52 protein-coding genes and 1 tRNA gene (2 of these 53 cut by a window edge) are annotated in these 56,719 nt (G+C 70.3%); 15 read left to right on the top strand and 38 right to left on the bottom strand.

All coding sequences use genetic code 11. The features are described from left to right. The 4 genes from ACZ4D5_RS21145 to ACZ4D5_RS21130 all read left to right on the top strand — a co-directional run. A protein-coding gene (locus ACZ4D5_RS21145) for an ABC transporter permease (RefSeq protein WP_467773896.1) crosses the window boundary here: on the top strand, positions 1-397 show its 3' portion. 374 nt of this gene lie to the left of the window's left edge; the window shows 397 of its 771 coding nt (coding positions 375-771); its start codon lies off the left edge, out of view; the stop codon is at positions 395-397. Between the two features lie 23 nt (positions 398-420). Continuing rightward, entirely contained in the window at positions 421-1,239 is an 819-nt protein-coding gene (locus ACZ4D5_RS21140) for a hypothetical protein (RefSeq protein WP_467773895.1), read from the top strand. A gap of 105 nt (positions 1,240-1,344) precedes the next feature. Further along, positions 1,345-2,517 carry an ABC transporter ATP-binding protein gene (locus ACZ4D5_RS21135; RefSeq protein ID WP_467773894.1) on the top strand — a complete coding sequence of 391 codons (1,173 nt, stop codon included), beginning with the start codon at positions 1,345-1,347 and terminating at the stop codon, positions 2,515-2,517. Between the two features lie 92 nt (positions 2,518-2,609). After that, positions 2,610-3,467: an ABC transporter permease gene (locus ACZ4D5_RS21130; protein WP_467774044.1), complete on the top strand. Its 858-nt coding sequence runs from the start codon at positions 2,610-2,612 to the stop codon at positions 3,465-3,467. Between the two features lie 37 nt (positions 3,468-3,504). Here the strand turns inward: ACZ4D5_RS21130 and ACZ4D5_RS21125 are convergent, their stop codons facing one another. Then, positions 3,505-3,837: an ATP/GTP-binding protein gene (locus tag ACZ4D5_RS21125; RefSeq protein WP_467773893.1), complete on the bottom strand. Its 333-nt coding sequence runs from the start codon at positions 3,835-3,837 to the stop codon at positions 3,505-3,507. A gap of 209 nt (positions 3,838-4,046) precedes the next feature. On the opposite strand from ACZ4D5_RS21125, the gene ACZ4D5_RS21120 reads away from it, so the two are divergent. After that, positions 4,047-5,081 (top strand): LLM class flavin-dependent oxidoreductase, encoded by a 1,035-nt coding sequence (locus ACZ4D5_RS21120; protein ID WP_467773892.1) that lies wholly within the window; start codon positions 4,047-4,049, stop codon positions 5,079-5,081. An 84-nt stretch (positions 5,082-5,165) separates the two neighbouring features. Here ACZ4D5_RS21120 and ACZ4D5_RS21115 read toward each other — a convergent pair whose 3' ends face one another. Continuing rightward, a complete protein-coding gene (locus tag ACZ4D5_RS21115; protein ID WP_362328846.1) occupies positions 5,166-5,558 on the bottom strand; it encodes an SCO5389 family protein in 393 nt (130 codons plus the stop codon). A 243-nt stretch (positions 5,559-5,801) separates the two neighbouring features. Between ACZ4D5_RS21115 and nucS the strand changes: the two genes are divergently transcribed. Further along, positions 5,802-6,473, top strand: coding sequence for an endonuclease NucS (nucS, locus tag ACZ4D5_RS21110; RefSeq protein ID WP_055696824.1), 672 nt, complete (start codon positions 5,802-5,804; stop codon positions 6,471-6,473). Between the two features lie 86 nt (positions 6,474-6,559). Here the strand turns inward: nucS and ACZ4D5_RS21105 are convergent, their stop codons facing one another. The 4 genes from ACZ4D5_RS21105 to ACZ4D5_RS21090 form a co-directional block, all read right to left on the bottom strand. After that, a complete protein-coding gene (locus ACZ4D5_RS21105) occupies positions 6,560-9,055 on the bottom strand; it encodes an ATP-binding protein (protein ID WP_467773891.1) in 2,496 nt (831 codons plus the stop codon). Between the two features lie 207 nt (positions 9,056-9,262). After that, positions 9,263-9,586 (bottom strand): STAS domain-containing protein, encoded by a 324-nt coding sequence (locus ACZ4D5_RS21100; RefSeq protein ID WP_055696792.1) that lies wholly within the window; start codon positions 9,584-9,586, stop codon positions 9,263-9,265. Between the two features lie 143 nt (positions 9,587-9,729). Beyond that, a complete protein-coding gene (locus tag ACZ4D5_RS21095) occupies positions 9,730-10,581 on the bottom strand; it encodes a 3-hydroxyacyl-CoA dehydrogenase family protein (protein WP_467773890.1) in 852 nt (283 codons plus the stop codon). Between the two features lie 147 nt (positions 10,582-10,728). Beyond that, complete coding sequence (locus ACZ4D5_RS21090) at positions 10,729-11,370, bottom strand: TetR/AcrR family transcriptional regulator (RefSeq protein ID WP_467773889.1); 642 nt, start codon at positions 11,368-11,370, stop codon at positions 10,729-10,731. 99 nt (positions 11,371-11,469) lie between these two features. On the opposite strand from ACZ4D5_RS21090, the gene ACZ4D5_RS21085 reads away from it, so the two are divergent. Genes ACZ4D5_RS21085 through ACZ4D5_RS21075 form a run of 3 tightly spaced genes read left to right on the top strand, consistent with a single transcriptional unit; the run spans position 11,470 to position 13,611 of the window. Next, positions 11,470-12,252, top strand: coding sequence for an ABC transporter ATP-binding protein (locus ACZ4D5_RS21085; protein ID WP_467773888.1), 783 nt, complete (start codon positions 11,470-11,472; stop codon positions 12,250-12,252). Positions 12,253-12,269: 17 nt separating this feature from the next. Further along, a complete protein-coding gene (locus tag ACZ4D5_RS21080; RefSeq protein ID WP_467773887.1) occupies positions 12,270-13,025 on the top strand; it encodes an ABC transporter permease in 756 nt (251 codons plus the stop codon). 13 nt (positions 13,026-13,038) lie between these two features. Next, positions 13,039-13,611 carry a cob(I)yrinic acid a,c-diamide adenosyltransferase gene (locus ACZ4D5_RS21075; protein ID WP_467773886.1) on the top strand — a complete coding sequence of 191 codons (573 nt, stop codon included), beginning with the start codon at positions 13,039-13,041 and terminating at the stop codon, positions 13,609-13,611. Positions 13,612-13,614: 3 nt separating this feature from the next. Here the strand turns inward: ACZ4D5_RS21075 and ACZ4D5_RS21070 are convergent, their stop codons facing one another. Continuing rightward, a complete protein-coding gene (locus ACZ4D5_RS21070; RefSeq protein WP_467773885.1) occupies positions 13,615-14,187 on the bottom strand; it encodes a hypothetical protein in 573 nt (190 codons plus the stop codon). Positions 14,188-14,353: 166 nt separating this feature from the next. On the opposite strand from ACZ4D5_RS21070, the gene ACZ4D5_RS21065 reads away from it, so the two are divergent. The 3 genes from ACZ4D5_RS21065 to ACZ4D5_RS21055 all read left to right on the top strand — a co-directional run bounded on the left by ACZ4D5_RS21065 (position 14,354) and on the right by ACZ4D5_RS21055 (position 18,241). Beyond that, the gene (locus tag ACZ4D5_RS21065; RefSeq protein WP_467773884.1) at positions 14,354-15,544 is read left to right on the top strand and encodes a sensor histidine kinase; all 1,191 of its coding nucleotides are present in this window, start codon (positions 14,354-14,356) and stop codon (positions 15,542-15,544) included. After that, positions 15,541-16,191, top strand: coding sequence for a response regulator (locus ACZ4D5_RS21060; protein ID WP_467773883.1), 651 nt, complete (start codon positions 15,541-15,543; stop codon positions 16,189-16,191). Before ACZ4D5_RS21065 ends, ACZ4D5_RS21060 begins: the two co-directional genes overlap by 4 nt. A 214-nt stretch (positions 16,192-16,405) precedes the next feature. Continuing rightward, positions 16,406-18,241, top strand: coding sequence for a glycosyl hydrolase family 18 protein (locus ACZ4D5_RS21055; protein ID WP_467774043.1), 1,836 nt, complete (start codon positions 16,406-16,408; stop codon positions 18,239-18,241). Between the two features lie 141 nt (positions 18,242-18,382). Here the strand turns inward: ACZ4D5_RS21055 and ACZ4D5_RS21050 are convergent, their stop codons facing one another. The 25 genes from ACZ4D5_RS21050 to ACZ4D5_RS20930 all read right to left on the bottom strand — a co-directional run bounded on the left by ACZ4D5_RS21050 (position 18,383) and on the right by ACZ4D5_RS20930 (position 44,498). After that, entirely contained in the window at positions 18,383-18,832 is a 450-nt protein-coding gene (locus ACZ4D5_RS21050) for a DUF2550 domain-containing protein (RefSeq protein ID WP_362328826.1), read from the bottom strand. Between the two features lie 129 nt (positions 18,833-18,961). Continuing rightward, positions 18,962-19,336 carry a F0F1 ATP synthase subunit epsilon gene (locus ACZ4D5_RS21045; RefSeq protein WP_055564402.1) on the bottom strand — a complete coding sequence of 125 codons (375 nt, stop codon included), beginning with the start codon at positions 19,334-19,336 and terminating at the stop codon, positions 18,962-18,964. Between the two features lie 132 nt (positions 19,337-19,468). Then, positions 19,469-20,911 carry a F0F1 ATP synthase subunit beta gene (gene atpD / locus ACZ4D5_RS21040; RefSeq protein WP_467773882.1) on the bottom strand — a complete coding sequence of 481 codons (1,443 nt, stop codon included), beginning with the start codon at positions 20,909-20,911 and terminating at the stop codon, positions 19,469-19,471. Continuing rightward, positions 20,911-21,828, bottom strand: a complete 918-nt coding sequence (locus ACZ4D5_RS21035) for a F0F1 ATP synthase subunit gamma (RefSeq protein WP_467773881.1) — start codon at positions 21,826-21,828, stop codon at positions 20,911-20,913. The genes atpD and ACZ4D5_RS21035 overlap by 1 nt, the downstream gene beginning before the upstream one ends. A gap of 21 nt (positions 21,829-21,849) precedes the next feature. Beyond that, entirely contained in the window at positions 21,850-23,439 is a 1,590-nt protein-coding gene (gene atpA, locus ACZ4D5_RS21030; RefSeq protein ID WP_467773880.1) for a F0F1 ATP synthase subunit alpha, read from the bottom strand. 110 nt (positions 23,440-23,549) lie between these two features. Next, complete coding sequence (locus tag ACZ4D5_RS21025) at positions 23,550-24,374, bottom strand: F0F1 ATP synthase subunit delta (protein WP_467773879.1); 825 nt, start codon at positions 24,372-24,374, stop codon at positions 23,550-23,552. Continuing rightward, on the bottom strand, positions 24,371-24,925 hold the full coding sequence (locus tag ACZ4D5_RS21020; RefSeq protein ID WP_467773878.1) for a F0F1 ATP synthase subunit B: 555 nt from the start codon (positions 24,923-24,925) through the stop codon (positions 24,371-24,373). Before ACZ4D5_RS21020 ends, ACZ4D5_RS21025 begins: the two co-directional genes overlap by 4 nt. A gap of 42 nt (positions 24,926-24,967) precedes the next feature. Next, complete coding sequence (locus ACZ4D5_RS21015) at positions 24,968-25,216, bottom strand: ATP synthase subunit c family protein (RefSeq protein ID WP_030792134.1); 249 nt, start codon at positions 25,214-25,216, stop codon at positions 24,968-24,970. A 71-nt stretch (positions 25,217-25,287) separates the two neighbouring features. Further along, entirely contained in the window at positions 25,288-26,097 is an 810-nt protein-coding gene (gene atpB / locus ACZ4D5_RS21010; protein WP_362328817.1) for a F0F1 ATP synthase subunit A, read from the bottom strand. A 222-nt stretch (positions 26,098-26,319) separates the two neighbouring features. Further along, positions 26,320-26,733, bottom strand: coding sequence for a hypothetical protein (locus tag ACZ4D5_RS21005; RefSeq protein ID WP_467773877.1), 414 nt, complete (start codon positions 26,731-26,733; stop codon positions 26,320-26,322). 282 nt (positions 26,734-27,015) lie between these two features. Further along, entirely contained in the window at positions 27,016-28,392 is a 1,377-nt protein-coding gene (locus ACZ4D5_RS21000; RefSeq protein ID WP_467773876.1) for an MraY family glycosyltransferase, read from the bottom strand. Positions 28,393-28,522: 130 nt separating this feature from the next. After that, positions 28,523-29,773 carry a serine hydroxymethyltransferase gene (locus tag ACZ4D5_RS20995; RefSeq protein ID WP_467773875.1) on the bottom strand — a complete coding sequence of 417 codons (1,251 nt, stop codon included), beginning with the start codon at positions 29,771-29,773 and terminating at the stop codon, positions 28,523-28,525. Positions 29,774-29,822: 49 nt separating this feature from the next. Next, positions 29,823-30,476: an arsenate reductase/protein-tyrosine-phosphatase family protein gene (locus ACZ4D5_RS20990; RefSeq protein ID WP_467773874.1), complete on the bottom strand. Its 654-nt coding sequence runs from the start codon at positions 30,474-30,476 to the stop codon at positions 29,823-29,825. Beyond that, positions 30,473-31,120, bottom strand: a complete 648-nt coding sequence (locus tag ACZ4D5_RS20985; RefSeq protein WP_362328809.1) for an L-threonylcarbamoyladenylate synthase — start codon at positions 31,118-31,120, stop codon at positions 30,473-30,475. Before ACZ4D5_RS20985 ends, ACZ4D5_RS20990 begins: the two co-directional genes overlap by 4 nt. A gap of 38 nt (positions 31,121-31,158) precedes the next feature. Continuing rightward, positions 31,159-32,004: a peptide chain release factor N(5)-glutamine methyltransferase gene (gene prmC / locus ACZ4D5_RS20980; RefSeq protein WP_362328808.1), complete on the bottom strand. Its 846-nt coding sequence runs from the start codon at positions 32,002-32,004 to the stop codon at positions 31,159-31,161. A gap of 37 nt (positions 32,005-32,041) precedes the next feature. Beyond that, on the bottom strand, positions 32,042-33,118 hold the full coding sequence (gene prfA, locus ACZ4D5_RS20975; RefSeq protein WP_362328806.1) for a peptide chain release factor 1: 1,077 nt from the start codon (positions 33,116-33,118) through the stop codon (positions 32,042-32,044). 116 nt (positions 33,119-33,234) lie between these two features. After that, positions 33,235-33,459, bottom strand: a complete 225-nt coding sequence (gene rpmE / locus ACZ4D5_RS20970; RefSeq protein ID WP_055696813.1) for a 50S ribosomal protein L31 — start codon at positions 33,457-33,459, stop codon at positions 33,235-33,237. A 170-nt stretch (positions 33,460-33,629) separates the two neighbouring features. Beyond that, positions 33,630-34,757: an LCP family protein gene (locus ACZ4D5_RS20965; protein WP_467773873.1), complete on the bottom strand. Its 1,128-nt coding sequence runs from the start codon at positions 34,755-34,757 to the stop codon at positions 33,630-33,632. A 352-nt stretch (positions 34,758-35,109) separates the two neighbouring features. After that, positions 35,110-37,122 carry a transcription termination factor Rho gene (rho, locus tag ACZ4D5_RS20960; protein WP_467773872.1) on the bottom strand — a complete coding sequence of 671 codons (2,013 nt, stop codon included), beginning with the start codon at positions 37,120-37,122 and terminating at the stop codon, positions 35,110-35,112. 397 nt (positions 37,123-37,519) lie between these two features. Continuing rightward, entirely contained in the window at positions 37,520-38,437 is a 918-nt protein-coding gene (gene thrB, locus ACZ4D5_RS20955; protein WP_467773871.1) for a homoserine kinase, read from the bottom strand. A gap of 243 nt (positions 38,438-38,680) precedes the next feature. Next, complete coding sequence (thrC, locus tag ACZ4D5_RS20950; RefSeq protein ID WP_467773870.1) at positions 38,681-39,739, bottom strand: threonine synthase; 1,059 nt, start codon at positions 39,737-39,739, stop codon at positions 38,681-38,683. 6 nt (positions 39,740-39,745) lie between these two features. Further along, a complete protein-coding gene (locus ACZ4D5_RS20945; RefSeq protein ID WP_467773869.1) occupies positions 39,746-41,038 on the bottom strand; it encodes a homoserine dehydrogenase in 1,293 nt (430 codons plus the stop codon). Positions 41,039-41,141: 103 nt separating this feature from the next. After that, a complete protein-coding gene (lysA, locus tag ACZ4D5_RS20940; RefSeq protein ID WP_467773868.1) occupies positions 41,142-42,533 on the bottom strand; it encodes a diaminopimelate decarboxylase in 1,392 nt (463 codons plus the stop codon). A 45-nt stretch (positions 42,534-42,578) separates the two neighbouring features. Beyond that, complete coding sequence (gene nrtL / locus ACZ4D5_RS20935; protein WP_467773867.1) at positions 42,579-43,682, bottom strand: ArgS-related anticodon-binding protein NrtL; 1,104 nt, start codon at positions 43,680-43,682, stop codon at positions 42,579-42,581. A 210-nt stretch (positions 43,683-43,892) separates the two neighbouring features. Beyond that, positions 43,893-44,498, bottom strand: a complete 606-nt coding sequence (locus tag ACZ4D5_RS20930; RefSeq protein ID WP_467774042.1) for a response regulator — start codon at positions 44,496-44,498, stop codon at positions 43,893-43,895. 129 nt (positions 44,499-44,627) lie between these two features. Here ACZ4D5_RS20930 and ACZ4D5_RS20925 point away from each other — a divergent pair. After that, a tRNA-Arg gene (locus ACZ4D5_RS20925) sits at positions 44,628-44,699 on the top strand. A 2,072-nt stretch (positions 44,700-46,771) separates the two neighbouring features. On the opposite strand, the gene ACZ4D5_RS20920 is transcribed toward ACZ4D5_RS20925, so the two are convergent. Next, entirely contained in the window at positions 46,772-47,524 is a 753-nt protein-coding gene (locus ACZ4D5_RS20920) for a DUF6551 family protein (RefSeq protein ID WP_467773866.1), read from the bottom strand. A gap of 1,252 nt (positions 47,525-48,776) precedes the next feature. On the opposite strand from ACZ4D5_RS20920, the gene ACZ4D5_RS20915 reads away from it, so the two are divergent. Then, entirely contained in the window at positions 48,777-49,430 is a 654-nt protein-coding gene (locus ACZ4D5_RS20915) for a YceI family protein (protein ID WP_467773865.1), read from the top strand. 5 nt (positions 49,431-49,435) lie between these two features. On the opposite strand, the gene tatA is transcribed toward ACZ4D5_RS20915, so the two are convergent. Genes tatA through ACZ4D5_RS20900 form a run of 3 tightly spaced genes read right to left on the bottom strand, consistent with a single transcriptional unit; the run spans position 49,436 to position 52,615 of the window. Further along, positions 49,436-49,606, bottom strand: coding sequence for a Sec-independent protein translocase subunit TatA (tatA, locus tag ACZ4D5_RS20910; RefSeq protein WP_467773864.1), 171 nt, complete (start codon positions 49,604-49,606; stop codon positions 49,436-49,438). Between the two features lie 47 nt (positions 49,607-49,653). Next, positions 49,654-52,245, bottom strand: a complete 2,592-nt coding sequence (mgtA, locus tag ACZ4D5_RS20905; RefSeq protein WP_467773863.1) for a magnesium-translocating P-type ATPase — start codon at positions 52,243-52,245, stop codon at positions 49,654-49,656. A 4-nt stretch (positions 52,246-52,249) separates the two neighbouring features. Continuing rightward, positions 52,250-52,615 (bottom strand): ArsR/SmtB family transcription factor, encoded by a 366-nt coding sequence (locus ACZ4D5_RS20900; RefSeq protein ID WP_467773862.1) that lies wholly within the window; start codon positions 52,613-52,615, stop codon positions 52,250-52,252. A gap of 190 nt (positions 52,616-52,805) precedes the next feature. On the opposite strand from ACZ4D5_RS20900, the gene ACZ4D5_RS20895 reads away from it, so the two are divergent. After that, a complete protein-coding gene (locus ACZ4D5_RS20895) occupies positions 52,806-53,567 on the top strand; it encodes a thioesterase II family protein (RefSeq protein WP_467773861.1) in 762 nt (253 codons plus the stop codon). 9 nt (positions 53,568-53,576) lie between these two features. On the opposite strand, the gene ACZ4D5_RS20890 is transcribed toward ACZ4D5_RS20895, so the two are convergent. Together ACZ4D5_RS20890 and ACZ4D5_RS20885 are read right to left on the bottom strand one after the other, a co-directional pair. After that, positions 53,577-55,670, bottom strand: a complete 2,094-nt coding sequence (locus ACZ4D5_RS20890; RefSeq protein WP_467773860.1) for a beta-ketoacyl synthase N-terminal-like domain-containing protein — start codon at positions 55,668-55,670, stop codon at positions 53,577-53,579. Continuing rightward, a protein-coding gene (locus ACZ4D5_RS20885) for a non-ribosomal peptide synthetase (RefSeq protein WP_467773859.1) crosses the window boundary here: on the bottom strand, positions 55,667-56,719 show its 3' end. It continues 2,370 nt past the right edge of the window; only the last 1,053 of its 3,423 coding nucleotides appear in the window; its start codon lies off the right edge, out of view; it ends in the stop codon at positions 55,667-55,669. Before ACZ4D5_RS20885 ends, ACZ4D5_RS20890 begins: the two co-directional genes overlap by 4 nt.

The following is a 56,719-nucleotide window of genomic DNA, read 5'->3' as shown; positions in this document are numbered from 1 at the left end:
CATCACGTTCTTCGTGGGGCAGGCGATGCTCGGCGAGTACAAGGCGCAGATCGGCGACCCGGGCGTGCTGCGCGCCGTCATCGGCGGCGGGCTCTACATGACCCTCATCGCGATGTTCTCCATGGGCGTCGCCGCGATGCTGCGCAGCCCGATGCTGTCGCTGGGCATCCTGATGCCGTTCTTCTTCCTGATCTCCAGCATCCTCGGCAACGTCTCGGCGACGAAGAAGATCGGCCGCTTCCTGCCCGACCAGGCCGGCAGCAAGATCATGCAGGTCAAGACGCCGTTCGAGGACGACACCCCGTACGGGCCCTGGGGCGGGCTGGCGATCATGGTGGCGTGGGTCGTCGTGGCGCTCCTCGGTGGGTACGTACTGCTGAAGAAGAGGGACGCGTGACCACCGAGGCCTAGGGGGCACATGTGACGACGCAGGACCGCGGGCTCGCGGCACTCGGCCTGGACGGCGTGCCCGCCCTGCAGCCCCTCACCTACCCCGGCCCGCCCGTCACGGCCCCCTCCCTGCTGACGGGCACCGAGCTGCTCCCGCTCCTGGGGTGCGAGGGCGGGATCGGCGCGTGGTCGGTCGACGGCAGTGCGCACGGTCCCTCGCTGGACGAGGTGCTCGCGGGGCTCGGGCAGACCCCCCTCGCCGGTCGCCACCCCGTCCTCGCCGTCGGCTCCAACGCCTCCCCCGGGCAGATCGCCCACAAACTGGCCCGGCGCGGCGTCCCCGCCGCCGTGCCGATGGTCCCCGTACACGTACGCGGCATCGGCATCGGCTGCTCGGCGCACATCGGCCGGGCCGGGTACGTGGCGGCCGCGCCCTACGGCGACCCCGCGGCACGCACCTCGCTCGTCGTCTCCTGGCTGGACGCGGCGCAGCTGTCGGCGGTCGACGCCACGGAGCTCCCCAACTACCGGCGCCTTCCGCTGCCCGCCGGTGCGTACGAGGTGCTCCTGCCGTCCGGTGAACCGCTCGGCGGGGCGCAGCTCTACGTCAGCGCGCGCGGTGTCCTCGCCGATCCGGTCACCGGACTGCCGCGGCCCGGCGGCGGCGACCAGGCGGCGCTGCTCGGCGCCCTGCTCGACGCCTCGCCCCGGCTGCGCGAGCTGCTCGGGCCCGACCCGGCGACCTGGGTGCGGCAGGCCGCCGCCGACCCCGAGCTGCGCGCCAGGGGCACCCGGATCTTCGCCGACGAGGGCTGGGTGCTGCCGTGGACGGAGCTCCCGACCCCGTAAACGGTTTTACCCGCTCTTGGCTGGAACCGTCAGCTCCCCGTTATCCTCCTAACCCTTACGGGGGCGTGTGCCCCGACGTCCTGAACCATTCGATGGGTGCGGAGAATGATCGAGGCAGTCGGCCTGACGAAGCGCTACGGCGCCAAGACAGCCGTGTACAACCTTTCCTTCCAGGTGCGGCCCGGTACCGTCACCGGCTTCCTGGGCCCGAACGGCTCCGGCAAGTCGACGACGATGCGCATGATCCTCGGGCTCGACGCGCCCACCGCCGGGCAGGTGACGATCGGCGGCTACCCGTACCGCAAGCTCCCCAACGCCCCCCGCCAGGTCGGCGCACTGCTGGACGCCAAGGCCGTGCACGGCGGCCGGCACGCCCGCAACCACCTCCTGTGCCTCGCGCAGCTCTCCGGCATCCCGGCCCGCCGGGTCGACGAGGTGCTCGGCGTCGTGGGCCTGCAGGACGTGGCGAAGAAGCGCTCCAAGGGCTTCTCGCTCGGCATGGGCCAGCGCCTGGGCATCGCCGCCGCGCTCCTCGGCGACCCGCAGGTGCTGCTCTTCGACGAGCCGGTCAACGGCCTCGACCCCGAGGGCATCCTCTGGGTCCGCAACCTGATGAAGTCGCTCGCGGCCGAGGGGCGCACGGTCTTCGTGTCGTCCCACCTGATGAGCGAGATGGCGCTGACCGCCGAGCACCTGATCGTGATCGGCCGCGGCCAGCTGCTCTCGGACATGAGCGTCAAGGACTTCATCTCGGCGAACTCCGCGGACTTCGCGCGCGTACGCACCCCGGAGGGCGAGCCGCAGCAGCGCGAGAAGCTGACGGCCGCGCTGACCGAGGCGGGCGGCCAGGTGATGCCCGAGCAGGACGGCGCACTGCGCGTCCTCGGCCTGCCGCTCCCCCGCATCAGCGACCTCGCGCACGGCACGGACGTCCGCCTGTGGGAGCTCTCCCCGCACCAGGCCTCGCTGGAGGAGGCGTACATGCGGATGACGCAGGGCGCCGTCGACTACCGCTCCACGGTCGACCAGCGCGCGGGCCTGCAGCAGCAGCCGCAGCCCGGGGCGCTGCCGCAGGGCCAGCCCCCGATGCCGATGCCCGGCCAGGGCCAGCCCGGCTGGTACGCCCCGCCGCCGCCCCAGCAGGGCGGTCAGCCCTTCGCCATGCCGCAGCCGCAGGACGGGCAGAACCCGTACGCCGCGGCGCCGCAGCAGCCCCAGGCCGCGGCTCCCGCCCCCGACATGACCAAGCGCGCCACCGACAACGAGGATGCACGATGACCACGCCTCCGACTCCGCAGCAGCAGCCGCAGGCGCAGCAGCCCCAGCAGACGTACGCCCCGGCCGGCGCCCCCGCGCCACAGGGCGCCCCCATGGCGCACGCGGCCCCGACGGCCCCGCCGCCGGCCGCGCCCGCGCCGCCCTCCGCCTGGCAGCAGGCGATGGCCAACGCCTACACCTCGCCGATCCCGGTCAAGAAGACCCACCTCGGCAACGCCCTCGCCTCGGAGTGGACGAAGATCAAGTCGGTCCGCTCCACGATGTGGACCCTGGGCATCTTCCTGGCCCTGGTCATCGGCATCGGCCTGCTGGCGGTCGCGAACACGGGCCCGGAGGACTACCAGGGCTACCCGTTCACCCTCCCGGCCTTCTTCGGCCTGATGCTCGGCCAGATCTGCCTGATCACGCTGGGCGTCCTGGTGACCTCGTCCGAGTACGGCACCGGCATGATCCGTACGACCTTCACCGCCTCGCCGCAGCGCTACCGCGTGCTCGCCGCGAAGATGATCGTCTTCTTCGTGATCGCCTTCGTCGTCTCGGCGGGCTCGGTCCTCCTGGTCGGCCTCGCCTCGTCGGCCGCGAACAGCGGCCCCGGAGCGGGCGACGTCCCGTGGGGCCCGACGGTCCTCAAGGGCGGCCTGTACGTCTCGCTGCTCGGCGTCCTCGCGCTCTCCGTCGGCTCGATGCTGCGGCACTCCGCGGGCGCCATCACGGCGATGCTGGGCGTGGTCCTGCTGCCCGCGATCCTGCCGGTGTTCCTGCAGATCTGGGAGAGCACCCAGAAACTCGGCGAGAAGATGTCCGAGTACAACGCGATCAACTCGCTGGCCTACATCTTCCGGCTCGACGGAGAGGGCGGCGGCGGCAATTCCCAGCTCGTGCTGCTCGCCTGCGTCACCGCGGCCGCGGTCGTCGGCGCCTTCGCGCTCCTGGAGAAGCGCGACGTCTAGGCGCGACGTCCAGGCGTACTGACGGCCCTGCGAAGGCCTAGTACTTCGGCGCGTTACGGGACCGCTGCACCCGCGTGGTGCGGCGGTCCTTCGCGTTCCAGCACGCCTTGTGCCAGTGCCTGCGCTCGTCGACGCCGGAGTGCTCGGGCCAGGCCACCACGTGCGCGAGCCCGGACGGGATCTCCTGGTCGCAGCCCGGGCAGCGGTACCGCTTGCCCGCCGCGCTCGCGCCCGCGACGTGGCGCACGCTCCACTCCTCGCCCTGCCAGCTCTCGGTGCTCTGAAAGCCGCCGTAGCGGCCCGCCGGTTCCGCGTCCGCGGACGTCCTCGGCTCACCGGCGCCCTTGGGGCGGTTGCGACGGGGGGACACAGAACACCTCACGGGCTGTACGGCGGTCAGGGGTGTGACCAGCCTACGCGGCATGCCCCTGGGTACTCGTGGCGCACCGGCCACGGCAGGCCCCCTTCACCGCGCGGAAAATCCAACAATCTTCATGCCAGGCCGTGCCTTTGGCACGTGTCACGCGTTGTTGCCGGTAGGGGGAGTGCCTGCGTCGGCGCCAAGGAGGCAGGAGTTCGATGCGTGTAGGTAGTTTTGTTCTGGCCGCCCAGTTCCCCGGACAGGGGCAGGGGGAGGCACTGCACCGTGCGGTGCGGTCCGCCGAGGTGGCCGAGGAGGCGGGCCTCGACTCGGTCTGGCTCGCCGAGCACCACTTCGTGCCGTACGGCACGTGCCCGTCGGCGGTGACCCTCGCGGCACTGCTGCTCGGGCGGACGCGGCGGATCCGCGTCGGCACGGCCGTGACCGTGCTCCCGACCGTGCACCCCGTCGCGCTCGGCGAGCAGGCGGCCCTGCTGCATGTGACGTCGGGCGGGCGGTTCTCGCTCGGTGTCGGACGCGGCGGGCCGTGGGTCGACCTGGAGGTCTTCGGGGCCGGCCTGGAGGCGTACGAGAAAGGGTTCCCGGAATCACTCGACCTGCTGCTCAGGTGGCTGAGCGAGCCCCGGGTCGGGGCTTCGGGCGAGCGGTTCTCCTTCCGCGAGGTGGACGTCGTGCCGCGCCCGCAGGAGGCCCTGACCGGGCAGGGCGACGGCGGCCCCGAGGTGGTCGTCGCCTGCACGTCGCCGTCCAGCGTGCGGCTCGCGGCGCAGCGGTGTCTGCCGATGCTCCTGGGCATGCACGTGGGCGACGACGAGAAGGCCGAAATGGTGGCCTTGTGGAATCGGCGGGCGCGTGCTGCGGGGCATAGGCCCGAGGAAATCGCCGCGGTTTCCCATGTGTCCGCCGGCGTCGCCCAGATCGCCGACCGGCGTCTGGAGGCGGCGGAGACGTTACAGAAAGCGATGCCCGGCTGGCTGAAGCAGGGCCTGGACGCCCATGTGACGGTGGACGGGCGCCATCGCGCCATGCGGGACCCTCAGGCGTACACCGAACAGCTCTGCGGGCTGCACCCCGTGGGCACCCCGCAGGTGTGCGCGGACCGGATCGCCGCCACGTCGGAACGCACGGGCATCACGCGCTTCGCCCTGCTCGTCGAGGGCTCGGGCGACCTCGCCGCCACGGAGGAGAACGTACGAAGGCTGGGGGCCGAAGTGCTGCCCCAGCTCAGCTGAGAACCGTCGTCGACTGCTGTCGTCCTGCGGAGCTGCCGCTCCGGACTGAACCACCTCCCGCGTACGGAGCGGCAGCAACAAGCGTCAGCAGTCCCGCAGTTCGGGCGACTGGTTGAGCAGCTGGCCCCGAATCGAAGTGAAACGGGCGAGCCGGTCGTCCACCGCCGGGTCCATCGGGAAAACCGCCACACGGTGGCAGTTCTGGAACGCCAGACGCACTCCGAAGTGCCGCTGCAGGGCGCCGCGAATCGCGTCACTCGCGAGCGCGCGCAACAGCTGGCCACGTGCCTGCTCGTCCGGCGGCGGCGTCTGGTTGTCGGCGAACTCTCCGCCGTCGACCTTCAGCTGGGCCACCAGGGAGCTGATCATCTCCCATGCGTAAGGCAGGGAGGTCCGGACGCAGTCGACGAATGCTGCTTCGTCCACCTCGCCTCGCTCGGCCTGTTCCAACAGTGCCGGTGAGACGTCGAGCGACATGGGTTCTCCTCTCGCACCCCCGGGGAGCGGGGGCTTACGGACAGGGAGGGAGTCCGCATACGCAGCGTGCACGGATGACGACCTCCCGCTTCTACGGTAGGCAACGGGCGGTAACCGCACCAGGAGATTGGGCACATAACCGGCCAGGATCGAACAGGTTCATCGACGGACATGTCGTGCGGCGAGCGGCTCCGCGACAGCCGAATCGCGTGCACCGGTCCGAGTCGAGTAGCGTTGCGCCCCATGCGTCTCGTCATTGCCCGATGCTCCGTGGACTACGCGGGCCGGCTCACCGCCCACCTCCCGTCGGCCCCCCGCCTGATCCTTGTGAAGGCGGACGGCAGCGTCTCCATCCACGCGGACGACAGGGCCTACAAACCGCTCAACTGGATGTCCCCGCCCTGCACATTGAAGGAGGGTTCGGGGGACGACGCCGGCGTGTGGACCGTCGTGAACAAGGCGGGCGAGAAGCTCATCATCACGATGGAGGAGATCCTGCACGACTCCTCGCACGAACTGGGCGTGGATCCCGGCCTCATCAAGGACGGCGTGGAAGCACACCTTCAGGAGCTCCTCGCCGACCGGATCGAGACACTGGGAGAGGGGTATTCACTCATCCGTCGCGAGTACATGACGGCGATCGGACCGGTCGACATCCTCTGCCGCGACGCCGACGGGCAGACCGTCGCCGTCGAGATCAAGCGGCGCGGCGAGATCGACGGCGTCGAGCAACTCACCCGCTATCTCGAGCTGTTGAACCGCGACCCGCACCTGGCGCCCGTCAAGGGCATCTTCGCCGCCCAGGAGATCAAGCCGCAGGCGCGCGTCCTCGCCACGGACCGCGGCATCGGCTGCGCCGTCCTGGACTACGACGCGCTGCGCGGCATCGAGGACGACAAGCTGCGGCTGTTCTGACGCCTCGTACACCTCGTACACCTCGTACGTACCGACATGAGTGAGGGCCGGGTCCTGAGGGACCCGGCCCTGTCCCGTGCGTGACGTCAGGCCGGTGCGCCGCTGCCGCTCGCCGGGGACGATCCGGCCGGGGAGGAGCCGGCCGGGCCGCTCGCCGAGGTCGAGATGTCGGGCGAGGAGGGCGGGGCCTGGCTCGACGGTGTCGTCGGCGGGTCCGTGGGCGGCGTCGTCGGCGGGTCCGTCGGCGGCGTGGTCGGCGGGTCCGTGGGCTTGTCGGTCGGCTTGTCCGTCGGCTTGTCGGTGGGCTTGTCCGTCGGTTTGTCCGTGGGCTTGTCGGTCGGCTTGTCGGTGGGCTTGTCCGTCGGCTTCTCGGACGGCTTGCCGCTGTCGCTCGGCTTGTCGGAGGGCTCGCCGCTGTCGCTCGGCGTCGGGTCGTCCGAGGTGCCGACGACGCCGTCCTTGCCCGGGTCGTCGGGGCGGCTGGTGGAGTCCTTCTGCGGTTTGTCGGCGGTCAGCCCGTCGCCGTCGCGGTCCTCCTTCGCCGACTGCTCCGTCTTGACCTTGTCGCTCTCCGGCGGGTCGTTGTTGTCGGAGGTGGCGCCGAGCGTGACGACGGTGCCGAGGACGGCGGCGAGCAGGGCGCCCGCGCCCGCCGCGACGAGGTTGCGCCGGGTGCCGCTGATGATGGAGCGGCGGCTGGGCGCGGGGCCCGACCCCGCCCCTGCGGGCGTGACCCTGCTGGTGACCAGGGTGTCCGGCTCCGCGGGCGGCGGCTCGGGCAGCGCGAAGGCCGCGGGGACGCCGCCGGGGGGCGACGCCGACTCCTCGTAGCGCGCGTCGGGGACCTCTTCGCCCGCGGTGGAGCCCCCGCCGGGCAGCGCGCCGCCCGAGCGGTCGGCGACCAGGGCGAGGGCCCTGCGCCCGGAGATCATGCCGCGCTTGTCGGCGAGCGCGCCGCGCAGCCCTATGGAGGCCTCCAGCTCGGCGCGGGCCCGGTCGAGCTGCCCGCCGCAGAGCGCGAGGATCCCCAACTCGTGGTGGAAGTACGCCTCTTCGGCGACCTCTCCGGCGTTGCGCGAGGCCTCCTGGCCCGACCGCAGGGCCCTCTCCCACGCGCCCCAGTCGAGCCCGCCGGCGAAGGCGGGCGCGGCGGTGCGGGCGAGCAGCACGGCCGTGCCGCTCTCCGTGGTCACCAGGGCGCTCAGCGCGGCGTGCACGGCGTCCGCCTCGGCGGCGACCCGCTCCGGCGTGACGGAGGGGTGCCCGGCCCACCAGGCGTAGTGCTGGGCGGCGGCGCGGGCACGGTCGGGCGCGTCGTCGGCGTACCCGGCGGTCTCCAGCTGCGTACGCACTCCGGCGGCCAGGCGGTAGTGCGCGCCGACCGGGGTGACCAGGGCGCAGCTCACCAGCTCGGCGAGGGCGGCGTCCGCGTGGGTGTCGCCGACGAGGGCCGGCAGGTGGGCCTGGTGCGGCAGTTCACCGCCGAGCGCGACGGCGAACCGCAGGGTGTCGCGGGCGGACGGGCTGAGCCGCGAGGCGAGCAGGGCCGCGGGCGCGGCGCCGTCGGCGAGTGAGGGCAGCGGCACCTCGTGCCCGTCCGCGGCGTCGAAGGGCGCGTCGACCGGGGTGTCGCCGAAGTAGCCGTGCTCCTCGAAGGCGTGCGGGTCGGCGCGCAGTTGGTCGCGCTGGCGGAGCAGGGCGCCGGCCTGGACGAAGCGCAGCGGCAGGCCCTCGGACTCGAACCAGAGGTCGCCCGCCCAGTTGGCCTCCTCGTCGTCGAGGACGCGGCCGACGGCACGCTCCAGGAGTTCGAGGCCGCCTCCCCTGCCGAGCCCGCCGAGGAAGACCTCTTCGAGGTGGGAGTCGGCGGACGGCGCGGCGACGTCGGGCGTCGTGGAGATCAGGAAGGCGCACTCGGGAGTGGCGTCGAGCAGCTCGTCGAGGCCCGCGCCGCCGAACTCCAGGTCGTCCAGGACGACGACGGCGCCGATGTCGTGGACGAGTTCGAGCAGCAGGGCGCGCTCGGGGCGGTGCAGCGGCGCGTTGTAGACGGCCGCGACGAGGTCGTGGAGCAGCTCGGTGGGCGTCCTGCGGTACCCGGAGAGCCGGACGACGCCGTCGGGCGCGAGGTCCGCGCAGTCGTCGGCGACGGCGGCGAGGAGCGTCGTGCGCCCCGATCCCGCGGGCCCGGTGAGCCGCACGGAGCGGCCGCGCGCGAGCAGCCGCACGAGGCGCTCGCGCTCCTCCTGGCGTTCGAGGAGCGGAAGTCGGGGCAGCGCGGGCCCCGGCGGCACGGGCGGCATCGAGGCCCGGCGCAGTTCGGCGCGCTCGGCCGCGGTGCGCTTGGTGGGCCGCGACGGGCGCTCGCCGGGCGGGCAGGGTTCGATCTCGCTGCCGTCGACGGGGTTGACGGTGAGCAGGAAGTCGCCCGAGACGAGCTGGACGGTGCGCGCGAGCGCGGGTGCGGGCTGCCCGAAGTCGGGAGTGATGGGATCGCGCGGCGGCCGCCCGGAGCGCGCCGAGTCGTCGTCGTTGATGCCGTCGTGGCCGTACTCTTCCGGTCCCCGGTTCATCGGGTCCATGGTCCTAGCCCCCCAGATGCGTGGTGTGCAGAGCCCCCTCCGGCCTTCGTGCACACTGCGCTGTCGCTTCTGGTCCGGTGCCCCCGTGCGGGTTCGTATATCGGTGGGCGACCGAACCCTAGACCTTTGCTCAGTATCTACGAGAGGGCGGGGTACCGCCCCGCCCGAGACGTCACAGGTTCGTGAGGATTGTGCGCGAGGTGCGGTTCACACTCTGGGGAGCGATTCGACTCCGATGCCGCCTTCGATGGCGAGGATGCGGTGCAGCCTGGTGGCGACGAGCAGGCGCTGCATCTGCGGCGGCACATGGCGCAGGACGAGTCTGCGTCCGCACCGCCCGGCGCGACGGTGCGCGCCCATGATGACGCCGAGTCCCGTGGCGTCCCACGAGTCGAGTTCGGACAGGTCGAGCACCAGGTCGCCGGCGCCGTCGTCGACGGCCGAGTGCAGGACCGTACGGGCGTCCGCCGCGCTGCGTACGTCGAGGCGTCCCCCGACGACCAGCTGGGCCTGGTCGCCCCTGATGTGCATATGCGCTCCCCGAGATACGAGAGGTATCCATGTGATCTGGGTATGTCACTGCAACTGACTGGCTCAAGGGACCAGAAGTTGCCGTCTGTAAGCGAACCGATACCGAATTCACCCCGAGGAGTGATCCCCGGCCTGAGGCGGCGTCAGTCGTGCTTGTAGAACCCCTGCCCGCTCTTGCGCCCGATGTCACCGGCGTCAACCATCCGGCGCATCAGCTCCGGCGGCGCGAACTTCTCGTCCTGGGTCTCGGTGTAGATGTTCTCGGTGGCGTGCAGCAGGATGTCGACGCCGGTGAGGTCGGCGGTCGCGAGCGGCCCCATGGCGTGCCCGAAGCCGAGCTTGCAGGCGATGTCGATGTCCTCGGCGGTGGCGACGCCCGACTCGTGGAGCTTGGCGGCCTCGACGACGAGCGCGGAGATCAGACGGGTCGTCACGAAGCCGGCGACGTCGCGGTTGACGACGATGCAGGTCTTGCCGACGGACTCGGCGAACTCCCGCGTGCGGGCGAGGGTTTCGTCGCTGGTCTTGTAGCCGCGGACCAGCTCGCAGAGCTGCATCATCGGGACGGGCGAGAAGAAGTGGGCGCCGACGACGCGCTCCGGACGCTCCGTCACGGCCGCGATCTTGGTGATCGGGATGGCGGAGGTGTTGGAGGCGAGCACGGTGTCGTCGCGCACGATCTTGTCGAGCGTGCGGAAGATCTCATGCTTGACCTCGAGCTTCTCGAAGACGGCCTCGACGACGATGTCGGCGTCGGCGGTCGCGTCCAGGTCGGTGGTCGTCGTGATGCGGCCGAGGGCGGCCTCCGCGTCCGCGGCGTCGAGCTTGCCCTTGCTCACGAACTTGTCGTACGACTTCTTGATCCCGTCGGTGCCACGGGTCAGGGCCTCATCGGTGACGTCGCGCAGGACGACGTCCCAGCCCGCCTGGGCGGAGACCTGAGCGATGCCGGACCCCATGAGTCCGGCTCCGATGACGGCGAGCTTCCGTGCCACTGTTCCGACTCCCCTACCGCTTGTCACGCTTGGTTTGCACGCTGTTGACGTATGCCTCTTCGGCGCACGTTAGCGGTCGTGAGGGCCGCTGTGGCGATGAAGAGATGCGCGTCACGTCTCGGATGACGGACATCACACCGGTACACGTCATTCGGCGGTGCGCACCGCGTAGTTGAGGACTTTCTCGCCGAGCAGCTCCTCCATCTCGTCGATGAGGGCGAGCGCCTCGCGGGAGACCTCGGCGGGCTCGCGGCACTTGACCATCTCGGCGCCGATCCAGGCGTGGACGGTGGCGTGCAGCCAGTTGAGCTGGCCGGCGACCAGGGCGGGCAGATGCTCGCCGTCGCCGGGGGCGGCCTCCTCGCGCATGGTCGCCTCCAGGTCCTGGAGGCTCTCCTGCTGGAAGGCCCAGAGGCGGGAGCGCAGGGCGGAGGAGTCGGTGATGACCTTCATGAATTCGGCGTATCCGGCGAAGAGGCCGACGGTGGGCGAGACGCCCTCGACCAGGGCGCGCAGTTCGCGCAGCACGGCGTCGGCCGCCGACTCCCCCACGCGGCGCCCCCGCACCCACCGCGAGAGCCGGTCGACGATCTCAGCGCCGCGGTCGAGGAAGAGGTCCTCCTTCGCCGGAAAGTAGTTGTAGACCGTGTTGACGGAGACGTCCGCGGCGTCCGCGATCTCCGCGATGGTCACCGTGACGAAGCCGTGCTCCAGGAAGAGCCCCGTCGCGATGTCCGAGATCCGCTGCTTGGTCTGGCGCTTCTTCCGTTCCCTGAGCCCTTCAGTCATGCCCTCCATCGTAGGTGTCGTTGGCCACCCCCAAATTTTGCACCACTTGAAAACTTGGGGCGATTGCAAAATTTCATGGACTCTGTTTTTGTGGTCGCCATGGCAATCATCAGCACCGCCGGGCTCGCCCGGACCTTCCAGACCAAGAACGGCCCCGTGGAAGCCGTGCGCGGCATCGACCTGCGCGTCGAGCCCGGCGAGATCCTCGGCTTCCTCGGGCCGAACGGCGCGGGCAAGACCACCACGCTGCGCATGCTGACCACACTGCTCCCGCCGACCGGCGGCGCGGCCACCGTCGCGGGCTGCGACCTGGGCCGGGACCCCGAAGGCGTACGGAGCAAGATCGGTTACGTCGCCCAGTCCGGCGGTGTCGACCTGAACATCTCCGTACGCGAGGAGCTGATCACCCAAGGGCGGCTCTACCGCCTGACGAAGCAGCAAGCGGCCGCACGCGCCGAGGAGTTGGCGCGCGACCTGAACCTCACCGACCTCATGGAGCGGCCCTGCGCGGCGCTCTCCGGCGGCCAGCGCAGGCGGCTCGACATCGCCATGGGGCTCACGCACCGGCCCGAGGTGCTCTTCCTCGACGAGCCGACCACCGGGCTCGACCCGGGCAGCAGGGCCGACCTGTGGCGGCTGGTGCGGCGGCTGCGGGACGAGTACGGCACGACGGTCTTCCTCACCACGCACTACCTCGACGAGGCCGACGAGCTCTCCGACCGCCTGGTCGTCGTCGACCGCGGCGTCGTGGTCGCCGAGGGCACACCGAGCGCGCTCAAGCTCCGGTACGGCGGCTCGATCGACGCCTCGCTGCAGGACACCTTCCTCGCCATCACCGGGCGCGACGTCGCGCCCAAGGACACGGCTCCCGTCGCCGTCTGAGACCCCAGGACACCTCGATGCCCGCACTGCTCTCCGACACCGCGCTGATCTTCGGGCGGTACGCCCGGCAGACCCTGCGCTCCAAGTTCCAGATCCTCTTCGGCGTCCTGACGCCCCTGCTGTACCTGCTCTTCTTCGGGCCGCTGCTCACCGACCTGCCGCTCGGCTCGCGGGGGGACTCCTGGCAGGTGCTCGTGCCGGGGCTGCTGCTCCAACTCGGCCTGTTCGGCGCCACGTTCAGCGGCTTCGCGCTCATCATCGAGAAGCAGTTCGGCGTGGTGGAGCGGATGCGGGTGACGCCCGTGAGCCGCCTCGCGCTGCTGCTCGGCCGGATCCTGCGCGACGCCGCGCTCTTCGTCTTCCAGGCGGTGCTGCTCGTGCTCGCCGCGCTGGTGATGGGGCTCAGGGCGCCGCTGGCCGGCGTCCTGATCGGCTTCGCGTTCGTGGCGCTCCTGACCGCGGGGCTCGCCGCCCTCTCGTACGCACTGGCCATGAAGGTCGCCAAGGCCCACGAGTTCGGCCCCGCGGTGAACGCCATCAGCATGCCCTCGATGCTCCTCTCGGGCCTGATGCTGCCGATGGCGCTCGCGCCCACCTGGCTGGACGTGCTCTCCCACTTCATGCCGTTCCGCTACCTCGTGGACGCGGTGCGGGCCGGGTACGTGGGCGACTACGCCTCGACGACCATGCTGTACGGCGTCCTGATGGCCCTCGCCTTCGTGCTCCTCGCCGTGACGGTCGGCACACGTGTCTTCAAGAAGGCCGGGGCGTAACTACGCTGGCCGCATGGTCAATCTGACGCGCATCTACACCAGGACCGGCGACCGGGGCACGACGGCCCTCGGCGACATGAGCCGCACCGCCAAGACCGATCTGCGGATCGCGGCGTACGCCGACGCCAACGAGGCCAACGCGGCCATCGGGACCGCGATCGCGCTCGGCGGCCTGGCCGAGGAGGTCGTGAAGGTCCTGGTCCGGGTCCAGAACGACCTCTTCGACGTGGGCGCCGACCTCTCCACGCCGGTCGTGGCGGACCCCGAGTACCCGCCGCTGCGCGTCGAGCAGTCGTACGTCGACAAGCTGGAGGCCGACTGCGACCGCTTCCTGGAGGAGCTGGAGAAGCTGCGCAGCTTCATCCTGCCGGGCGGCACGCCGGGCGCGGCCCTGCTGCACCAGGCGTGCACCGTGGTGCGGCGGGCCGAGCGCTCGACGTGGGCGGCGTTCGAGGAGCACGGGGAGAGCATGAATCCCCTCACGGCCACCTACCTCAACCGCCTCTCCGACCTCCTGTTCATCCTGGCCCGCGTGGCCAACAAGGAGGTCGGGGACGTGCTGTGGGTGCCGGGCGGGGAGCGCTGACGCTCAGGCCTTGGTCAGGGGCCGGTCCTGCGCCGGCTCTTCTCCTGCCGGCGCCTTCCTCGGGAAGAGCGTGTAACTGAGCGCCACCAGACCGTGGATGCCCGCCGCGCGCCAGGCCTGGTACATCCAGGCCTGCAGGGACGACGTACGGCTCGGGTCGTCGACGTACCACATGGCGATCAGCAGCAGTCCGCTCGCGACGGCCGCCGCCACCGCGGTGCCGAGCCAGACCCTGCCCTCGTGCACGGCCCTGGCCCGCCCGTAGCGCGGCGGGCGCGGCACCGGTGTGCCCTGGAAGCGGTGCGCCGCGTGGCCGTCGAGCCACTTCACGGTGCGGTGTCCATGGCCCACGGTGTAGCCGATGTACAGCGCGGCCAGGCCGTGCTTCCAGCTCGGGTCGGCGCCGTTCTTCAGGTCGACGGCCGTCACCACCAGGAGCACCACTTCGAGGAGCGGCTCGCACAGCAGGAGCGCGATGCCCAGGCGCGGCATCCGCAGCAGATAGCGGGCGGCGAGCCCGGCGGCGAGCAGCACCCAGAAGCCCACCTCGCAGATGATGATCAGCGTGACGATCACGGCTCGGTCCTCCAGGTCGCTTCCTCGGTCACCCCTCAAGGCTCCCGCCGCCCCGGCCGCGGATCGTCGTCGTCAGTGACGAAGTGGGACTGCATCCTTCGATGTAGCGGGCGGTTCCTCCCCCAGGACCAGGCCTCGCCCCGGGTGGACCGTGTTGGATGGGGGCATGGCCCTGTCCCTCGCCCGCCCGCACCGCGTCGACGTCTCCATCGCCGCGGTCAGCCTGCTCTGCGGGCTCTTCCTGTGGGCGCTGGGTCTGCACGCGCAGCCGGGCCGCCTGCTCAGCGGCGACTGGGCGCTCATCCCGCTGGCCGTGCTCGCCTGTCTGGAGCTGGTGCGCAGGTCGGCGCCGCAGTTCGCGCTCACCGTCGGCACGCTCGCGCTGGTCGCCGACCAGTTCACCGAGGGCAACCTCGCGTCGATCATGATGTTCACCGACATCGTGTACGCCGCCGTCGTGTACGGCACCCCGGCCGCCGCCCGGCGGATCCCGCTGACCACCGGCACGGTGACGGTGGCGATCACCATCGGCTTCCTCGCGTGGTTCCAGCAGCCGGAGGCCATCCTCATCGGCCTCCTCGCCGGCGTGATCTCCTTCGGGCCCGCCACCACGGGCGTTTTGGTGCGCAACCACCGCGAGGCCGCGGAGGCCGCGAAGCTGCGGGCCGAACAGACCGCGCTGCTCGCCGAGATGGACCGCGTCCAGGCCGTCACCGCCGAGCGCGCCAGGATGGCCCGCGAGCTGCACGACATGGTCGCCAACCACCTCTCGGCGATCGCCATCCACTCCACGGCGGCGCTCTCCCTGGACGACCCGAAGACCAGCAAGGACGCGCTCGCCGTCATCCGTGAGAACAGCGTCGAGGGCCTGGCCGAGATGCGCCGCCTCATCGGCATCCTGCGCTCCGACAGCGGCGACCTGGAGCCGGCCGCCGCGCCCACCCTCGACGGCCTCGGCACGCTGGTCTCCGGCGCCCGCACCAACGGCCTGGACGTCGCCCTGGACGACGCACGCGACCCGCAGGGCCCCGAGCTGCCCGCGCCGGTCGAGCTCGCCGCGTACCGCATCGTCCAGGAGTCCCTGACCAACGCACTCAAGCACGCGTCGCCCGGCCGCGTCACCGTGACCCTGGCCCAGGAGCCCCGCGCCCTGACGATCCGTGTGAGAAGTCCGTACGGAGATCCATCGGGGCCCCGCGCCCCCGGCTCGGGCGCCGGCCTCGTCGGCATGCGCGAGCGCACCGAACTGCTCGGCGGCACCTTCGAGTCCGGCCCCGAGTCAAGCCCCGACGGCAAGGTCTGGCACGTCTTCGCGACCCTGCCCGTCGACCCCGCAGACGAAGGAGCCAAGGAATGATCCGGGTGCTAGTCGCCGAGGACCAGTCAGCCGTGCGCGCGGGACTCGTCCTGATCCTGCGCAGCGCGTCCGACATCGAGGTCGTCGGCGAGGCGTCGGACGGCGAGGAGGCCGTCGCGCTCGCCCGCGAGCTCCGCCCCGACCTGGTCCTGATGGACATTCAGATGCCGCGCCTGGACGGGGTGTCGGCAACGCGCCAGGTCGTCTCCGAGGGGCTTGCGGACGTCCTGGTCCTGACCACCTTCGACCTCGACGAGTACGTCTTCGGGGCGCTGCGCGCGGGGGCGTCCGGTTTCCTCCTGAAGAACACCGAGGCGAAGGACCTCATCGAGGGGGTCCGCACGGTCGCGCGTGGCGAGGGCCTGATCGCACCGGCCGTCACCCGCCGTCTGATCGCCGAGTTCGCCGCCCCCGCCAAGGCCGTACGCAGCGAGAACGCGCCGGACCCCGCCGTGCTCGACAGCCTCACGCGCCGCGAGCGCGAGGTCCTGTCCTGCATCGGGCAGGGCCTGTCGAACGCGGAGATCGCGGCCCGCCTCACCATGGCGGAGGCGACGGTGAAGACGCATGTGAGCCGGATGCTCGGCAAGCTGGAGCTGCGCAGCCGGGTCCAAGCCGCCGTGCTCGCCCAGGAGTTGGGCATCTGACCCCGCGATCGGGGCGCGCGAGGGACACAATTCAGCCATTGGTTCAGACCTCTTGACCGCTGGTCCAGACCTTTCTATTCTCACCGCACTGCGGTGAGCACTCCCCCACGTGTCCACGTGCTCACGGGCGGCGCAGGGTCCCAACCCCTCAGACCCCCGGAACTCACCCGAGGAGCACCTCGTGCGCTTCACACGTAGCAAGGCACGCTCAGGAATCGGATTCAGACACAAAGCAGTGGCCGGACTCAGCACCCTGCTGCTCCCGCTCGCCACCCTGGTCGCGCTCGGCGGCTCCGCCGAGGCGGCCCCCGACGCCGCTCCCGAGGCCACGGCCACGTACGCCAAGACCCAGGACTGGGGCAGCGGCTTCGAGGGCAAGTGGACCATCAAGAACACCGGTACCTCCACGATCAGTTCGTGGACCGTCGAGTGGGACTTCCCCACCGGCACCAGGGTGGCCTCGGCCTGGGACGCCACCGTCACCAACTCCGGCAACCGCTGGACCGCCAAGAACCTCGGCTGGAACGGGACGCTCGCCCCCGGCGCCTCGGTCTCCTTCGGGTTCAACGGCACGGGCTCCGGCGCCCCCTCCAAGTGCACGCTGAACGGCGGCAGTTGTGACGGCGGCAGCGTGCCCGGCGACAATCCGCCGAGCGCCCCCGGCACCCCCGTGGCCTCCGACATCACCGACACCTCGGTGAAGCTCGACTGGAAGTCCGCGACCGACGACAAGGGCGTCAAGAACTACGACGTCCTCCGTGACGGCGCCAAGGTCGCGACGGTGACGGGCAATTCGTACTCCGACACCGGCCTGACCAAGGGCACCGACTACTCCTACACCGTCCAGGCCCGCGACACCGCCGACCAGACGGGCCCCGCCAGCGGCGCCGTCAAGGTCCGCACCACGGGCGGCGGCGACCCGGGCCCCGGCCCCGGTGACAAGGTCAAGCTCGGCTACTTCACCGAGTGGGGCGTCTACCAGCGCAACTACCACGCGAAGAACATCGCGACCTCCGGCTCGGCCGACAAGATCACGCACATCAACTACAGCTTCGGCAACGTCCAGGGCGGCAAGTGCACCATGGGCGACTCGTACGCGGCGATCGACAAGGCCTACACCGCCGACCAGTCCGTCGACGGCGTCGCCGACACCTGGGACCAGCCCCTGCGCGGCAACTTCAACCAGCTGCGCAAGCTCAAGGCCAAGTACCCGAACATCAAGATCCTCTGGTCCTTCGGCGGCTGGACCTGGTCCGGCGGCTTCACCGACGCCATGAAGAACCCGGCGGCCTTCGCCAAGTCCTGCCACGACCTGGTCGAGGACCCGCGCTGGGCCGACGTCTTCGACGGCATCGACCTGGACTGGGAGTACCCCAACGCCTGCGGCCTGTCCTGCGACACCTCGGGCCCGGCCGTCTTCAAGAACATGATGCAGGCGTTCCGCAACGAGTTCGGCGCCAAGAACCTCGTCACGGCCGCCATCACCGCCGACGCCTCCAACGGCGGCAAGATCGACGCCGCGGACTACGGCGGCGCCGCGCAGTACGCCGACTGGTACAACGTGATGACGTACGACTTCTTCGGCGCCTGGGCGGCCAAGGGCCCGACGGCCCCGCACTCCCCGCTCACGTCCTACCCGGGCATCCCGCAGGACGGCTTCAACTCCGCCGCGGCGATCGCCAAGTTGAAGGCCAAGGGCGTGCCCTCGGCCAAGCTCCTGCTCGGCATCGGCTTCTACGGCCGCGGCTGGACCGGAGTCACCCAGAAGGAGCCGGGCGGCACCGCCACGGGCCCCGCCCCCGGCACGTACGAGCAAGGCATCGAGGACTACAAGGTCCTCAAGAACTCCTGCCCCTCGAACGGCACGGTCGCCGGCACGGCCTACGCCCACTGCGGCAGCAACTGGTGGTCGTACGACACCCCGGCCACCGTCCGCGCCAAGATGACCTGGGCCAAGGATCAGGGTCTCGGGGGCGCGTTCTTCTGGGAGTTCAGCGGTGACACGGCCAACGGGGAGTTGGTGAGCGCGATCAACGACGGGCTCAAGTAGTCCGTAGCGCCCCCCTATGACGAAGCCGGGGAGAACAGGAACGCCCCCTGTTCTCCCCGGCTTCTCGTATGTCGCGTCTGCGGGATGTCTGTGGCTGGTCGCGCAGTTCCCGCGCCCCTTACGGGGTGCCTCTTCGGGGGACTACGCCACGTTGACCCGCTGCCCCGGAGGCGCCGCCTCCAGCCAGGCAAGGAAACCCGTGAGCGCGTCCTCGCTCATCGCCAGTTCGAGACGGACGCCGCGGTGCAGGCAGCCGAGGACGATGGCGTCGGAGAGCAGGGCCAGCTCCTCCTCGCCGTCCGGTGCGCGGCGGTCGACGACCTCGATGGCCGAACGCTCCAGGACCCGGCGCGGCCGGGGAGCGTACGAGAAGACTCGGAACCACTCGATCCGGTCACCGTTGTAGCGGGCGACGCCGTAGCCCCAGCCCTTGCCGGAGGTGTCGCCCTTCTCCGGGGCGTTCCAGCGCAGGCTGCAGTCGAAGGTTCCGCCGGAGCGCTGGATCAGCCGGCGCCGCAGCCCGAAGACGAAGAGCCCCACCAACACCAGCACGATCAAAGCAAGTCCGCACACGAGCAGAGTGAGGATCATCGGCACCGACCTCCTCGCCTCTTCGAAAACGGACCACTACATTGCACCCGCATTGCCTCAGCCGCGACCCGGTCCGGAAGTGTTCCCGGACCTGGCCGCGGCTGAGTCACGTTACGCCGCGCGCTGGGGTCAGCGCGTCGCCACCGCACGCAGTCGGACGTCGGCACGCCGCTCGGCGGAGGCGTCGGCCTCCGACTTCGCGCGCTCCAGCGCCCGCTCCGCACGCTGGACGTCGATCTCGTCGGACAGCTCCGCGATCTCGGCCAGCAGCGACAGCTTGTCGTCCGCGAAGGAGATGAATCCGCCGTGGACAGCGGCGACGACCGTGCCGCCGTCGCTCGTACGAATGGTCACCGGGCCCGACTCCAGCACACCGAGCAGCGGCTGGTGACCGGGCATGACGCCGATGTCGCCGGACGTGGTGCGCGCGACGACCAGGGTGGCCTCACCGGACCAGACACTGCGGTCCGCTGCGACCAGCTCGACATGCAGCTCAGCAGCCAAGGGTGGCTCCTCGGGTCACCACCCGGCGGTTCAGCCGGGTGTTGGGTCAAATTCTAGTGGGCGTACGAAGAGGGGCGGGACACGGCCCCTGCGCGGGGTGCACCCGCCCCTCTCCGAGATGAGCTACCGGGCTCAGGAGACGCCGAGCTCCTTGGCGTTCTTCTTGAGGTCGTCGAGACCACCGCACATGAAGAAGGCCTGCTCAGGGAAGTGGTCGTACTCGCCGTCGCAGATCGCGTTGAAGGCCGCGATCGACTCGTCGAGGGACACGTCCGAACCGTCCACGCCGGTGAACTGCTTGGCGGCGTGGGTGTTCTGGGACAGGAAGCGCTCCACGCGACGGGCACGGGCGACGACGAGCTTGTCCTCTTCGCTGAGCTCGTCGATACCGAGGATCGCGATGATGTCCTGGAGGTCCTTGTACTTCTGCAGGATTCCCTTGACGCGCATGGCGGCGTCGTAGTGGTCCTGCGCGATGTAGCGCGGGTCCAGGATGCGGGACGTGGAGTCCAGCGGGTCCACGGCCGGGTAGATGCCCTTCTCGGAGATCGGACGAGAGAGAACCGTCGTCGCGTCGAGGTGGGCGAACGTGGTGGCCGGGGCCGGGTCGGTCAGGTCGTCCGCGGGGACGTAGATCGCCTGCATCGAGGTGATCGAGTGACCACGGGTCGAGGTGATGCGCTCCTGGAGGAGACCCATCTCGTCGGCCAGGTTCGGCTGGTAGCCCACCGCGGAGGGCATGCGGCCGAGCAGGGTCGAGACCTCGGAACCGGCCTGCGTGAAGCGGAAGATGTTGTCGATGAAGAACAGCACGTCCTGCTTCTGCACATCGCGGAAGTACTCCGCCATGGTCAGACCGGCCAGGGCGACGCGCAGACGCGTGCCCGGCGGCTCGTCCATCTGGCCGAAGACCAGCGCGGTCTTGTCCAGAACGCCGGCTTCCTCCATCTCGACCATGAGGTCGTTGCCCTCACGGGTGCGCTCGCCGACACCGGCGAAGACGGAGACACCGTCGTGCAGCTTGGCCACACGGACGATCATTTCCTGGATCAGAACGGTCTTGCCGACACCGGCACCACCGAACAGACCGATCTTTCCACCCTTGACGTACGGGGTGAGGAGGTCGACGACCTTCAGGCCGGTCTCGAACATCTCGGTCTTGGACTCGAGCTGGTCGAAGGCCGGGGCCTTGCGGTGGATCGTCCAGCGCTCGGAGTCGGCGACCGTCGACGGGTCGTCGTTGAGCACCTCACCGAGGGTGTTGAAGACGCGGCCCTTGGTCACGTCGCCGACCGGCACCGAGATGCCCGCGCCGGTGTCGGTGACCGGAGCCTGGCGGACCAGGCCGTCGGTGGGCTGCATCGAGATCGCGCGGACCACGCCGTCGCCCAGGTGCTGGGCGACCTCGAGGGTCAGCGTCTTCTTCGCGCCCTCGGTCGACGGGTCGTCGACCTCGACGTGCAGCGCGTTGTAGATGTCCGGCATCGCGTCGACGGGGAACTCCACGTCGACGACCGGGCCGATGACCCGGGCGACGCGGCCCGTGGCAACGGCCGTCTCAACAGTGGTCGTCATTACTTGTCACTCCCCGCGGTCGCGTCGGCAAGGGCAGCAGTGCCGCCGACGATCTCGCTGATTTCCTGGGTGATTTCGGCCTGGCGGGCCGCGTTGGCAAGCCGGGAGAGGTTGTTGATCAGATCCCCGGCGTTGTCGGTGGCCGACTTCATCGCGCGGCGCGTGGCGGCGTGCTTGGAAGCAGCCGACTGGAGCAGCGCGTTGTAGATACGGCTCTCGACGTAGCGCGGCAGCAGGGCGTCGAGGACGTCCTCCGCCGACGGCTCGAAGTCGTACAGCGGAAGGAGCTCACCCTTGGTGGGCGCCTCCTCCGCGACCTCTTCGAGGCTGAGCGGCAGCAGTCGGCTGTCGGTGGCCGTCTGCGTCATCATCGAGACGAACTCGGTGTACACGATGTGGAGTTCGTCCACACCGCCCTCCGCCGTCTCCTTCTCGATGGCCTCGATCAGCGGCACCGCGACCTTCTTGGCGTCCGCGTACGTCGGCTCGTCGGTGAAGCCCGACCACGACTCCGCGACCTTGCGCTCGCGGAAGTTGTAGTGGGCCAGACCACGGCGGCCGACGATGTACGTGACGACCTCCTTGCCCTCGGCCTCGAGCTGCTCGGTGAGCTGCTCGGCGGCCTTGATGGCGTTGGAGTTGAAGGCGCCGGCCAGACCGCGGTCGCTCGTGAGGAGCAGAACCGCGGAACGGGTGGCCTTCTCCGCGTCGGTCGTCAGCGGGTGCTTGGTGTTCGAACCAGTGCCGACCGCCGTGACCGCTCGGGTGAGCTCGGTCGCGTACGGCGTGGAGGCCGCCACCTTGCGCTGCGCCTTGACGACGCGCGAGGCGGCGATCATCTCCATCGCCTTGGTGATCTTCTTGGTCGCGGTGACGGATCGGATGCGACGCTTGTAGACCCGGAGCTGGGCTCCCATGAGTCAGGTCCCTTCCTTACGTCACTTGGCGGCGGCCGGAGCGTCCTCGCCGAGAAGCTTCCCGTCCGAGGTCTCGAACTGCTTCTTGAACTCCGCGACGGCGTCGCTGATGGCGGTGATCGTGTCGTCCGACATCTTGCCGCCCTCCTTGATGGAGGTCATGAGGCCCTGCTCCTTGCGGTGCAGGTACTCGAGCAGCTCGCGCTCGAAGCGACGGATGTCCTTGACCGGCACCTCGTCCATGCGACCGGTGGTACCGGACCACACGGACACGACCTGGTCCTCGGTCGCCATCGGCTCGTACTGCGCCTGCTTGAGCAGCTCGACCATGCGCTGACCACGCTCGAGCTGGGACTTCGACGCGGCGTCCAGGTCGGAACCGAAGGCGGCGAACGCCTCGAGCTCACGGAACTGGGCGAGGTCGACACGCAGACGGCCGGACACCTGGCGGATCGCCTTGTGCTGCGCGGAACCACCGACTCGGGAGACGGAGATACCGACGTTCAGCGCGGGGCGCTGACCGGCGTTGAAGAGGTCCGACTCCAGGAAGCACTGGCCGTCGGTGATGGAGATGACGTTGGTCGGGATGAACGCCGACACGTCGTTCGCCTTCGTCTCGACGATCGGCAGACCGGTCATCGAACCCTTGCCCATCTCGTCCGAGAGCTTCGCGCAGCGCTCGAGGAGGCGGGAGTGCAGGTAGAAGACGTCACCCGGGTAGGCCTCGCGCCCCGGCGGGCGACGGAGCAGCAGGGACACGGCGCGGTAGGCGTCGGCCTGCTTCGAGAGGTCGTCGAAGACGATGAGGACGTGCTTGCCCTCGTACATCCAGTGCTGGCCGATGGCCGAACCGGTGTACGGCGCGAGGTACTTGAAGCCGGCCGGGTCGGACGCCGGGGCGGCGACGATGGTCGTGTACTCCAGGGCGCCGGCCTCTTCCAGGGCACCGCGCACGGAGGCGATGGTGGAGCCCTTCTGACCGATGGCGACGTAGATGCAGCGGACCTGCTTGTTCACGTCGCCCGAGCGCCAGTTGTCGCGCTGGTTGATGATCGTGTCGACGGCCAGGGCGGTCTTGCCGGTCTGGCGGTCACCAATGATCAGCTGACGCTGACCACGGCCGATCGGGGTCATCGCGTCGACGGCCTTGTAGCCGGTCTCCATCGGCTCGTGCACCGACTTGCGCTGCATGACCGTGGGGGCCTGCAGCTCGAGGGCGCGACGCCCGCTGGTCTCGATCTCGCCGAGGCCGTCGATCGGGTTGCCGAGCGGGTCGACGACGCGGCCGAGGTAGCCCTCGCCCACGGCGACCGACAGCACCTCGCCGGTACGGCTGACCGACTGGCCCTCTTCGATGCCGCTGAACTCGCCGAGGACGATCGAACCGATCTCGCGCTCTTCAAGGTTCAGCGCGAGACCGAGGGTCCCGTCCTCGAACTTCAGCAGCTCGTTGGCCATGGCCGAGGGCAGGCCCTCGACCTTCGCGATGCCGTCGCCGGCAAGGGTGACCGTACCGACCTCCTCGCGCGAGGCCGCGTCCGGCTTGTACGCCTGGACAAAGTTCTCCAGCGCGTCCCGGATCTCCTCCGGCCGGATCGTGAGCTCCGCCATCTGGGTTCCCTGCTCTCCTTGTTGGGCCCGAAGTTTCTTTGGGGGTCTGGGGGCGACCCCCAGGAATCCTCTGCACGGCCCAACTAGGGCCGTAGGTAATGCTTGTTGAGTTACTGGCCGGCCACGCGGCGGCCGGCTTCCTCGATGCGGTCCGCGATGCTGCCGTTGATGACCTCGTCGCCCACCTGAACCGTGATCCCGCCGAGGACCGTGGGGTCCACGTCGAGGTTGAGGTGCATCGGGCGTCCGTACACCTTGGCCAGGGCGGCACCGAGACGCTGCTTCTGCTGGTCCGAGAGCGGCACAGCGGAAGTGACGACGGCGACCATGCGGTTGCGACGGTCCGCAGCCAGCTTGGAGAGGGACTCGAGTCCCTCTTCCAGGCTACGTCCACGCGGCGCGGTCACAAGGCGCTCGATGAGCCGCTCCGTGACGTCCTCCGCGCGACCGCCGAGGAGCCTGCGCAGCAGCTCGGCCTTGGCCGTGCCGGTGGCGGCGCGGTCCACGAGCGCGGCCCGCAGCTCGGTGCTGGAAGAGACGATTCGGCCGAACCTGAAGAGCTCGTCCTCGACGTTGTCCAGCGCGCCGGCCTTCTGCGCGCCGGTCAGGTCGGCGACGTTGGCGAGCACCTCGAGGGCGTCCACCAGGTCACGCGACCGCGACCAGCGCGAGCGCACCATGCCGGCCACCAGGTCGGCGGTCGCGCCGCCCACCTGGCTGCCGAGCAGCCGTCCCGCCAGTTCGGCCTTGGCCTCACCGGACTGCGCCGGGTCGGTCAGGACCCGACGCAACGAGACCTCACGGCCGAACAGCGCGGTGACGGCGGCAAGCTCGTCCGCGAGCTGCTTGGCGTCGACCGAGGTGCTGTCCGTCAGCGCGTCGAGACGCTCGCGCGCGGCGGCCAGTGCCTCGCGGCTCGCTCCGTGCGCTGTCATCGAGCCGCCTCGGCCTTCGCAGCGGCCTCATCGAGTCCGTCGAGGAAACGGTCGATGGTGCGGCTCTGTCGGGCGTGGTCCTCGAGGGACTCACCGACGAGCTTGCCGGCCAGGTCGGTGGCCAGCTGGCCCACGTCCTGACGCAGCGACTGAGCGGCAGCCTTGCGGTCGGCCTCGATCTGGGCGTGGCCGGCGGCGACGATCTCCTCGCGCTGACGCTGGCCCTCGGCCCGCATCTCGGCGATGAGCTGAGCGCCCTGCTCCTGCGCCTCCTGGCGCAGGCGCGCGGCCTCGTGCCGAGCCTCGGCGAGCTGAGCCTTGTACTGCTCGAGCACGCTCTGGGCCTCGGTCTGCGCGGCCTCGGCCTTCTCGATGCCGCCTTCGATCGCCTCGCGGCGCTCTTCCAGAACCTTGTTGATGTTCGGGAGGAACTTCTTGGCGAAGAAGCCGAAGACGATGACGAACGCGATCAGGCCGATGACGAGCTCAGGGATCGGCGGAATCAGAGGGTTCTGCGGCTCCTCCGACGCCAGCTGTACCAGGGAGATCACATCAGTGCCTTCCGTTGAAGTTTCTCGTCAGCCGAGACCGGATCAGGAAGGAACCGGGTAAACGAAGCCCATGACCAGACCGATCAGGGCCAGGGCCTCACAGAGCACGAAGCCGAGGATCTGGTTCTGACGGATGAGGCCGGCGGCCTCGGGCTGACGGGCGAGGGCCTGCGTACCGTTACCGAAGATGACGCCGACGCCGATGCCGGGGCCGATGGCGGCGAGGCCGTAGCCGATCGCGCCGAAGTTGCCCTGGATGTTGACCGCGGCGAGGGTCTCGAGAGCGGACATGCCGTAACTTCCTTCTTTTCACGGGCCGGTGGGGGTTGGCCACCGGATGTATCGGGGGGAGAGAAGCGTGCTCAGTGGTGCTCGGCGAGCGCGCCCTGGATGTAGCTGCAGGACAGCAGGATGAAGACGTAGGCCTGGAGCGCCTGGATGAACAGCTCGAAGATCGTCATCACGATGACCATGACGAACGAGACGCTCGCGTAGGCGATGCCGATACCGTTCAACAGGTACCAGCTCGCGATGGTGAAGATCACCAGCAGGACATGCCCCGCGAACATGTTGGCGAAGAGCCGGACCGCGTGGGTGAAGGGCCGGATGATCATGTTCGACAGGAACTCGAAGAACATGACCATCGGGAAGACCGGGCCGAGCGAGCGGTCGTAGCCGGTGATGTTCTTGAAGCCGCCGACGAATCCGTGCCGCTTGAAGGTCAAGCTGACCCAGAGGATGTACACGATGGCCGCGAGGCCCGCCGGGAAGGCGATGACCGAGGTCACCGGGAACTGGGCGAGCGGAACGATCGACCAGATGTTCATGATCCAGATGAAGAAGAACAGCGAGACCATGAGGGGGACGTACTTCTCGCCCTCCTTCTTGCCGAGCGTCTCGTAGACGACCCCACGACGCACGAAGTCGTAACCGGCTTCGCCGACCATCTGGAGCTTGCCGGGGATCAGCTTCGGCTTGTTGAAAGCCGCCCAGAAGAAGCCGATGACGACGATCGAGCTCAGGAAGGCCAGCAGCATTGGCTTGTTGAACTCAATGCCACCGACGGTGAAAATCGGCTCGAAGAGGAAGGAGTGCAGGCCGGGGGTCGGGAAACCGCACCCTTCAAAAATGTGGCAATCGGTCTCGAAGGCGAGCGTCTGGGCGTTACTCACCGCGAGCTCCTTCAACGTGGCGCATGGGTACGGCAACCTCGATGTGTCGGCGCGGTCGATGTCCGCGGAACGGCACTGGACTGGACTTGCGGATTTGGGGGCGGCGGCTGGGCTCCGAGCCGTAAGGCGTCACAGGCACGGCTGCCGCCCGCGCCAGCTCTGCCGCAGTTGTGGCGAGACCATAGCAAATGAGCGGAGGCCTCCTTACGTCGGCCCTACAGGTCACGATTGCGCCCGCGTGGACTCCGGCTCCACATAGAGGACCTTGGCCTTCATATGGGAGCGCAGCTGCGCCCCGATCCACACCAAAGTGGCGGCGAGCAGCGTAAAGGCGAAGCTCTTGTGGTTGAACGCCGACGTACCGCGCAACGCAGTCAGGGCGACCATCAGCAGCAGAATCTGCACGGTGTAGACCAGCAGGCCCATCATCTGGAACAGATGCGGGAAGGAACGTGCACTGCGCTGGAGGACCACGAGGCCCCCGCCCATGAACAGCAGGACGAGAAGTGTGCCGAAGGTGGCGCCGAGCGCACCCTTGCCGCCGGCCACGGCGGCACTGACCGCGACTCCCGCCACGCCCGCGGCAGCGGTGGGCAGGGCACAGTGAAGGAGAGTGCGGGCGTCGTTGGACTGCATGGCGGCAGCTCCTCCGGCGAAATTTGGGGACGTTGCAAAGCGATCGTCGAGCGAAGGCCCTGACCCGGACACGAACGAGGCGCACCTCATCTGGACGACCGGTCTGGCTTGGGCCGCCTCAATATATCTCGGGTTCTCGTGAACCGTATCACAAACTATTTGATGCAGTCTTTACCCGAAAGTGTGCCGACCGTCACACGAATGGATCAATCGACCACCCCGGATCCGGGCCTCTAATCGATCATGAGGGCGGTTCCGGTCGAACAGAGTGCCTGACGGGGTCTAGTCGCGCTCGTGGGAGCGGACGCGGGACCTCTCCGACAGCGCGGTGCTGCCGTGCAGGTTCAGGGCCCGGACCTCGCGCACCGAGGCGGCCGTGCCCGCGGGAGTCCGGTCGTCCGCGGGCCCGTCGGCCCCGTTGGCCGCGCCGGTCGCCTCGGCCGTGCCGGCCCCGACGCCGCCGCGGGCCGCCACCGTGCCGCCCTGCCCCACCCTGCGCCGGTAGCGCGGCGGCACGAAGGCCTCGGCCCAGCGCGGGATGCGCGGCGTGAAGCGCGGCAGCAGGAGCAGCACGAGGCCGACCGCGCTGAGGACGACGATCAGGAGCAGGATCCACATGCTCGTCGAGTGCACGGAGTAGGCGACGGTGCCGAAGGCGATGAGCGCCGACCAGAAGTACATGATCAGCACCGCGCGGCTGTGCGAGTGGCCGATCTCCAGGAGCCGGTGGTGCAGGTGGCCGCGGTCGGCGGCGAACGGCGACTTGCCGTTCCAGGTGCGCCGCACGATGGCGAGCACGAGGTCGGCGAAGGGGATCGCGATGATCGTCAGCGGCATCAGGAGCGGGATGAAGACCGGGAGCATCGCGTGCGTGGCGTCGCGTCCCGTGCCGAAGTTCAGCTTCAGCGTCGCCGGGTCGACCTGTCCGGTGACGGAGATGGCGCCCGCCGCGAGGATCAGGCCGATGAGCATCGACCCCGAGTCGCCCATGAAGATCCGGGCGGGGTGCATGTTGTGCGGCAGGAAGCCCAGGCACATGCCCATGAGGATGGCGGCGAAGAGCGTGGCGGGGGCCGCGGCCTCGATGCCGTAGCCGTACCAGATGCGGTAGGCGTACATGAAGGACGCGGCCGCCGCGATGCAGACCATGCCCGCGGCCAGGCCGTCGAGCCCGTCGACGAAGTTCACGGCGTTGATGGTGATGACGACGAGCGCGACGGTGAGGAGCGTGCCCTGCCCCGAGGTCAGCGAGACCGGGCCCACACCGGGGACCGGGATCCACAGGATCGTCAGACCCTGCATGACCATCACGCCCGCGGCGATCATCTGCCCGCCGAGCTTGATCAGGGCGTCGATCTCGAACTTGTCGTCGAGGACGCCGATCAGCCAGATGAGCGCCGCTCCGGAGAGCAGCGCCCGCGGTTCGTTGGAGTTCTCGAAGACCGCGTTCAGGTTGGGCAGGTGGTCGGCGACCAGGAGGCCCGCGCACAGGCCGAAGAACATCGCGATCCCGCCGAGCCGGGGCGTGGGCTCCCGGTGCACGTCACGAGCGCGGATCTCCGGCATGGCGCCGGCCACGATCGCGAACTTCCGCACCGGGCCAGTCAGCAGGTAGGTCACCGCGGCCGTGATGCAGAGCGTCAGCAGGTATTCACGCACGGGCTTCCCCACAGGTCTCGCTGGCCATCTCAGCCCCACACCCTAGCTTTGCGGGCATACGGTTGGGGACTTCCGGGTAGCGACGATGGTTGCACGAGTTTGCGCCGGTCACTGACGCCCCCGCCTCCTCCTATCCCGGATACGGCGGAAATCTTCCCACCAGTTCGCGTACCTCCTCGCGTACGTTCGAGTCCTCCCGCACCGCGTCGACCAGCAGTCCCGCGACGCGCACCATGTCCGGAGCGGCCATGCCCTGGGTCGTGACGGCGGCGGTGCCGAGCCGCAGTCCGCGTGCCTCGCCGTGCGGCAGGGCGCAGACGTCGAGGACGATTCCGGCCGCCGCGAGCCTGCCCCGGGCGGTGTGCGCCTCCACTCCCAGGGGTGCGGGATCGGCCAGAACCAGATGGGTGTCCGTGCCGCCGGTGGCGATCGCGAACCCGCCGGCCGCCAGGCCCTCCGCGAGCATCCGCGCGTTGGCGACCACCTGATGGGCGTACGCGGTGAAGGCCGGTGTCGCCGCCTCGCCGAACGCGACGGCCTTGGCGGCGATCGTGTGCATCTGGGCGCCGCCCTGGGTGAAGGGGAAGACGGCCCGGTCGATGCGTTCCGCGAGGTCGGCCCCGCACAGCAGGAGGCCGCCCCGCGGGCCGCGCAGGACCTTGTGCGTGGTGGCGCAGACGACGTCGGCGTACGGCACGGGGCTCGGCGCCGCTCCCCCGGCGACCAGGCCGATGGGGTGCGCCGCGTCGGCGATGAGGTACGCCCCGACGTCGTCGGCGATCTCGCGGAAGGCGACGTAATCGATGTGCCGCGGAGAGGAGATCGAGCCGCAGACGATCGCCTTGGGACGGTGGGAGCGGGCCAGGGCGTGCACCTGGTCGTAGTCGATGAGACCGCTCTCGGGGTCGACGCCGTAGCCGACGAAGTCGAACCACTTGCCGGAGAAGTTGGCGGGCGAGCCGTGCGTGAGGTGGCCGCCGTACGGCAGGCCCATCGCGAGGACCGTGTCGCCGGGCCGCAGCAGCGCGGCGTACGCGGCGAGGACGGCGGAGGAGCCGGAGTGCGCCTGCACGTTGGCGTGCTCGGCGCCGAAGAGGGCCTTGGCCCGGTCGATCGCGATCCGCTCGGCGACGTCCACCAGCTCGCAGCCGCCGTGGTGGCGGGCGCCGGGATAGCCCTCGGCGTACTTGTTGGCGAGCGGTGAGCCGAGGGCGGTGAGGACGGCGGGCGAGGTGAAGTTCTCCGCGGCGATCAGCTGGAGCGCGTCGGACTGCCGGGTCACCTCACCGATGAGGACCTCGGCGAGTTCGGGGTCCTGCCGGCGCAGCGCGTCGAGATCCGTGTACGCCGTGGCGGCGGTGGGTGCCGTGCTGACCGTCATCGTGGGCTCCGGGGCCTCGCAGGGGTGACCTCAGATCCAATGTAGGCCGCTACATGTGCGCGGGCACTCCGGTCAGCGCCGTCACCACGGGGTCGAGCGCCTGGTTGATCTCGTCTCCCACGGAGCGGAAGAACGGCAGGGGCGCCCCGTACGGGTCGTAGACCTCGTCGGCCTCCACGCTCGGTGCCAGGAGCCAGCCGCGCAGCGCGGCGGCGGCCCGCACCAGGGCACGCGCGCGCTCCACCACGCCGTCCCCGTCGGGGTCCGGCAGCGTCGTCGGGTCTATGGCCCGCACGAGCCGCGTGAACTCCTTGAGCGTGAACGTGCGCAGTCCCGCCGAGTGACCCATCGAGATGACCTGGGCCCGGTGGTCGCGCGTCGCGGTGAGGACGAGGTCGGCCCGGATGACGTGGTCGTCGAGGAGCTCGCGGCCCATGAAGCCGGTGGCGTCCGCCCCGAAGTCCGCGAGGACCGTCTCGGCGTTGGTCTCCATGGGGGCGCCCTCGTGGCCCCAGGTGCCCGCGCTCTCCACGATCAGGCCGCCGGTGAAGGGGTCGCCGAGGCGGTCGGCGAGGGCGTGCCTGGTCAGCCGCTCGGTGATCGGCGAGCGGCATACGTTGCCGGTGCTGACGTGGAGGATGCGGAAGGTGCCCGCAGAGCCCGGGAAGCCCGCTATGCCACGCCCCGTCTCAGGGGCTGTCAATTCGCCACCTCGAGGTCGGGTACGACCTTGCGCAGCTCGTCCGCGTCAAGGGCGCCCGCGCGCAGCAGCACCGGCACCTTGCCCGTGACGTCGACGATCGACGACGGGACGATGCCGGGGGTCGGGCCGCCGTCCAGGTACACGGAGACGGAGTCGCCGAGCATCTCCTGCGCGGCGTCGCAGTCCTCGGGTGCCGGGTGTCCCGTGAGGTTCGCGGAGGAGACGGCCATGGGGCCGACCTCGGTGAGCAGCTCGATGGCGACGGGGTGCAGCGGCATGCGGATCGCGACCGTGCCGCGGGTGTCGCCGAGGTCCCACTGCAGGGACGGCTGCTGCTTGGCGATCAGGGTCAGGGCGCCCGGCCAGAAGGCGTCGACGAGCTCCCATGCCATCTCGGAGAAGTCGGTGACCAGGCCGTGCAGCGTGTTCGGCGAGCCGATCAGGACGGGCGTGGGCATGTTGCGGCCGCGGCCCTTGGCGTCGAGCAGGTCGGCGCAGGCCTCGGGCGTGAACGCGTCGGCACCGATGCCGTAGACGGTGTCGGTGGGCAGCACGACCAGCTCGCCACGGCGGACGGCGGACGCGGCCTCGCGCAGACCGGTCGTACGGTCGGTCGCGTCGTTGGTGTCGTATCGCCGTGCCATTTAGCGGGCCTCCTCGTACACGTTCAGGATCTGGGTTGTCACGGCATCGCCTTGCGGGCGGTCGCGAAGCGCGGGCGGTTGTTGAGATCGGGGTGGTCGGCCGCGTCGGCCCAGCCCCGCTCCTCGGTGAAGATCCACGGGACCTGGCCGCCCTGGGTGTCCGCGTGCTCGATGACGACCACTCCCCCGGGCCGAAGCAGCCGGTGGGCCGTGCGCTCGATGCCGCGGATCAGGTCGAGGCCGTCCTCGCCGGAGAACAGGGCGAGCTCGGGGTCGTAGTCGCGGGCTTCCGGAGCGACGTACTCCCACTCGGTGAGCGGGATGTACGGCGGGTTGGAGATCACCAGGTCGACCTGCCCGTCGAGCTCGGGGAAGGCCTCCCTGGCGTCCCCCTGCACGAGCTTGACCCTGGACCCCTCGACGTTCTTCCGCGTCCACCTCAGGGCGTCCTCGGAGAGCTCCACGGCGTGCACCCGCGAGCGCGGGACCTCCTGCGCCATGGCGAGCGCGATGGCCCCGGATCCTGTGCACAGGTCGACGATCAGCGGCTCGACGACGTCCATCGCGCGCACGGCGTCTATGGCCCACCCGACGACCGACTCGGTCTCCGGGCGCGGCACGAAGACGCCGGGCCCGACCTGCAGCTCCAGATAGCGGAAGAAGGCCCGCCCGGTGATGTGCTGCAGGGGCTCGCGTGCCTCGCGCCGCGCGATCGTCTCCCAGTAGCGGGCGTCGAAGTCGGCGTCCTTGACGGAGTGCAGCTCGCCCCGCTTCACGCCGTGCACGAAGGCGGCGAGCTCCTCCGCGTCGTTGCGCGGCGAGGGCACGCCGGCGTCGGCCAGCCGCTGGGTGGCCTGGGCCACTTCCGCGAGCAGCAGGTTCACGCTGGTCCTCCGGGGCGGGTCGTACGAGCGGGTGTGCTTACGCGGCGGCGAGCTTGGCGGCGGAGTCCGCGTCGACACAGGCCTGGATGACCGCGTCGAGGTCGCCGTCGAGCACCTGGTCCAAGTTGTACGCCTTGAAACCGACGCGGTGGTCCGAGATGCGGTTTTCCGGGAAGTTGTACGTCCGGATCTTCTCGGAGCGGTCGACGGTGCGGACCTGGCTGCGGCGGGCGTCCGCGGCCTCCTTCTCCGCCTCTTCCTGGGCCGCCGCGAGGAGCCTGGAGCGCAGGATACGCATCGCCTGCTCCTTGTTCTGCAGCTGGCTCTTCTCGTTCTGGCAGGAGGCGACGACTCCGGTGGGAATGTGCGTGATGCGCACCGCGGAGTCGGTCGTGTTGACGGACTGGCCGCCGGGCCCGGAGGAGCGGTAGACGTCGATGCGCAGGTCGTTGGCGTGGATCTCGACGTCGATCTCCTCGGCCTCGGGCGTCACCAGGACACCGGCCGCGGAGGTGTGGATGCGCCCCTGGGACTCGGTGGAGGGCACGCGCTGCACGCGGTGCACGCCGCCCTCGTACTTCATGCGCGCCCAGACACCCTGGCCGGGCTCGGTCGCGCCCTGGCCGCCCTTGGTCTTCACGGCGACCTGGACGTCCTTGTAGCCGCCGAGCTCGGACTCGGTGGAGTCGATGATCTCGGTCTTCCAGCCGACGCGCTCCGCGTACCGCAGGTACATGCGCAGCAGGTCGCCGGCGAACAGCGCCGACTCGTCGCCGCCCGCGCCCGCCTTGATCTCCAGGATGACGTCCTTGTCGTCGGACGGGTCCCGGGGCACGAGCAGCAGCCGCAGCTTCTCGGTGATCTCCTCGCGCTGCCGCTCCAGGTCCTTGACCTCGGCGGCGAAGTCCGGGTCGTCGGCGGCCAGTTCGCGGGCGGTCTCGATGTCGTCCCCGGTCTGCTTCCAGGAGCGGTACGTCGCGACGATCGGAGTCAGCTCGGCGTAGCGCTTGTTGAGCTTGCGCGCGTTGGCCTGGTCGGCGTGGACCGACGGGTCTGCGAGCTTCTTCTCGAGATCGGCGTGCTCGCCGATCAGTTCCTCGACCGCCTCGAACATCGGGGGCTCCTGGGTTTCTACGCGATGGTTCTACGCGAATTGGCTGCGGGACGGCAAAAGCGCCGGTCCCGGCCACCCCCTTCCCGAGGGCGGCCGATGACCGGCGCAGTGGCTCGCTACTTCTTGGCGGAGCCTGCAGCCTTGCCGAAGCGGGCCTCGAAGCGGGCCACGCGGCCACCGGTGTCGAGGATCTTCTGCTTGCCCGTGTAGAACGGGTGGCACTCGGAGCAGACCTCGGCACGGACGGTGCCGCTGGAGATCGTGCTGCGGGTGGTGAACGACGCGCCACAGGTGCAGCTGACCTGCGTCTCGACGTACTCGGGGTGGATGTCGCGCTTCAAGGTGTCTCCTAGTTTCGGGAGGGCGCCGGGTCGTACGCGCGGATTGCTCGTACGTGAACCGGGGCCGACGTACCAGTCTGCCAGGACCGGCCGTATCTCCCAAAACCGGGGTCGGTGCCGATCTATTCCTGACGGGGCCCGCGACGGCTCAGTCGCTGGTCAGCCGCCGGTCAGTCGCTGCTGACCACGTCGCCCGCGGAGCCCTTGTCGCCCGCGGACTTCTCGGTGGCGGACTTGGGGATGGGCTTGTCGGCCTTGAGCGCGTCCCAGACCTCCTGGTCCGCCTCTTCGAGGGGCAGGACCCGGTTGAGGTCGTTGGGGTCGTACTGGATGGGCATCGTGACCATCTTCATGTCGCCCGCGCCGATCCCCTTGAGGCCGCCCGCGAAGCTCGCCAGCGACTGCACGTCGTTCAGGTCGGAGTCGGTGGTGATGGCGCTGGTCGCGTCGTCCGCGAGGTCGAAGAGCTTCTTCGGGTTGCTGAAGACGCCGACGTCCTTGACCTGGTTGAGCAGGGCCTTGATGAAGGCCTGCTGGAGCTGGATGCGGCCGAGGTCGCTGCCGTCGCCGACGCCGTGCCGGGTGCGGACCAGGCCGAGGGCCTGCTCGCCGTTGAGCGTGTGGGTGCCGGGCTCCAGGTCGAGGTGGCTGTCCTTGTCGTGGATGGCCTTCTTGGTGGTGATGTCGACGCCGCCGAGGGTGTCGATGAGCTTCTTGAAGCCCGTGAAGTCCACCTCGACGTAGTGGTCCATCCTGATGCCGGACATCTTCTCGACGGTCTTGACGGCGCAGGCGGGGCCGCCCACCTCGTACGCCGTGTTGAACATCTGCCGTCGGCCGCCGGGGTCGGTCCTGCCGTCCTCGGTCTTGCACTCGGGCCTGGTTATCAGGGTGTCGCGGGGTATGGAGACGACGCTGGCCTTCTTGTGGCCCTTGTAGACGTGCACGATCATCGCCGTGTCCGAGCGGGCCGCGCCCTCGTCCTTGCCGTACTTGGAGTTGTCTCCGGAGCGCGAGTCCGAGCCGAGGACGAGGATGTCCTGGGAGCCGTTGTCGATGTCCATCGGGCGGTCCGTGCCGAGCGCGGCGTTGATGTCGACGCCCTTGATGTTGCCGTTGAGCTTGAAGTAGAGGAAGCCGATTCCGCCTCCGCCGAGGACGACCACCGAGGCCGCGGTCCATGCCGTGACGACGAGCGCCTTGCTGCGCTTGCGGGGCTTGCGGCGCCGGCCGCCTCCGCCGCGCGGACGCTTCGGCTTCGTCTCCGCTGGATTGGCGGGAGTGCTCTCGTCGGCCATGTGCTCCTCAGTCCTCGTCGGTCGGTTACCCCCTGCTTTCAGGGCCAGGCATGGTTCGTCGTCACTTGTCAGACGTGGAAACCGCTTGAAGGGTTGCACAGCGCCCCATGTGCGCCGCGGTGTGCGCCGCTCACTCCCCGTGTCCGCGACTTTCGGCCTTTCGGCCTCCTACCTGCGGTTTTTCGCAACCCCGGGCTACTGCCCGTGACCGTGAGAATCTCTTATGTGTGTGGTCAAGGTCTCGCTTTGATCACGCCGGACACACACCCGACGCCAAAAGGGCCGCCCCGTCACACCAGTGACGGGGCGGCCCTTTCTTCTGTTCTCGGCTGCTCTCGGCCGCCGAGGACGACTAGTCGTTGCCGTTGCCCGGCGTCGGGGTCGTCTTCTGGATCTGCAGCAGGAACTCGGCGTTCGACTTCGTCTGCTTCATCTTGTCGAGAAGCAGCTCGATCGCCTGCTGCTGGTCGAGCGCGTGCAGCACCCGGCGCAGCTTCCACACGATCGCCAGCTCGTCCGAGCCGAGCAGGATCTCTTCCTTGCGGGTACCGGACGCGTCGACGTCCACCGCCGGGAAGATGCGCTTGTCGGCGAGCTTCCGGTCGAGCTTGAGCTCCATGTTGCCGGTGCCCTTGAACTCCTCGAAGATCACCTCGTCCATGCGGGACCCGGTGTCGACGAGCGCGGTCGCGAGGATGGTCAGCGAGCCGCCGTCCTCGATGTTGCGCGCGGCACCGAAGAAGCGCTTGGGCGGGTACAGCGCCGTCGAGTCGACACCACCGGACAGGATGCGCCCGGAGGCCGGGGCCGCCAGGTTGTACGCACGGCCCAGGCGCGTGATCGAGTCGAGCAGCACGACGACGTCGTGACCCAGCTCCACCAGACGCTTGGCGCGCTCGATGGCGAGCTCGGCGACCGTGGTGTGGTCCTCGGCCGGGCGGTCGAAGGTCGAGGAGATGACCTCGCCCTTGACCGACCGCTGCATGTCGGTGACCTCTTCCGGACGCTCGTCGACCAGGACGACCATCAGGTGGCACTCGGGGTTGTTGTGCGTGATCGCGTTGGCGACCGCCTGCATGATCATGGTCTTGCCGGTCTTCGGCGGGGCCACGATCAGACCGCGCTGGCCCTTACCGATGGGCGAGACGAGGTCGATGATGCGGGTGGTGAGCACGCCCGGGTCGGTCTCCAGGCGGAGCCGGTCCTGCGGGTAAAGGGGCGTCAGCTTGTTGAACTCCGGCCGCCCGCGCCCGGATTCGGGTGCCATGCCGTTGACGGAGTCCAGGCGGACCAGCGCGTTGAACTTCTCGCGGCGCTCGCCGTCCTTGGGCTGACGGACCGCGCCGGTGACGTGGTCGCCCTTGCGCAGACCGTTCTTGCGGACCTGGGCCAGCGAGACGTACACGTCGTTGGGGCCGGGGAGGTAGCCCGACGTACGGATGAACGCGTAGTTGTCGAGGATGTCCAGGATGCCCGCGACGGGGATCAGGACGTCGTCCTCGGAGACCTGCGGCTCGTTGCCGAAGCCCTCGTCGCGGCCGCGACGGCCACGGCGGTCCCGGTAACGACCGCGGCGGCCGCGGCGGCCACCCTCGAAGTCGTCCCCGTCCTCGTCGGCCCGCGGTCCGTTGTCCCGCTGACGGTCCTGACGGCCGCCGCCCTGCTGCTGACGGTCCTGGCGACCGCCGCCCTGCTGGTCGTCGCCCTTGTTGCCGCGGCGGTCGCGGTCACGGCCGCGGCCCTGGCGGTCACGGCGCTCGCGGCGGCCCTCGGCGTTGTTGTCGCCGGAGCCGTCGCCGCCCTTGTCGCCCTTGGCCTCGGACGCGTCGCCCTTGGCCTCGGCCTTCGACTCGCCCTTCGCCTCGGCGGCGACCGTCTCCGGGCTGCCCGCGTCCGCGGTGGCCCGGCGCCGACGGCGCTCACCGGCCGGCTGGTCGTCGCTGGCCGGCTGGCCGGGGATGTCGATCTGCTGCTGGGCGGGCGCCTTGCCGGCCTCGGCCTTGTCCGCCTTGCTCGCCTTGGTGGCGCTCTCCGCGGCGTCCTCGCCCGTACGGGCCTTCGAGGTGGCGCGGCGCTTCGGCTTGGTCTCGGTGGTGTCCCCGGAAGCCGCGGCGCTCTTCGCCGGGGCTCCGCCCCCTGCCTGCGCCTCCTTGATGACCTCGATCAGCTGGCTCTTGCGCATGCGCCCCGTGCCCTTGATTCCAAGGCCCGATGCGACCTGCTGCAGTTCCGCCAGCACCATGCCCTCGAGGCCGGTGCCGCGGCGCCGCCGGGACCCGGCCGAAGCACCGGTGGCAGGCGCCGCAGAGGCGTCCGTGGCGGGCGTGTCGGCAGTCACGCCCATCAGATCGGTGGTGTCGCTCACGAAGGGTCCTTCCCTGGAGCGGACGTCGGCCTGTCTGGCTCGGCGACCGGTTGTGCTGTCCGGCTGTCGGTCCTTGCTGTTTCGTGTGGACCGTGCCGGGGCGGTGGTCCGCCATGGCGGCGGAAGAATTCATTGGTGATGGCGATTCCCGATGCGGTGCCACTGAAGTGCGGTGTCACTCGGCTCGGTCACGCCGGTTCCGGAGCGTGCTCAGGACCGCTCAGTGCGGGGCACGAAGCAGATTGGGAGGCTCCCGGAAGAATGGTTGTCCCGGACGGGGACACAAAGCACCTCGCCATGGATGGGTCGGGTGCAGACTTGAGATTAACACTACCGGATCCAACAAACATTCCCCCTCTCCGAATCCGGACACCCCGAATTCAGTGCGTTCTCTGCCTCAGGGCGCAAGCGGCAGCACGCTCGCTCCCGTGGCGTCGAGCACCAGGCGGTTGGCCGCCCAGCCCTCGCCCGCCAGGCGTGCGACCTTGTCGGCCGCACTGTCTTCGGCCAGCGCGAGGACCGTGGGTCCCGCGCCGGAGATCACCGCGGGCACGCCGTCGGCGCGCAGCCGCTCCACCAGTGCGGCGCTCTCCGGCATGGCCGGGGCGCGGTACTCCTGGTGGAGGCGGTCCTCGGTGGCGGGGAGCAGCAGCTCGGGGCGCCTGGTCAGGGCCTCGACGAGCAGGGCCGCCCGGCCCGCGTTGGCAGCCGCGTCGACGTGCGGGACGGTGCGCGGGAGCAGTCCGCGGGCCGTCTCGGTGAGGACGGGCTTTCCGGGGACGAAAACCACCGGAACGATGGAATCGGCGGGGTCCATCCTGATCGCGCGGGCCGCTCCCCCGTCCATCCAGGAGAGCGTGAAACCGCCGAGCAGACAGGCCGCGACGTTGTCGGGGTGGCCCTCGATCTCGGTGGCGAGTTCGAGCAGCGCGGCGTCGTCGAGCCTGGCCTCTCCGCCTATGGTCACGGCGCGCGCGGCGACGATTCCGGCGCAGATGGCGGCGGACGAGGAGCCGAGGCCGCGGCCGTGCGGGATGCGGTTGGCGCAGACGATCTCGAGTCCGCGCGGCTGTCCGCCCAGCAGGTCGAAGGCGGTGCGCAGGGAGCGGACGAGCAGGTGCGACTCGTCGCGCGGGAGGGTCTCGCTGCCCTCTCCCGCGATGTCGATGTTCAGGCCGGAGTCGGCCACCCGGACGACCACGTCGTCGTACAGACCCAGGGCCAGACCCAGGGCGTCGAAGCCCGGGCCGAGGTTGGCGCTGGTGGCGGGGACGCGCACCCGGACGGCGGCGGCGCGGAACGCGGGACCGGCCATCGCTCGATGACTCTCCTTGAGCTGCGTGTTCTTGAGACTGCGTAATTTGTACTACGCGCCACATGTACGGGACACCCGAAGGCCGCGGACGACGGCGGCACCGCGGCATATGCGGCGGGGCGGGTTCGGTACAGCCTATCGAAGGAAGGTTCTGTGGCGACATAGGGCGCACAGGAGGCGCACGATGCGTGTCGTAAGCCCCCTGTGCCACCCCCTGTACGGAGTTGCGGGTTCTGCCTGCGGTTACGCCAGGCCGAGGCGCTCGGCGGCGGCGGCCGCGTCGACCGGGACGGTGACCGGCTGCGGCGCGCCGGCGACGGCCCAGTCGGGGTCCTTGAGGCCGTTGCCCGTGACCGTGCACACGATCTTCTGGCCCTTGTCGACCTTGCCCTCCTCGGCGGCCTTCAGCAGACCGGCGACCGAGGCGGCCGACGCGGGCTCCACGAAGACACCCTCCTGGGACGCCAACAGCTTGTAGGCGCGCAGGATCTCACGGTCAGTCACCTCGTCGATGAAGCCGCCGGACTCGTCGCGCGCGGCCAGCGCGTGCTGCCACGACGCGGGGTTGCCGATGCGAATCGCGGTGGCGATCGTCGAGGGGTCCTTGACGACCTCGCCGCGCACGATGGGCGCGGAACCGGAGGCCTGGAAGCCCCACATCCGGGGCGTGTGCGTCGACACCGAGTCGGCCGCGTACTCCTTGTAGCCCTTCCAGTAGGCGGTGATGTTGCCGGCGTTGCCGACGGGAAGGACGTGGATGTCGGGGGCGTCGCCGAGCGCGTCCACGATCTCGAAGGAGGCGGTCTTCTGGCCCTCGATGCGGAACGGGTTGACCGAATTGACCAGCGCCACCGGGTAGTTCTCGGAGAGACCGCGGGCGAGGTTCAGGCAGTCGTCGAAGTTGCCGTCGACCTGGAGGATCTTCGAGCCGTAGACGAGCGCCTGGCCCATCTTGCCGAGCGCGATCTTGCCCTGCGGCACCAGGACCGCGCAGACCATCCCCGCGCGTACGGCGTAGGCGGCGGCCGAGGCGGAGGTGTTGCCGGTGGAGGCGCAGATGACGGCCTTGGCGCCCTCCTCCTTGGCCTTGGTGATCGCCATGGTCATGCCGCGGTCCTTGAAGGACCCCGTGGGGTTGGCGCCCTCGACCTTGAGGTGGACCTCGCAGCCCGTGCGCTCGGAGAGCACCTGCGCGGGTACGAGCGGCGTGCCGCCCTCGCGAAGCGTCACGACCGGCGTGGTGTCGGAGACCGGAAGGCGGTCCCGGTACTCCTCGATGATTCCGCGCCACTGGTGGCTCATTGCTGCTTACTCCCCTTCAACCCGCATGATGCTGGCGACACCACGCACGGTGTCGAGTTTGCGCAACGCGTCGACGGTGCCGGTGAGGGCGGCGTCGGGCGCGCGGTGGGTGACGACGACGAGGGATGCCTCGCCGTCCTTGCCCGTCTGACGGACCGTATCGATCGATACGCCGTGCTCGGCGAAGACCGTCGCGACCTGGGCGAGGACACCCGGCTTGTCGGCCACGTCGAGGCTGATGTGGTAGCGCGTGACGACCTCGCCCATGGAGCCCACGGGCAGCCGGGTGTACGCGGAGTCGCCGGGCCCTGTGGCCTCGGCGAGCTTGTTGCGGCAGACGGCGACGAGGTCGCCGAGGACGGCGGACGCGGTGGGCGAGCCACCGGCGCCGGGGCCGTAGAACATCAGCTGTCCCGCGGCCTCCGCCTCGACGAAGACGGCGTTGTACGCCTCGCGGACCGACGCCAGCGGGTGGCTGAGCGGAATCATCGCGGGGTGCACGCGCGCGGTGACGGACTCGCCGTCGGCGGCCCGCTCGCAGATCGCGAGGAGCTTGATGGTGCAGCCCATGCGCTTCGCGGACGCGAAGTCGGCGGCGGTGACCTCGGTCATGCCCTCGCGGTACACGTCGTCGAGACGCACGCGCGTGTGGAAGGCGATGCCGGCGAGGATCGCGGCCTTGGCGGCGGCGTCGAAGCCCTCGACGTCGGCGGTGGGGTCGGCCTCGGCGTACCCGAGCGCGGTGGCCTCGTCGAGGGCTTCCTGGTAGCCCGCCCCCGTCGTGTCCATGGCATCGAGGATGAAGTTGGTCGTGCCGTTCACGATGCCGAGGACGCGGTTGACCTTGTCGCCGGCGAGGGACTCGCGCAGCGGCCGGATCAACGGGATGGCGCCGGCGACGGCGGCCTCGTAGTACAGGTCGCGGCCGTGCTCGACGGCGGCGGCGTGCAGGGCCTCGCCGTCCTGCGCGATGAGCGCCTTGTTCGCGGAGACGACCGACGCGCCGTGCTCGAACGCGGTGGTGATGAGGGTGCGGGCGGGCTCGATGCCGCCGATCACCTCGACGATGACGTCAATGTCACCCCGTTTGACCAGCGCGGTCGCGTCGGTGGTGATCAGGGACGGGTCGATTCCCTCACGCACCTTGGAGGGGCGGCGGACGGCGACCCCGGCGAGCTCCACCGGGGCGCCGATCCTGGCTGTGAGGTCGTCGGCGTGCGTCGTCATGATGCGCGCCACCTCTGAGCCGACAACCCCACAGCCCAGCAGCGCCACCTTCAGCGGACGCGTACGCATCATCCGACCTCACTTCTCATACATCTACGGTGGAACCAGTCTCACCCACCGGAACAGACTTTCTGTCCATTGTCCGGATCCTGAGACATCTATTTCATCTTTTCCGTCATCCGACGTCGAGACGCAGGAGATCTTCCTCCGTCTCACGCCGGACGATCACCCGCGCCTCGCCGCCTTGGACGGCGACGACGGGCGGGCGAAGTGCGTGGTTGTAGTTGCTCGCCATGGAGCGGCAGTACGCGCCGGTCGCGGGCACGGCGATCAGGTCGCCGGGCGCGAGGTCGGCCGGAAGGAAAGCGTCCCGTACGACGATGTCGCCACTCTCACAGTGCTTGCCGACGACGCGCACCAGCATGGGCTCGGCGTCGGAGGAGCGGGAGACGAGGGCGACGGTGTACTCGGCGTCGTACAGCGCGGTGCGGATGTTGTCGGACATGCCGCCGTCCACGGAGACGTACGTACGCAGCCCTTCGAGGGGCTTGACGGTGCCGACCTCGTAGAGCGTGAAGGCGGTCGGGCCGACGATGGCGCGGCCGGGCTCGACGGAGATGCGGGGGGTACGCAGCTGCGCGGCCGCGCACTCGCGCGTGACGATCTCGTTCAGCGCCTTGGCGATCTCGTGCGGCTCGCGGGGGTCGTCGTCCGAGGTGTACGCGATGCCGAGGCCGCCGCCGAGGTCGATCTCGGGGAGCTCGACGCCGTGCTCGTCGCGCACCTCGGCGAGCAGCTGCACGACGCGGCGGGCGGAGACCTCGAACCCGGCCATGTCGAAGATCTGCGAGCCGATGTGGGAGTGGATCCCGATGAGTTCGAGCCCGTCCAGCTTGAGGGCGCGCCGCACGGCCTCGGCGGCCTGGCCGCCCGCGAGCGCGATGCCGAACTTCTGGTCCTCGTGGGCGGTGGCGATGAACTCGTGGGTGTGTGCCTCGACGCCCACGGTCACGCGGATCTGCACGGGCTGGCGCCTGCCGAGCCGCTCGGCGATGTGCGAGACGCGCACGATCTCCTGGAAGGAGTCGAGGACGATGCGTCCCACGCCGGCCTCGATCGCCCGGTGGATCTCGTCCTCGGTCTTGTTGTTGCCGTGGAAGGCGATGCGCTCGGCGGGCATGCCGGCGGCGAGGGCGGTGGCGAGCTCGCCGCCGCTGCACACGTCGAGGTTGAGCCCTTCCTCGTGCAGCCACCGCACGACGGCACGGGAGAGGAAGGCCTTGCCGGCGTAGAACACGTCGGCCTCGGTGCCGAAGGCGTCGCGCCAGGCACGGCAGCGGGCGCGGAAGTCGGCCTCGTCGATGAAGTACGCCGGGGTGCCGAACTCCTCGGCCAGGCGCGTCACTTCGATGCCGCCGGTGGTGACGACGCCTTCGGGGGTGCGGGTGACCGTGCGGGACCAGACCTTGGCGTCCAGGGCGTTGAGGTCGGTGGGCGGCGCGCTGTAGTGGCCCTCGGGCAGGACGTCGGCGTGGCGGGGCCCGGCGGGGTGTGCGGAACGGCTCATGACTCGGTCGTCTCTCTCACGGGTGGCACTCGTCTCTCGCGGGTGTCACAGGTATTCGGGTGCGCTGATGCCGAGCAGGGACAGGCCACCGGCCAGCACCGTCCCGGCGGCTTCGGCGAGGGCGAGCCGGGCGCGGTGGGTGGCCGAGGGTTTCTCGTCACCGCAGGGCAGCACGGCGCCGTGCGTGACCGTCTGGAAGGCGAGGAAGGCGTCGGCGGTGGTGACGAGGTGCCGGGCGAGGCGGTCCGGGGCACGGTGGTGCGCGGCGGAGGCGAGGACGGCGGGGTACGCGTCGATCGCGTCGAGCAGGGGGTTCTCGGGCACGTCGCCGGGGGTGGCGGCAAAGCCCAGCTCGGCGGCGTTGCGGGTGAGGGCGCGGGAGCGGGAGTGGGCGTACCGGACGCGGAAGAGGGGGTTGCCCTCCCGCTGGGCGAGGTGCTCCTCGGTGGGGCGGGGGTGGTCGTGGGCGGCGGGGTGCAGCAGGGCCCACCGGGCGGCGTCGCGACCGAGGCGGAGGGGGTCCGGGTGCGTGGGGGCGGGGACGGGGCGGAGGGTGGGGACGGCGGGGGCGTCCGGCTGGGCGGGGGTGGGGTGTGGGGAGGGCTGCGGCCGGGGCGGCCGTCCGTACGCGTCGACCCGTACGCCCAGCGTGTCCACCCAGGCGGGGTCGAGGGCGTCGTCGCAGGTGACGCGGACGAGGGTGCCCTGGGAGCGGAGGATGCGGCGGGCGCTGTCGGCGAGGACGACGGCGCGGATCTCTCGGGGTACGTGGATCTGGGCGAGGTCGCCGGTGTCGGGGTGGACGTGCCCGTAGCAGCCGCCGCGGGCCAGGACGTCCCGCACGAGGACTTCGGCGCGGGCGCCCGCGAGGGTGATGTTGAGGAACCCGGGCCCGGTGATGTCGACGCCCGCGATGCCGGGCTCGGCGGCCAGCCGCGGGGACAGCACCTCGGCGACGTCCCTCGGGGAGCGTCCTGCGGCACGGGCGATCTGCAGGGCGACACCAGTGGCGTAGTCCCCGCACCCCCCGGGCCGCGGCCGCTCGACCCGCACGCTCCCTGCCTCCGGCACGGCCACGCGGAGCTCACCGGCATCGACGGCATGGCGCATGGCGCGCAGCACGGTGCGGGAGAGCTCGACGGGGGTCACGGGGACAAGCGTATGGGAGGAGGGGGGTCGGTAGGCGACTTGGTTTCCTGGATGGTCCGGGATGTGGACGGCGGGGCTTCGGGGGAGGCGGTTCCGGAGGTGGGGGGCTTGGGTCGGAAGGTGGCCCTGATCCCTGACCCCGGAAGGAGTGGTCCTGATCCCTGGCTCTGGAGGGGCGGTCCTGGTCCCTGAACTCCGAGGATTCCGTGGTCAGCCGCCGGCCTGCGTGGCGCGCTCGGCCTCGTCGCTGCTGGGACCGGAGCTGGAGCTGGAGCCCACCTCACCGACTCCGCCGGGTCCACCGGCCCGGCGCTCACTCCCCACCGGGCCGCGCTCACGCCCGGGCCCCTGCCCGGGCCCGCGCCCCTCGCGCTCCATCAACTGCCGCACGATCCCGATCAGTTCGCTCGGCTCGAAGGGCTTGGCGAGGAAGGCGTCGACGCCGACCTCCAGGCCGCTCTCCACCTCGTACTGCGTACAGGCACTGACGATGACGATCGGCAGGTTCCGGGTGCGGGCGTCGGAACGGAGCCGCGCGGCGGTCCGCAGTCCGTCGAGCCGGGGCATCACGACGTCCAGGGTGACCACGTCGGGCTGGACCTGCTGCACGACGTCCAGGCATTCGGCACCATCGGCCGCGGTCACGACCTCGAAGCCCTCCAGCTCGAGGTTGACCCTGATCAGTTGCCGGATGACCTTGTTGTCGTCCACAACAAGCACGCGGCCGGGCACGCCTGACACAACTCGAGAGTAGGTCCGCACCTGCCGCCGCGTCCCGGTTTTCCCTACTTCCGCCCCGTGCGAGGGAGTCGGCAGCGGCTGCTGGGCCTCGTGGGGCTTCCGGGTTCGCCGCGGCGGACCCGGAAGCCCGGAAATACCTGTTCATGGGGAGCCCCGAGGAGCTGGTAGGGTTCTACCCGTCACCGCGCCAGCCGCGAACGACACGCCCCCGTAGCTCAGGGGATAGAGCAACGGCCTCCGGAGCCGTGTGCGCAGGTTCGAATCCTGCCGGGGGCACCTTGTATGAGGTGTCTGAAGACCCCGCCGTCAGCGAGTTCGCTGAGTGCGGGGTCTTTGCGTATGTGCGGGCGGATGCCACGCTGAGCCGTCGCATGTCGGGGGCTGTGGCGTGTTCGCGGGATGGATCATGGGGAGTTTCCACAGGTCTGACCGCGGAAACGGCGAAGCCCCCGAGGGGCCTAGGGGCCTGGAACGTATCGCCGAACGGCCAGCAAGGCGGATCGGATGAGCGAGCGTCACTCGCACTCGCGGAAGAAGCTCTCGATGCGCTGAATCCCGATCTCGCGCCGCCCGTGCATGCACTTCGCGTAGCGGGCGAGTAGTACTTCTGGTACTTCGACGCTGTCCCCTGCGCGTCGCGTTCAGCGACCTCAACCGGGTCAAGGCCGGCGTTCAGCCAGCCGGAGAGAGCCGAGCGTCCGGCCGCGCACGGGGTGAACCAGCGAGCGGACATGACACGCGAGCAGGCGAGAGCGCGATTCCGCGTGCCTCGTGCCAGACGCGGTTGTACGTAGGAGTCCCCCCCCCGCTCATTGAAGAACAGGAGACCGTCATCGGCAGTACCGGAGGCGTCGGGGCTCCACTTGCAGATAAGGCCCAGCCCCGGAGGGATCGGAACAAGGGCAGACCTCTTGCTCAGGATGGTCCTTCAACCTGCGGTCCGTCCTGCGTCGTGCCGGTGTCAGTCCACCTCTTCTCAGCGGGCGCCGCGGAATCCGCCGACGTGTGTGAAGGTGTCGAGGATCGCGTTCATCTGGCGTGGATTCGCGACCACACGATGATCTATTTCCGTGGCTACCTGCGGCTTCTGCCACTTCACGGAGGCAACAGGACCGCGTACTGGAGCACGTCGACGAGCGTCTTCTTCCGAACCGTCTTGGCCGCGGTAGCTGCGCCATCGAGCTTGAGCTTCACAAGGGCAAGGACCGAGCGCATCACCAACGACGAGCAGCCCCCCTGGAGCACCAGGAGGCCGCGCTCACACCCCTTCGACACACGTCGCCCGAGGAAGGTGCCACACACGAATCTGCGCCTTCATGGAAGAGTCCGTCAGGTGGTCAGCCGTCAGCCCACGCCCGCAGCACCAATGGCTCGATCAGCACGCCCTCGGACTCCTGCCAACAGCAGAGAAACCCGAAACGCTCTGGCAAGTAGTCCAGCCGAGCGGGGCGTTCAGCATCGGCAGTTACACCCCAGATGGTGGATCGGGGACTGGAAAAGTGACCCCTAAACACCTGGTGAGGACCGGGGTACCTGCGCACGTGCCGAGGCCGAAACGCTCTCCGGAGCATTGCCGTACAACAACGGAGTACACCAACTTCCTCAACTCGATGAGGCCGGTAGAGTCCTCTCAGGTCGACAGTTCAACCCATACGACCGTCAATGGCCGTTCTGTGTAGAGCTACTGATCAGAAGGCCCCTCAGCCAACACCGAGGGGCCTTCATCAACTAGACCCCGCCTATTGAGCCGAAGGCGAGGGGGCAACTGTCGCCGGCGCTGACGGAGATGCAGGAGCCTGACCCCTGTCGTCCGTTGCGCTCACTATGACGAGCACTACGACGGCCACACACACGCACACAAAGCCCAGAAACACAAGGCGTTGCTTCTGTACCTCGGCGACACGCCCCTTGGAGTCTCCGGCAATGATCTGATACTTGGTCGTGCGGTGCTCGAAGAACTTACTGATCGAATCCTTAGGGAGGTTCCTGACCATCCTGGCCGCGGCGAGCATCGCGCAGGCAACGGCGGCAACGACGATGGTCCCCACGGACGCACCATCAAACAACTGAAAGAACACGACTGCGGACCTTTTCGAAGAGGTCGGCGAGACACAAGCAACATCGGCTATCCGCTTCGCATACAAGTGCGAAATGGCTCGCGCCTGACAAAGATGCGACGTCGGTCGCCTGAAGTGCGACGGCTTGAACGCCCATCTCCGGAGGACGCTGGCATAGATCACGACACCCGTTGGACTAAGCGGGCACGCAAGGGGGACAGCGCGCGCTCAGGTCAAGCCGGTGGACGATCGCCTTCTCCGCATATGAGGAGGCGCCGGCTAAGCGTCGAGTTACGCCTCGATGCGGTTCTCGGCCTTGCGGCCCTTGTTCCAGGCGGTCGCGACGAGCCGGTACGCAGTCGTCACACGGGAGCCCGTACCACTGTTGTTGAATCCACCCCGAGACGACTGGCTGAGAATCTCGGAGCGCCACTTGGCGGCCGTACCCATGCTCTGCATCTTCCGGGCAAGCTCTTTGTCGTCGACGAGGTCGCCCCACCGGCCGAGGAACGCACCGATGCCCCCCAGCAGCATGCCATCCCACGTCTCCGCCGAACGGTCCCACGCGTCTTCCGCCACCGAGAGCGTGCGATCGAAGACAGACGCACCGTACCGGTCGACAATCTGGAGCACTCCAGAGACTGCGCCCACACCGTTCGTCGAAGTCGAACCCAGCGCGAGGCCGTGCTTCTCCAGGATCCTGTCCGTGTCCACGAAGAGCGGGACACCGCCGGTGAGACCCACGTGGTACTCATCGATGGGGCGCGGCTTGTGCGATTCCCGGTTCTTGATCAGGAAGAGGATGGCTTCCTGAGCCTGTGTCAGGCCGTGATGAACTTCGGCCATGATGGTGGGGATACCCGCAAGCGCGCATGCGCGCCACCGGTGCTGCCCGTCGACTATGTAGAGGTCACCATCGGGACGCTTCGACACGATTATCGAGCCGAGCGCCTCACGCACCATCTTGCTCGAGATGTTCTGTGCGCGCTTCTCGTTGAGGGTCCTCTGCGCCTGCGGATCGATGTTGAGGTTCTTGATCGACACCTCAACGCCATAGTCCACACGATGCTCAGGGAGCTCGAACGTGTATCGAGCCTTAGGCATAGCTGTGCCCTTCAGCGCTGCGTTAGGGGGAGTTGACGGCCGAAGCCGGGATCTTGGGATACAGCGCGGCAAGCATTCAAACACACGTTCCCCACCCTGTGCAATTGACGATCACCCCGCCGACAGGACCAACTTCCCTTTGGGGGCTGGGTCAATGGCCGCGCGCCGAGGCAGGACGACGACGTTGGCGGCCTGGCCACCAAGGTCGTTCTGTACCCAGAACACGCCGGTGCCGAAGACCGACTTGAGGCCACTGGCCGACGCCGACAAGAACCAGCCCTCCCCTAGCACGCGGCGTATCTGCGGGATGTCACAAGGCCGTGGCGCGTGAGCACCGCCCTGCCCACGGGAGACACACAAGACCCAACCGAACTCCGGAGCCGCGCGAGCAGGTTCGAATCCTGCCCGTGGCACCTTGAATGAGGTGCCTGAAGACGCCGCCGTCAGCGAGTTCGCTGAGTGCGGGGTCTTTGCGTATGTGCGGGCGTGTGCCGTCCGGAGCCGTCGCGTGTCGGCGTCGGCGGAACGATGGGGCGCTCTGGGGGGCCGTGCTCAGTCAGCGGGCCGGTCGGGCCGAAGCGGTCGAGCAGAATCGGCGTGCTGATCGCGAGCGGGAGCAGGAGCGCCAAGAACAGGCGTTGGAGGCCAAGCGTGGCCCCTACGCAGAACTGAACACCGCGGCTCGCGCGTATGCGGGTCGCCGCCCGCGATGCCGCGTACCGGCGGGCGAAGGCATGATTCAGTGGGCCACTGTCCGATGGCGTGTATCTGCTGCGGGTCACGTTGCGGCACGACCTCGGAGTGGAGATCGACCCCCACTTCGAGCAGACCTGCGCTCAGGCCTCGCCGCGCTCGCCAGGGAGAGGGACCGTCTCGATCGGCTTCTCGGCGCCGAGAAGCCCAGGCTGCCGCCGGTCGATCGAGTTGGCGGATTGGTCGGCCGATCGAGTTGGTGGATTCGGTCGGCCTGCAGCCCCTCCCCCCGGCCTGGCCGGGGCCAGCGCGGCGTGGCTGGTCTTGGTGTCACCGTGTGTGGTTTTTCCGCGGCCCAATGTGCATCCACACTTTGTCGATCCTGTGCAACTTTGCCGTCGGGGCCATGGAAGACGGACGAGGGGGGCCATCTTGCCGGGGAGTGGTCGTGCGTGCCGTGATAGCACGGAGTGATCAATTCCGGAGGAGGGTACGACCGTTGGGCATCTTCAGTCGTCGTCAGGGTGCCGCCGTCGAGGCGTCGTCGTTCGGTCTTGCCGGTGTGCCTTCCCCTCGGGGGGAGGGTGGTGGTGTCGCGCTTGATCCTGCGTTGCGGGGGCTCACCGGGCAGTGGACCATCGACCGGCCGCACAGCCGCATCGGGTTCTCCGTGCGGCACGCCATGGTCACGACGGTGCGAGGGGCTTTCGCCGACTACGAGAGTTCGCTGTACTTCGACGGGGAGCGGCCCTCCGCCTCGCGGGCCGAGATCGTCATCCGGGTCGGCAGCGTCGACACCGGCGTGGAGCAGCGGGACGCCCATCTCGTCGGGGCCGACTTCTTCGATGCCCGGCGCTTTCCCGAGATGGTGTTCCGGAGCACCGCCGCGCGGCACGAGGGCGGGGAGAGCTTTCGGATGACCGGGGACCTGACCATTCGTGATGTCACCCGGCCCGTCGAGCTGCAACTCGACTATCTCGGCTCGGTCCTCGATCCGTTCGGGTACGAGCGCTGCGGCTTCGACGGCACCACCACCATCGACCGCACCGAGTGGGGGCTCGTCTACAACCAGCGGCTCGCCGCGGGCGGCACCATGGTGAGCGAGAAGGTGCGGCTGCAGTTCGACGTCTCGGCCGTCCGGAGCACGGCGTAGAGCAGCTACTTCCGGTCCGCGTCGTCCTCCTTCAGCGCCCGAGTCTCGCTCTTGAGGATGCGGAGCGACTTGCCCAGGGAGCGGGCCGTGTCCGGGAGGCGTTTCGAGCCGAACAGGGCCAGGACCACTATCGCGACGATCAGTAGGTGCCAGGGTTCCAGGGCGTTGCGGATCATCGGGGGCTCGCCTTCCTCAACAGTTGCCTTATTGCGCAACTGTACAACTATCGCCTCAGGGCGCGCAGTGCCGTCGCGTACAGCGCCGCCACCGCGCACAGGAGGACGTAGTAGAGGGGCGGCAGCGGTGTCATGCCGAGGGCCCGGCCCACGGGGGTGACCGGGAGCAGCAGGCCCGCCGCCGCCAGGGCACCCGCCGCCCAGGTCAGCGGTGTGGACCGCGCACGGGTCGTGCGCAGGAGCAGCATCGCGAGGGACTGGGTGACGAGGTTCTCCGTGAACCAGCCCGTGTGGAACAGCGCCTCGTCGTCCGCGCCCGTCGGGCCCGGTACCGCCACGGCGAGGATCGCGAACGTGGCCAGGTCCGCCAGGGCGTTGAGTGCGCCGAAGCGGGTGACGAAGCGGAGCAGGGGGCGGGGGCGCAGGGGTGTGGGGCGGCGCAGGGCGGCGGGAGACGGGCGTTCGTGGGCGAAGGCCAGTTGGGCCGCGTCGAAGCAGAGATTCTGGGCCAGCACCTGTGCCGGGAGCATCGGCAGGAAGGGGAGCAGCAGGGCCGCCGTGAGCATGGCCATGACGTTGCCGAGGTTCGAGGAGAGGGCGATGTGGAGGTATGCGGTCACCCGTGTCGCGCTGGAGCGGCCCGTGGTGATGGCTCGGTCCAGCGCCGTCAGGCCGGATGCCTCCGTGGGGGACGGGATCTGTTCCGGGAGGATCACGTCCGCCATCTCCCTCGCCACCGGCGTCGCGTCGTACGGTGCCACGCCCACGTCGGCCGCCCTCAGCGCCGGGAGGTCGTTGACGCCGTCTCCCAGGAAGCCCGTGGTGTGGCCGCGGGCGCGCAGGGCCGTGACGACGCGGGCCTTGTGGTCGGGGGTGCAGCGGGCGAAGACCGTGGTGCGGTCGGCCAGTTCGGCGAGCTCGGGCAGGGTGAGGCCCTCGATGTCCTCGGCCGTGCGGATGTCGTCCGGGCCGATGGGCGCGGGCAGGCCCAGGTCGGCGCAGGCCCGTGCCGCCGTGCCCGGCTGGTCGCCGGTCAGGATCCTGACCGTGACGCCCCGGTCGGCGAGCGCCCGCAGGGCCGGTCCCGCGGCCGGGGTCAGCGCGTCGCGCAGCGCGACGAAGCCCCGGAACGTCAGGCCTCGTACGTCTGCCGGTGTCCAGTCGCGGTGCCGTGCGGGGCGGTCGGCGGTGGCGACCGCCAGGAGGCGCAGGCCGCGCTCCGTGTGGTGTGCGGCGCGGGCGTGGAGGCGGGCGCGCTCCTCGTCGGGCAGCGCGCAGCGTTCCAGTACGTCCTCCACCGCTCCCTTGACCACGAGCGTGTGGACGCCCAGGCCGGCGCCGGGGCGTGTGACCACGGCGGTGGCCAGGCGGCGTACGGGGTCGAAGGGGAGGGCGGCGATGCCCTCGTAGCGGGTGAGGGCGTCCTCGTCGGCCGCGTCCAGGATCGCCTCGTCCAGGGCGTCCGGGGCGGGCAGGTCGGCGAGTTGGAGGGTCCACCAGGCGTTCACCGCCGCCCAGTGCAACGCCGCTTCGGCCGCCGGCCCGGTGTCCGTGCCCCGCTCCACGACCGGGCGGTCCCGCGTCAGCGTGCCGGTCTTGTCCACGCACAGGACGTCCATGGCGCCGAGGTCGTGCAGCGCGGGCAGCCGTTTCACGGTCACGCGGTGGGTGCGGGCCAGGTCGGCCGCGCCCCGCGCCAGGCAGGTGGTGACGACCACCGGCAGCATCTCCGGGGTCAGCCCGACCGCCACCGCGACGGCGAACGGCAGCGTCTCCAGGCCGCGTCCGCGCAGGGCCGCGTCCGCCACGAGCACCAGCGGCGGGGTGAGCAGCATGAAGCGTACGAGGATCCAGGAGACGCCCCGTACGGAACGGTCGAAGGCGCTGGGCGGGCGGTGGAGGCCTGCGGCACGGGGACGGCCGCGGCGCCACCACCGCCCACCGGCCACCCCGTGCTCCGCGGCGAAGCGCGTCCCGGTGCCCGTCGCCACCACCACCGCCGTGCCGCTGCCGGACGTGACGCTGCTGCCCTGGAAGCAGAGGTGCGGGGAGTCGAGGGGTGCGGGGGTGGCGGTCCCGCCGTCCGCCGGCGCGTCCGCGGCACGCTTGGGGGCCGGTGCCGACTCGCCCGTCAGCGCGGCCTGGTTCACGTACAGGCCGGTCGACTTGAGCAGGTGGACGTCCGCCGGGATCAGGTCTCCCGGGGCGAGCCGGACGACGTCGCCGGGGGCGAGCTCGTCGACGGGGAGTTCGCGGGATACCGGTGGTGCGTCCTCGCGGGGGCGGCGCAGCACCGTCGCCGTGGTGGGCACCAGGTCGCGCAGGGCGCTCACCGCGCGGTCGGCGCGATGCTCGCCCGTGGACCGGAGCGCGCAGCTGACCGCCACCAGCACGGTGATCACGCAGGCCGTGCCCCAGGCGGCGACGGCGGCGCAGACCAGGCCGAGGCAGAGCAGGACGGCGGTGAAGGGGTCGCGGAGCGCGCGTACGAACCGGCCGGGCCACGGCACGGTCCGCCGGGCCGGCAGGGCGTTCGGGCCGTGCCGGGCAAGCCGGGCGTCGGCCTCCTCCTCGGTGAGACCACGCGGCCCGGACTCCAGCGAACGCAGGACCGTGAGCGTGGTGGGTCGCGCCGCCAAACCCTCAGGCCCCGGCTCCGCGAAGCCCCCGGGCCCCGGCGCCGGTCGGCGTCTCCGCTCGGGATGCCAGCTGGGTGACCAGCAGCCGCACGACGCTCACCACATCCGGGTCCGCGGCGAAGTACACCATCCTGCGGCCCTCTCTGCGCGAGCCCACCAGGCCCGCCAGCTTCAGCTTCGTCAGGTGCTGGCTGACGGCGGGGAGCGCGCCGCCCACCCGTTCCGCGAGGCCGCTCACGTCGCTCTCGCCCTGCGCGAGGGCCCACACGATGTGCAGGCGCGCGGACGAGGCGAGCAGGCCGAAGGCGGACGCCGCCTCCGCGAGCAGTTCGGCTGGGGGATCGGGGCAGCCGCCGGCTTCCTTCGCCATCCGCCGGCCTCCCTCTCCGCTCGCTGTCGCCTTCCGCCGTGCCGGGTCAGTCTAGGTCGGCGTCCGGTGGCCGTAGTGACCTGCGCCGCTGTCCGCGGAAAGGTTCGGCGCGGTCGGTTCTTCTGCGGCATGCTGGCCGGGTTCGAGGACCACGTAACACGTGAACGCGTGACACGAAAGGAAGGCGCTCGTGGGCGACTGGATACGTTGCTTCCACCCCGCACCCACCGCCGGGACCCGTCTGCTCTGCTTCCCGCACGCGGGCGGTTCGGTCAGCGCCTATCACGCGCTGTCGGCGGCCGTGTCGGGCGTCGTCGATCCGGTGCTCGTGCAGTACCCGGGCCGCCAGGACCGGTACGGGGAGCCGTTCGCCGAGGGGACGGACGAGATCGTCGACGCCGTGCTCGCCGCGCTGCCCGCCTGGGACGACGGCAGGCCGCTCGCCCTGTTCGGGCACAGCATGGGCGCGCTCCTCGCGTTCGAGACCGCGCGGCGCATGGCCGCCGAGGGGCGTACCCCCAGCGCCCTGATCGTGTCCGGGCGGCGGGCGCCCTCGCTGCCCTGGCGGCCCGCGGGAGCGCGGCCGGTGCGGGAGATGTCCGACGACGAACTCGTCGCCGACATGCGGACGTTGTCCGGCACCGAGAGCGAGGTCCTGTCCTCGCCCGAGCTGCGGCCGCTCTTCCTGCCGCCGGTCCGCGCCGACTACCAGATCGTGGACGACTACGCCTACCGCGAGGCTCCCCCGCTCGACTGTCCGCTCGCCGTCCTGACCGGGGACGTCGACCCGCGCGTCACGGTCGAGGGCGCGCGCGTCTGGGAGCGCGAGACCCGGGGCGCCTTCTCCTGCCACGTACTGACCGGCGGGCACTTCTTCCTCGACGACCACCTGCCGTACGTCACCGACGTCATCGCCGCCGCGCTCCCCGACCGGAGCGCGACGACGCCGTGAGCCCGCGGGCTACTCCGCCTCGAACTCCGACAGGAGCGCGTCCAGGGAGTCCTCCGCCCCGTCCTGCTCCTTCGAGCCGACGACGCGGTCCGCGAGTTCGGGGAGGGTCAGCTCCTCCAGGAACAGGGTGATGGGCACGTCGATGCCGAAGTCGTCCCGGAGCCTGCCGACCAGGTGCACGGCGGTCAGCGAGTCGCCGCCCGCCGCGAAGTAGGTCGTCTCCGGGGCGACCGGGCCCTCCAGGCCCAGGGCCTCGGCGAGGAGCGCCGACACCGCCTTCGTCAGGTCGGACGGCGCTTCGCCGTCCGGGGCGGCCGCCGCTGCCTCCGTCCGGCGCGCCCTCGTGAGCGCGCCGAAGCGCTCCCCCGCGAACGGGTACGTGGGCAGGCTCACCCTGCGGCCCCCGCCCGCCTCCTCCGGCCAGGGGACCGTGCCGCCCTTCAGCCACAGTTCGCCGAGCCCGCGCAGCCCGTCGGGGTCGGGGCCGCCGTCCGCGTCGTCGCCGGGGCCGGGGCGGCCGCCCTCCGCGAGCGCCGTCAGCCGCTCGGCCGCCTGCGCCGGGTCCGAGGCCAGGACGTACGCGCGTACGTCCATGGGGGTGCGGCCGGTGCGCAGCGTGTGGGCGGCATCGGCGAGGGAGGGCGCGCCGGGTGCGCGCAGGGCGGTCGCGAGCCGGGCCGCGAGCGCGGTGAGGTCCTTCTCCGTGCGGGCGGAGAGGGCGAGGAGCTCGGTGCGGTCCTGTGACTTCGCGACGCCGCAGGGCGCGGGGCGGTCCGGTGCCTGCTCCAGGACGACGTGGACGTTCGTGCCGCCGATGCCGAGCGAGCTCACTCCGGCGCGGCGCGGTCCCTCGTCCGTGCCCGGCCAGGGGGCCGCGCGGTCCACGACGCGGAACGGCGTCGCGTCCAGGCGCAGTTCGGGGTGGGGGCGGGTGACGTTGACGGTCGGCGCCAGCGTGGCGTGCTCCAGCATGAGCACCGCCTTGATGAGCGAGGCGACGCCCGCGGCCGCGTCCAGGTGGCCGATGTTCGACTTCACGGAACCGATGCCGATGGCCGGGCCGCCACCGGGCCCGGGGGCCTCGGACGTGAACGCCGCGGTGGCCGCCGCCAGTTCGATGCGGTCGCCGAGCTCCGTGGCCGTGCCGTGCGCCTCCACGTACTGGGCGGCGGAGGGGGCGAGGCCCGCCGCCGACCAGGCCTCGACGACGGCCGCGGTCTGCTGCTCGACGCCGGGGGCGGTGAAACCGACCTTCGTGGCGCCGTCGTTGGTCAGGGCGCTGCCCCGCACGACCGCGCGGATGGGGTCGCCGTCGGCGAGCGCGTCGGACAGGCGGCGCAGCACGACGACGCCCACGCCGCTGCCGGGCACGGTGCCGCCCGCCCGCTCGTCGAAGGGACGGCAGCGGCCGTCGGCGGAGAAGATGCCGCCCTCGTAGTGGACGTATCCCTGCCTGCGGACGGTGTCGACGCTGACGCCGCCCGCGAGCGCGGTGTCGCACTCGCCGAGGAGCAGCGCCTGGGCGGCGAGGTGCACCGCCGTCAGCGAGGTCGAGCAGGCCGTCTGCACGGTCAGGCTCGGGCCCTCCAGGCCGAGGCGGTAGGAGATCCAGGGGGCGAGGAACTCCCGGTCGGTGAGGATGCGGATCTGCATCGCGCCGATCGACGCGGCCAGGCGCCGGTCGGTGTGGGCGGCCAGCATGTGCTCGGTCGGGCTGCCGCCCACGTAGACGCCGGTGCGGTCGGGGGCGGCGAGCGGGTCGCGGCCCGCGTCCTCCAGGGCGGCCCAGGCGGTCTCCAGGAGGAGCCGGTGCTGGGGGTCGAGGGCGGCCGCCTCGGTGCGGTTGAAGCCGAAGAGTTCGGCGTCGAAGCGGTCGGCGTCGGCGAGGTGCCCCTTGGCGGGCACGTGGTCGGGGCGGCCGATCTCCGCCGGGTCGGCGCCGTCGGCGAGGAGTTCGTCCTCGGTGAAGTCGGCGATGGAGCAGACGCCGTCGCGCAGGTTCGCCCAGTACGCGTCCAGGTCTGGGGCGCCGGGGAACCGCCCGCTCATCCCGACGACGGCGATGGCGGATTCGAGGGCCGGGTCGAGGGTGGGGTCGATCATCGTGGCGTGCCCTTCCTGGAGCGGAGCCGCCCAGCGGCGGCGGTCTGGCGTGCGCGGCGGTCGTCGCCCCTGCGCCGGGCCGCGGTGGCGGTGGCGGTGGCGTCGGTGGCCGCGTCGGACGCCCGGTCGAGGTGGGCCGCGACCGAGGCGACGGTGGGGTGGCGGAACAGGTCGACGAGGGAGAGTTCCGTGCCGTCCGCCGTTTCGCGGAGCGCGGCGAGGACCCCCAGCAGGCGCACCGAATTGCCGCCCAGGTCGAAGAAGTTGTCGTGGACGCCCACCCGGTCCAGGGTCAGGGCGCGGGCCCAGACCTCGGCGACGCGCGCTTCGGTGGCGGTGCGCGCGGCGACGTACGTACGCGTCGACTCGCCCCGCTCGGCGGCCGGTTCGGGAAGCCGCGCCCGGTCGATCTTGCCCGAGCGGTTGAGCGGCAGCTCGTCGAGGTGGACGTAGAGCTCCGGCAGCATGTAGCCGGGCAGCCGCTCGGCGAGGTGGGCGCGCAGGGCCTCGTCCGAGAGGGTCGCTCCCTCGCGGGGCACGACGTACGCGACGAGGCGCTGCTCGGCGCCCGTGCCGCGCACGGCGGCCGCGGCGACCGCCACGTCCGGGACGCCCGCCAACAGGGCCTCGATCTCGCCGAGTTCGATGCGGACGCCGCGCAGCTTGACCTGGGAGTCGGAGCGGCCGAGGTAGTGGATGCGGCCGTGCGCGTCGATGCGGGCGAGGTCGCCGGTGCGGTACATCCGGGCGCCCGGCGGGCCGTACGGGTCGGCGACGAAGCGTTCGGCGGTCATGCCGGGGCGGCCGATGTAGCCGCGGGCCAGCGAGGCGCCCGCGATGTAGATCTCGCCGGTGACGCCGGTCGGGACGGTGCGCAGGCGGTCGTCGAGGACGTGTACGCGCGAGCCGGGCACCGGCCTGCCGATGACCACGGGCTCGCCGGGTTCGAGGTCGGCGGTGGTGGCGTAGACGGTGGCCTCGCTGGGGCCGTACGCGTCGACGATCCTGCGGCCCGGCTCGCCGAGGCGCTCGACCAGTTCGGCCGGGCA

The sequence above is a fragment of the Streptomyces sp. NPDC025651 genome (genome assembly GCF_055558735.1).
This window is presented reverse-complemented; position numbering and strand designations above follow the sequence as displayed.

Coding starts and splice junctions, on each gene's coding strand:
- ACZ4D5_RS21105 (WP_467773891.1), bottom strand. CDS start 9,055: ATGGACCCGATGAACCGGGGACCGGAAGAGTACGGCCACGACGGCATC.
- ACZ4D5_RS20995 (WP_467773875.1), bottom strand. CDS start 29,773: ATGACGGTCAGCACGGCACCCACCGCCGCCACGGCGTACACGGATCTC.
- thrC (WP_467773870.1), bottom strand. CDS start 39,739: ATGAGCCACCAGTGGCGCGGAATCATCGAGGAGTACCGGGACCGCCTT.
- ACZ4D5_RS20965 (WP_467773873.1), bottom strand. CDS start 34,757: ATGGCCGACGAGAGCACTCCCGCCAATCCAGCGGAGACGAAGCCGAAG.
- ACZ4D5_RS21120 (WP_467773892.1), top strand. CDS start 4,047: ATGCGTGTAGGTAGTTTTGTTCTGGCCGCCCAGTTCCCCGGACAGGGG.
- ACZ4D5_RS21075 (WP_467773886.1), top strand. CDS start 13,039: ATGGTCAATCTGACGCGCATCTACACCAGGACCGGCGACCGGGGCACG.
- ACZ4D5_RS21100 (WP_055696792.1), bottom strand. CDS start 9,586: ATGCACATCAGGGGCGACCAGGCCCAGCTGGTCGTCGGGGGACGCCTC.
- ACZ4D5_RS21005 (WP_467773877.1), bottom strand. CDS start 26,733: ATGCAGTCCAACGACGCCCGCACTCTCCTTCACTGTGCCCTGCCCACC.
- nucS (WP_055696824.1), top strand. CDS start 5,802: ATGCGTCTCGTCATTGCCCGATGCTCCGTGGACTACGCGGGCCGGCTC.
- ACZ4D5_RS21080 (WP_467773887.1), top strand. CDS start 12,270: ATGCCCGCACTGCTCTCCGACACCGCGCTGATCTTCGGGCGGTACGCC.
- ACZ4D5_RS21090 (WP_467773889.1), bottom strand. CDS start 11,370: ATGACTGAAGGGCTCAGGGAACGGAAGAAGCGCCAGACCAAGCAGCGG.
- ACZ4D5_RS20890 (WP_467773860.1), bottom strand. CDS start 55,670: ATGATCGACCCCACCCTCGACCCGGCCCTCGAATCCGCCATCGCCGTC.
- ACZ4D5_RS20900 (WP_467773862.1), bottom strand. CDS start 52,615: ATGGCGAAGGAAGCCGGCGGCTGCCCCGATCCCCCAGCCGAACTGCTC.
- prfA (WP_362328806.1), bottom strand. CDS start 33,118: ATGTTCGAGGCGGTCGAGGAACTGATCGGCGAGCACGCCGATCTCGAG.
- ACZ4D5_RS21025 (WP_467773879.1), bottom strand. CDS start 24,374: ATGACAGCGCACGGAGCGAGCCGCGAGGCACTGGCCGCCGCGCGCGAG.
- lysA (WP_467773868.1), bottom strand. CDS start 42,533: ATGAGCCGTTCCGCACACCCCGCCGGGCCCCGCCACGCCGACGTCCTG.
- tatA (WP_467773864.1), bottom strand. CDS start 49,606: ATGATCCGCAACGCCCTGGAACCCTGGCACCTACTGATCGTCGCGATA.
- ACZ4D5_RS20945 (WP_467773869.1), bottom strand. CDS start 41,038: ATGATGCGTACGCGTCCGCTGAAGGTGGCGCTGCTGGGCTGTGGGGTT.
- ACZ4D5_RS21130 (WP_467774044.1), top strand. CDS start 2,610: ATGGCGCACGCGGCCCCGACGGCCCCGCCGCCGGCCGCGCCCGCGCCG.
- thrB (WP_467773871.1), bottom strand. CDS start 38,437: ATGGCCGGTCCCGCGTTCCGCGCCGCCGCCGTCCGGGTGCGCGTCCCC.
- ACZ4D5_RS21015 (WP_030792134.1), bottom strand. CDS start 25,216: ATGTCCGCTCTCGAGACCCTCGCCGCGGTCAACATCCAGGGCAACTTC.
- ACZ4D5_RS21115 (WP_362328846.1), bottom strand. CDS start 5,558: ATGTCGCTCGACGTCTCACCGGCACTGTTGGAACAGGCCGAGCGAGGC.
- ACZ4D5_RS21085 (WP_467773888.1), top strand. CDS start 11,470: ATGGCAATCATCAGCACCGCCGGGCTCGCCCGGACCTTCCAGACCAAG.
- ACZ4D5_RS21135 (WP_467773894.1), top strand. CDS start 1,345: ATGATCGAGGCAGTCGGCCTGACGAAGCGCTACGGCGCCAAGACAGCC.
- ACZ4D5_RS21050 (WP_362328826.1), bottom strand. CDS start 18,832: ATGATCCTCACTCTGCTCGTGTGCGGACTTGCTTTGATCGTGCTGGTG.
- ACZ4D5_RS21035 (WP_467773881.1), bottom strand. CDS start 21,828: ATGGGAGCCCAGCTCCGGGTCTACAAGCGTCGCATCCGATCCGTCACC.
- ACZ4D5_RS21060 (WP_467773883.1), top strand. CDS start 15,541: ATGATCCGGGTGCTAGTCGCCGAGGACCAGTCAGCCGTGCGCGCGGGA.
- ACZ4D5_RS21065 (WP_467773884.1), top strand. CDS start 14,354: ATGGCCCTGTCCCTCGCCCGCCCGCACCGCGTCGACGTCTCCATCGCC.
- atpA (WP_467773880.1), bottom strand. CDS start 23,439: ATGGCGGAGCTCACGATCCGGCCGGAGGAGATCCGGGACGCGCTGGAG.
- atpD (WP_467773882.1), bottom strand. CDS start 20,911: ATGACGACCACTGTTGAGACGGCCGTTGCCACGGGCCGCGTCGCCCGG.
- ACZ4D5_RS20985 (WP_362328809.1), bottom strand. CDS start 31,120: ATGGCACGGCGATACGACACCAACGACGCGACCGACCGTACGACCGGT.